Origin of the sequence: Pseudomonas sp. PS02302 (assembly GCF_029959585.1) — a bacterium.
Lineage (GTDB): Bacteria > Pseudomonadota > Gammaproteobacteria > Pseudomonadales > Pseudomonadaceae > Chryseomonas > Chryseomonas aestiva.
The window spans coordinates 1-56,815 of the sequence record NZ_JASCON010000022.1 but is presented as its reverse complement, the minus strand read 5'-3'; the positions used below and the strand labels follow the sequence as shown (position 1 = coordinate 56,815).

General features: G+C 64.9%; 50 protein-coding genes (1 of these 50 cut by a window edge). 30 read left to right on the top strand and 20 right to left on the bottom strand.

Features of this window, described 5'->3' with window-relative positions; all coding sequences use genetic code 11:
* The 3 genes from QMX82_RS09960 to QMX82_RS09950 form a co-directional block, all read left to right on the top strand.
* Positions 1-493: the 3' portion of an ABC transporter permease subunit gene (locus tag QMX82_RS09960; protein ID WP_282282870.1), read on the top strand. Its footprint begins 1,211 nt before the window's first position; only the last 493 of its 1,704 coding nucleotides appear in the window; the start codon falls outside the window, past its left edge; it ends in the stop codon at positions 491-493.
* 3 nt (positions 494-496) lie between these two features.
* Complete coding sequence (locus tag QMX82_RS09955) at positions 497-2,032, top strand: AMP-binding protein (protein ID WP_282282868.1); 1,536 nt, start codon at positions 497-499, stop codon at positions 2,030-2,032.
* Positions 2,033-2,122: 90 nt separating this feature from the next.
* The gene (locus QMX82_RS09950) at positions 2,123-2,917 is read left to right on the top strand and encodes an IclR family transcriptional regulator (protein ID WP_218568708.1); all 795 of its coding nucleotides are present in this window, start codon (positions 2,123-2,125) and stop codon (positions 2,915-2,917) included.
* A gap of 112 nt (positions 2,918-3,029) precedes the next feature.
* Here QMX82_RS09950 and QMX82_RS09945 read toward each other — a convergent pair whose 3' ends face one another.
* The gene (locus tag QMX82_RS09945) at positions 3,030-3,638 is read right to left on the bottom strand and encodes a TetR/AcrR family transcriptional regulator (protein ID WP_208691543.1); all 609 of its coding nucleotides are present in this window, start codon (positions 3,636-3,638) and stop codon (positions 3,030-3,032) included.
* Between the two features lie 87 nt (positions 3,639-3,725).
* Between QMX82_RS09945 and QMX82_RS09940 the strand changes: the two genes are divergently transcribed.
* Positions 3,726-4,880 (top strand): epoxide hydrolase family protein, encoded by a 1,155-nt coding sequence (locus QMX82_RS09940; protein WP_282282863.1) that lies wholly within the window; start codon positions 3,726-3,728, stop codon positions 4,878-4,880.
* 102 nt (positions 4,881-4,982) lie between these two features.
* Here QMX82_RS09940 and QMX82_RS09935 read toward each other — a convergent pair whose 3' ends face one another.
* The 3 genes from QMX82_RS09935 to QMX82_RS09925 form a co-directional block, all read right to left on the bottom strand.
* Positions 4,983-5,906 carry a DMT family transporter gene (locus QMX82_RS09935; RefSeq protein WP_208691545.1) on the bottom strand — a complete coding sequence of 308 codons (924 nt, stop codon included), beginning with the start codon at positions 5,904-5,906 and terminating at the stop codon, positions 4,983-4,985.
* Positions 5,907-6,119: 213 nt separating this feature from the next.
* Positions 6,120-7,781, bottom strand: coding sequence for an ABC transporter ATP-binding protein (locus QMX82_RS09930; protein WP_282282862.1), 1,662 nt, complete (start codon positions 7,779-7,781; stop codon positions 6,120-6,122).
* A gap of 225 nt (positions 7,782-8,006) precedes the next feature.
* The gene (locus QMX82_RS09925; protein WP_282282861.1) at positions 8,007-9,314 is read right to left on the bottom strand and encodes an ATP-binding protein; all 1,308 of its coding nucleotides are present in this window, start codon (positions 9,312-9,314) and stop codon (positions 8,007-8,009) included.
* Between the two features lie 489 nt (positions 9,315-9,803).
* Here QMX82_RS09925 and QMX82_RS09920 point away from each other — a divergent pair, with 489 nt between their 5' ends.
* From QMX82_RS09920 to QMX82_RS09905, 4 genes are all read left to right on the top strand, one after another.
* Entirely contained in the window at positions 9,804-11,261 is a 1,458-nt protein-coding gene (locus QMX82_RS09920) for an efflux transporter outer membrane subunit (protein WP_282282859.1), read from the top strand.
* A 107-nt stretch (positions 11,262-11,368) separates the two neighbouring features.
* A complete protein-coding gene (locus tag QMX82_RS09915; protein WP_208691549.1) occupies positions 11,369-11,584 on the top strand; it encodes a hypothetical protein in 216 nt (71 codons plus the stop codon).
* A gap of 75 nt (positions 11,585-11,659) precedes the next feature.
* Positions 11,660-12,403 (top strand): BPL-N domain-containing protein, encoded by a 744-nt coding sequence (locus tag QMX82_RS09910; protein ID WP_208691550.1) that lies wholly within the window; start codon positions 11,660-11,662, stop codon positions 12,401-12,403.
* Between the two features lie 107 nt (positions 12,404-12,510).
* Positions 12,511-12,918: an NUDIX hydrolase gene (locus QMX82_RS09905; RefSeq protein WP_282282852.1), complete on the top strand. Its 408-nt coding sequence runs from the start codon at positions 12,511-12,513 to the stop codon at positions 12,916-12,918.
* 85 nt (positions 12,919-13,003) lie between these two features.
* Here QMX82_RS09905 and QMX82_RS09900 read toward each other — a convergent pair whose 3' ends face one another.
* On the bottom strand, positions 13,004-15,451 hold the full coding sequence (locus QMX82_RS09900; RefSeq protein ID WP_282282851.1) for a YbcC family protein: 2,448 nt from the start codon (positions 15,449-15,451) through the stop codon (positions 13,004-13,006).
* Positions 15,448-16,974, bottom strand: coding sequence for an NADH-quinone oxidoreductase subunit L (locus tag QMX82_RS09895; RefSeq protein WP_282282849.1), 1,527 nt, complete (start codon positions 16,972-16,974; stop codon positions 15,448-15,450). Before QMX82_RS09895 ends, QMX82_RS09900 begins: the two co-directional genes overlap by 4 nt.
* A gap of 103 nt (positions 16,975-17,077) precedes the next feature.
* Between QMX82_RS09895 and QMX82_RS09890 the strand changes: the two genes are divergently transcribed.
* Complete coding sequence (locus QMX82_RS09890; protein WP_208691554.1) at positions 17,078-18,010, top strand: LysR family transcriptional regulator; 933 nt, start codon at positions 17,078-17,080, stop codon at positions 18,008-18,010.
* A gap of 109 nt (positions 18,011-18,119) precedes the next feature.
* On the opposite strand, the gene QMX82_RS09885 is transcribed toward QMX82_RS09890, so the two are convergent.
* From QMX82_RS09885 to QMX82_RS09870, 4 genes are all read right to left on the bottom strand, one after another.
* Positions 18,120-19,424: an MFS transporter gene (locus QMX82_RS09885; RefSeq protein WP_208691555.1), complete on the bottom strand. Its 1,305-nt coding sequence runs from the start codon at positions 19,422-19,424 to the stop codon at positions 18,120-18,122.
* A 108-nt stretch (positions 19,425-19,532) separates the two neighbouring features.
* Complete coding sequence (locus QMX82_RS09880) at positions 19,533-20,378, bottom strand: NAD(P)-dependent oxidoreductase (RefSeq protein WP_208691556.1); 846 nt, start codon at positions 20,376-20,378, stop codon at positions 19,533-19,535.
* Positions 20,379-20,386: 8 nt separating this feature from the next.
* Positions 20,387-21,388 (bottom strand): transketolase family protein, encoded by a 1,002-nt coding sequence (locus QMX82_RS09875; protein ID WP_282282843.1) that lies wholly within the window; start codon positions 21,386-21,388, stop codon positions 20,387-20,389.
* Position 21,389: 1 nt separating this feature from the next.
* A complete protein-coding gene (locus QMX82_RS09870) occupies positions 21,390-22,262 on the bottom strand; it encodes a transketolase (protein WP_208694993.1) in 873 nt (290 codons plus the stop codon).
* A gap of 165 nt (positions 22,263-22,427) precedes the next feature.
* Between QMX82_RS09870 and QMX82_RS09865 the strand changes: the two genes are divergently transcribed.
* Positions 22,428-23,294, top strand: a complete 867-nt coding sequence (locus QMX82_RS09865; protein WP_282282841.1) for a LysR substrate-binding domain-containing protein — start codon at positions 22,428-22,430, stop codon at positions 23,292-23,294.
* Positions 23,295-23,360: 66 nt separating this feature from the next.
* On the opposite strand, the gene QMX82_RS09860 is transcribed toward QMX82_RS09865, so the two are convergent.
* Positions 23,361-24,230, bottom strand: a complete 870-nt coding sequence (locus tag QMX82_RS09860; RefSeq protein WP_282282839.1) for an NAD(P)-dependent oxidoreductase — start codon at positions 24,228-24,230, stop codon at positions 23,361-23,363.
* Between the two features lie 15 nt (positions 24,231-24,245).
* The gene (locus QMX82_RS09855) at positions 24,246-24,866 is read right to left on the bottom strand and encodes an RraA family protein (RefSeq protein ID WP_273862176.1); all 621 of its coding nucleotides are present in this window, start codon (positions 24,864-24,866) and stop codon (positions 24,246-24,248) included.
* A 97-nt stretch (positions 24,867-24,963) separates the two neighbouring features.
* On the opposite strand from QMX82_RS09855, the gene QMX82_RS09850 reads away from it, so the two are divergent.
* Positions 24,964-25,863 (top strand): LysR family transcriptional regulator, encoded by a 900-nt coding sequence (locus tag QMX82_RS09850; protein WP_058790481.1) that lies wholly within the window; start codon positions 24,964-24,966, stop codon positions 25,861-25,863.
* Positions 25,864-25,941: 78 nt separating this feature from the next.
* On the opposite strand, the gene QMX82_RS09845 is transcribed toward QMX82_RS09850, so the two are convergent.
* On the bottom strand, positions 25,942-27,315 hold the full coding sequence (locus tag QMX82_RS09845; RefSeq protein ID WP_208691560.1) for an MFS transporter: 1,374 nt from the start codon (positions 27,313-27,315) through the stop codon (positions 25,942-25,944).
* A 359-nt stretch (positions 27,316-27,674) separates the two neighbouring features.
* Here QMX82_RS09845 and QMX82_RS09840 point away from each other — a divergent pair, with 359 nt between their 5' ends.
* Positions 27,675-29,690 (top strand): peptidase U32 family protein, encoded by a 2,016-nt coding sequence (locus QMX82_RS09840; protein WP_208691561.1) that lies wholly within the window; start codon positions 27,675-27,677, stop codon positions 29,688-29,690.
* Positions 29,691-30,184: 494 nt separating this feature from the next.
* Complete coding sequence (locus tag QMX82_RS09835) at positions 30,185-31,330, top strand: mechanosensitive ion channel family protein (protein ID WP_208691562.1); 1,146 nt, start codon at positions 30,185-30,187, stop codon at positions 31,328-31,330.
* A 108-nt stretch (positions 31,331-31,438) separates the two neighbouring features.
* On the opposite strand, the gene QMX82_RS09830 is transcribed toward QMX82_RS09835, so the two are convergent.
* Positions 31,439-32,143 (bottom strand): glutathione S-transferase family protein, encoded by a 705-nt coding sequence (locus QMX82_RS09830; protein WP_187979564.1) that lies wholly within the window; start codon positions 32,141-32,143, stop codon positions 31,439-31,441.
* Positions 32,144-32,613: 470 nt separating this feature from the next.
* Here QMX82_RS09830 and QMX82_RS09825 point away from each other — a divergent pair, with 470 nt between their 5' ends.
* From QMX82_RS09825 to QMX82_RS09795, 7 genes are all read left to right on the top strand, one after another.
* The gene (locus QMX82_RS09825) at positions 32,614-33,579 is read left to right on the top strand and encodes an amino acid ABC transporter permease (protein ID WP_133860943.1); all 966 of its coding nucleotides are present in this window, start codon (positions 32,614-32,616) and stop codon (positions 33,577-33,579) included.
* Between the two features lie 14 nt (positions 33,580-33,593).
* Complete coding sequence (locus tag QMX82_RS09820; RefSeq protein ID WP_133860944.1) at positions 33,594-34,358, top strand: amino acid ABC transporter ATP-binding protein; 765 nt, start codon at positions 33,594-33,596, stop codon at positions 34,356-34,358.
* A gap of 55 nt (positions 34,359-34,413) precedes the next feature.
* Positions 34,414-35,253: a transporter substrate-binding domain-containing protein gene (locus QMX82_RS09815; RefSeq protein WP_187979566.1), complete on the top strand. Its 840-nt coding sequence runs from the start codon at positions 34,414-34,416 to the stop codon at positions 35,251-35,253.
* 75 nt (positions 35,254-35,328) lie between these two features.
* On the top strand, positions 35,329-36,624 hold the full coding sequence (locus QMX82_RS09810; protein ID WP_187979567.1) for an NAD(P)/FAD-dependent oxidoreductase: 1,296 nt from the start codon (positions 35,329-35,331) through the stop codon (positions 36,622-36,624).
* Positions 36,625-36,638: 14 nt separating this feature from the next.
* A complete protein-coding gene (locus tag QMX82_RS09805) occupies positions 36,639-37,109 on the top strand; it encodes an Lrp/AsnC family transcriptional regulator (protein ID WP_133860947.1) in 471 nt (156 codons plus the stop codon).
* Between the two features lie 370 nt (positions 37,110-37,479).
* Positions 37,480-38,112: a pyridoxamine 5'-phosphate oxidase family protein gene (locus QMX82_RS09800; RefSeq protein WP_280306568.1), complete on the top strand. Its 633-nt coding sequence runs from the start codon at positions 37,480-37,482 to the stop codon at positions 38,110-38,112.
* A gap of 38 nt (positions 38,113-38,150) precedes the next feature.
* Complete coding sequence (locus QMX82_RS09795) at positions 38,151-38,711, top strand: DUF1993 domain-containing protein (protein ID WP_282282808.1); 561 nt, start codon at positions 38,151-38,153, stop codon at positions 38,709-38,711.
* A gap of 36 nt (positions 38,712-38,747) precedes the next feature.
* Here QMX82_RS09795 and QMX82_RS09790 read toward each other — a convergent pair whose 3' ends face one another.
* Entirely contained in the window at positions 38,748-39,344 is a 597-nt protein-coding gene (locus QMX82_RS09790) for an NUDIX domain-containing protein (protein WP_208691565.1), read from the bottom strand.
* Positions 39,345-39,448: 104 nt separating this feature from the next.
* Here QMX82_RS09790 and QMX82_RS09785 point away from each other — a divergent pair, with 104 nt between their 5' ends.
* On the top strand, positions 39,449-40,201 hold the full coding sequence (locus QMX82_RS09785; protein WP_282282806.1) for a DeoR/GlpR family DNA-binding transcription regulator: 753 nt from the start codon (positions 39,449-39,451) through the stop codon (positions 40,199-40,201).
* Positions 40,202-40,274: 73 nt separating this feature from the next.
* Complete coding sequence (locus QMX82_RS09780) at positions 40,275-41,285, top strand: alpha/beta hydrolase (protein ID WP_133860951.1); 1,011 nt, start codon at positions 40,275-40,277, stop codon at positions 41,283-41,285.
* A 14-nt stretch (positions 41,286-41,299) separates the two neighbouring features.
* Here QMX82_RS09780 and QMX82_RS09775 read toward each other — a convergent pair whose 3' ends face one another.
* Positions 41,300-41,911: an NIPSNAP family protein gene (locus tag QMX82_RS09775; RefSeq protein ID WP_133860952.1), complete on the bottom strand. Its 612-nt coding sequence runs from the start codon at positions 41,909-41,911 to the stop codon at positions 41,300-41,302.
* A 151-nt stretch (positions 41,912-42,062) separates the two neighbouring features.
* A complete protein-coding gene (locus QMX82_RS09770) occupies positions 42,063-43,547 on the bottom strand; it encodes an MmgE/PrpD family protein (protein WP_282282800.1) in 1,485 nt (494 codons plus the stop codon).
* A gap of 109 nt (positions 43,548-43,656) precedes the next feature.
* On the opposite strand from QMX82_RS09770, the gene QMX82_RS09765 reads away from it, so the two are divergent.
* Together QMX82_RS09765 and QMX82_RS09760 are read left to right on the top strand one after the other, a co-directional pair.
* Positions 43,657-44,553, top strand: coding sequence for a LysR family transcriptional regulator (locus tag QMX82_RS09765; protein WP_187981373.1), 897 nt, complete (start codon positions 43,657-43,659; stop codon positions 44,551-44,553).
* Between the two features lie 297 nt (positions 44,554-44,850).
* Positions 44,851-46,509 carry a methyl-accepting chemotaxis protein gene (locus tag QMX82_RS09760; RefSeq protein WP_282282798.1) on the top strand — a complete coding sequence of 553 codons (1,659 nt, stop codon included), beginning with the start codon at positions 44,851-44,853 and terminating at the stop codon, positions 46,507-46,509.
* 120 nt (positions 46,510-46,629) lie between these two features.
* Here QMX82_RS09760 and QMX82_RS09755 read toward each other — a convergent pair whose 3' ends face one another.
* A complete protein-coding gene (locus QMX82_RS09755) occupies positions 46,630-47,001 on the bottom strand; it encodes a hypothetical protein (protein WP_282282796.1) in 372 nt (123 codons plus the stop codon).
* Between the two features lie 343 nt (positions 47,002-47,344).
* The gene (rlmE, locus tag QMX82_RS09750) at positions 47,345-47,965 is read right to left on the bottom strand and encodes a 23S rRNA (uridine(2552)-2'-O)-methyltransferase RlmE (RefSeq protein WP_059315259.1); all 621 of its coding nucleotides are present in this window, start codon (positions 47,963-47,965) and stop codon (positions 47,345-47,347) included.
* A 245-nt stretch (positions 47,966-48,210) separates the two neighbouring features.
* Here rlmE and QMX82_RS09745 point away from each other — a divergent pair, with 245 nt between their 5' ends.
* The 3 genes from QMX82_RS09745 to QMX82_RS09735 all read left to right on the top strand — a co-directional run bounded on the left by QMX82_RS09745 (position 48,211) and on the right by QMX82_RS09735 (position 51,475).
* A complete protein-coding gene (locus QMX82_RS09745; protein WP_282282788.1) occupies positions 48,211-49,860 on the top strand; it encodes an NAD(P)/FAD-dependent oxidoreductase in 1,650 nt (549 codons plus the stop codon).
* On the top strand, positions 49,860-50,585 hold the full coding sequence (locus tag QMX82_RS09740) for a TrmH family RNA methyltransferase (protein WP_282282786.1): 726 nt from the start codon (positions 49,860-49,862) through the stop codon (positions 50,583-50,585). The genes QMX82_RS09745 and QMX82_RS09740 overlap by 1 nt, the downstream gene beginning before the upstream one ends.
* 461 nt (positions 50,586-51,046) lie before the next feature.
* On the top strand, positions 51,047-51,475 hold the full coding sequence (locus tag QMX82_RS09735) for a nuclear transport factor 2 family protein (RefSeq protein WP_282282784.1): 429 nt from the start codon (positions 51,047-51,049) through the stop codon (positions 51,473-51,475).
* Between the two features lie 465 nt (positions 51,476-51,940).
* Here the strand turns inward: QMX82_RS09735 and QMX82_RS09730 are convergent, their stop codons facing one another.
* The gene (locus tag QMX82_RS09730) at positions 51,941-53,356 is read right to left on the bottom strand and encodes an amidase (protein WP_282282782.1); all 1,416 of its coding nucleotides are present in this window, start codon (positions 53,354-53,356) and stop codon (positions 51,941-51,943) included.
* 105 nt (positions 53,357-53,461) lie between these two features.
* Between QMX82_RS09730 and QMX82_RS09725 the strand changes: the two genes are divergently transcribed.
* The 3 genes from QMX82_RS09725 (at position 53,462) to QMX82_RS09715 (ending at position 56,723) form a co-directional block, all read left to right on the top strand.
* Complete coding sequence (locus QMX82_RS09725) at positions 53,462-54,034, top strand: TetR/AcrR family transcriptional regulator (protein ID WP_282282780.1); 573 nt, start codon at positions 53,462-53,464, stop codon at positions 54,032-54,034.
* A gap of 162 nt (positions 54,035-54,196) precedes the next feature.
* Positions 54,197-55,111, top strand: coding sequence for an EthD domain-containing protein (locus tag QMX82_RS09720; protein WP_282282777.1), 915 nt, complete (start codon positions 54,197-54,199; stop codon positions 55,109-55,111).
* Positions 55,112-55,499: 388 nt separating this feature from the next.
* Positions 55,500-56,723, top strand: a complete 1,224-nt coding sequence (locus tag QMX82_RS09715) for an MFS transporter (RefSeq protein WP_282282775.1) — start codon at positions 55,500-55,502, stop codon at positions 56,721-56,723.
* Positions 56,724-56,815: the final 92 nt, after the last annotated feature.

Here is a 56,815-nt window from a genome sequence, read left to right as displayed (position 1 = left end):
GTTCATCTCGCCCCTGATCGTGCCGCGCATCGTGATCGCCCTCGGCCTGCTCTATCTGTTTTCGCGCATCGGCCTGGCCGGTCGCGACCTGGGCCTGGTCATCGGGCACACCGTGCTGGCCCTGCCCTATGTGGTGGTCACCCTCAGCGCCGCCTTCAAGCAGTACGACTGGCGCCTGGACGATGCCGCGCGAATTCTCGGGGCCTCCCCGCTGACGCGCCTGCGGACCGTCACCCTGCCGCTGATGTCGAGCAGCCTGGTATCCGCCTTCCTGCTGGCCTTCATCACCTCCTTCGATGACCTGACCATCGCCATCTTCGTCAGTGGCGGCATCAACACGACCCTGCCCAAGCAGATGTGGGACAGCATCCAGCTGGCGCTCTCCCCCACCCTGGCGGCGGTCTCGACCACCCTGGTCGCCTTCATCGTCGTCTTCGCGCTCCTCGCCCGCTGGGTGTCGTCGCGCGCTACCGCCAAACTCCAAGGACGCTGATCCATGCATCCCCATACCGATTTCTTTCCCGCGCGATCCCCCCAGGATCGCCTAGACGTCATCCCGCTCCTCCATGAACGCCTGACCGCCAGCTCCAGCCGGATGCGCATCGTCTTCGGTGAGCAAGCGCTGGAGCGCGACGCGCTTCGCGCCCAGGTCGCCGGTTTGCAGAGCACCCTGGCGGCGCGTGGACTGGGGGTGGGCAGTCGGATCGCGACGTTCCTCGGTAACAGCGCCGATCAGGTCGCCCTGATCTATGCCATGACGCTGAGCGGCATCACCTGGATCCCGATCAACACCAAGCTGCGCGGTCCGGGACTCGACTATCCCTTCGAACACGCCCAGCCCGACCTGGTGATCAGCGAGCCCGCCCTGCAACCGCTGCTGCAGGCGGGCGCTGCCCACCGCCTGCCGCGGGAGACCCTCGCGGACCTCGTCCGCGAGGCCGGGGCCGGGCCCGCTGCCGAGCTCCGTCCAGAGCAGGTGGCCTTCGACCACCCGCTGTGCATCATCTATACGTCCGGCACGACCGGCCATCCCAAGGGTGTGATCTTTACCCATCGCATGATGCGTATCGCCGGCGAGTCGGTCATCCGCGTCGCCGACGTCCAGCCGGACGATCACCTGCTGATCTGGGAGCCGATGTGCCATATCGGCGGCGCCCAGATGCTGATGGCGCCCCTGCTCACCCCCTGCGAGTTGCACATCGTACCGCGCTTCTCGGCCAGTCGCTTCTGGGCTCAGTGCGCCGCCGCCCAGGCCACCCAGCTGCACTATCTGGGCGGCATCATCGACATCCTGATGCAGCAGCCGCAAGCCGCCTGGCCGGCTCGCCACCCGCTGCGCGTCCTGTGGGGCGCGGGCGTCAGCCTGAATCGCTGGGCCGACACCGCAGCGCGCTTTGGCTGCGCCCTGCGCGAGTGCTATGGCATGACCGAATGCTCGAGCTTCGCCACGCTGAACGAACGGGGAACCCCGGGTTCGGTGGGACGCCCGCTGCCCTGGCTGACCGTCGACCTCCTGGACCAGCAGGGACAGGCCGTGGCCACCGGTGAACTGGGAGAGATCGTGCTGTCGAGCGCGGTGCAAGGCGCCTTTCTGCCAGGCTATCTCGACAATCCCGCGGCGACCGCCGCCACCCTTCGCGAGGGACGACTGTTCACCGGCGATCTGGCCAGGCGCAACGCCGACGGCGAACTGTTCTTCGTAGGCCGGAAAACCGACAGCATGCGTGTGCGTGGCGAGAACGTCTCGGCCTGGGAGGTGGAGCGGATCTTCAATAGCCATCCGGCTGTCCATGCCAGCGCGGCGATCGGTGTTGCCTCCGCGATCGGCGAGCAGGAAATCCTGTTGTACGTGCAGGCCAAGCCTGACGCCACGCTCGACTTCGCCGACCTCGCGGCCTGGTCCGCGGACAAGCTCGCGGCCTATCAGCGACCGACCTTCTATCGAGCGGTCGACGCCTTCGACCTGACACCCAGCGAGCGCATCAGAAAGCATCTCTTGAGCCGCTCGACGGCAGAGGCCTGGCGGTGCTGAGCGAGAACCCGGGACAGGCTTTATCGAACTGCGATAGAAAAATAGCGCCGACGACACGATAATTCGCGCCCCCCAAGCAGGAGTCTCTCCATGAGTGATCCGCGACGTCCGCGCAAGGACCCCACCGCCTCTTCGCTGTACGTGCAATCCGTCGAGAAGGCGATGAAGGTCCTGACCGCGTTCGATGGCAGCAAACGCCATCTTTCGCTCTCGGAAATCGCCGGGCTCGCCGATATGGACATCAGCGCCGCCCAGCGCTTCACCCATACGCTCAGCACCCTTGGCTACCTCACGAAGGGCGCCGACAAGAAATACGAGTTGTCACCCAGGCTGCTCGATTTCACCTTCCACTACCTGTCGTCCAGCGAACTGGTCAATCGCGCCGCGCCCTACCTGCAGCAACTCAGCAGCGAGACGGAAGAAGCCACCAACCTGACCGTCATGGACGGTACCGACATCGTCTACGTCGTGCGGATCGTCAGCCGCCACGTGTTCAATGCCAACGTCATCGTCGGCAGTCGCCTTCCGGCCTGGTGTACCGCACCCGGGCTGGCGATTCTTTCCACCTATGCGGATGACGAGGTGGACGCCATCCTTGATCGCAGCGAACTGATCGCCTACACCCCGGCGACGGTCACCGATCGCGACAAGGTCTGGGAAAACATCCGCCAGGCTCGCCAGCGGCGCTACGCCCACGTCGAGGATCAGTTCTTCTATGGCGACACCTCGACCGCGGCAGCGATCGTCGATGCCGCAGGCCGCGCAATAGGCGCCGTCAACGTCGCGGTGACCCGCGCGCGCTGGAACGCCGAACGTGACGAAAAACGCATGGCGGATCTGCTCATTTCCACGGCGGCGGCGATATCGGCCAAGCGCAAGGGCTAGCGAAAGATCGCTACGGACGAGCAGGCACCAGGGGTGTCAGACCGCAATCCGACTGCCGCCAGCGTCTCGGGCGAAGGCCTGGTCAGCGAGCGCTCCAGGTCGGCGAGTACCCTCACCCCAGCAATAGCCGAATAGCCCGCTCGATCCGCTCCGCCGCCTGCGCCCGCAGTGCCCTGGGGTCATCGCCCAGCAGCGCCCGCAACTGATGCGGCGCGAAGACCAGATCGATGAATCCCTCGAGCAGCCGCTCGACATCGTCCGGCTGATCCGGGCCCGCCTCGATGGCCTGTCGCACCCGCAGGCGACCCGCCTCCCAGCCGATCCGGGTCGCCTCGGCCGCGACTGCCGGAAAGCGATCGGCCGTGGCGATCACCAGGCGCATCATCGCCAGGGTCTCCGGCCGCGAGGCGTGCTCCAGCATGTCCTGACCGGCCAGCCGCAGACGCTCCGCGAGCGGCAGGCCGGAGGGCAAGGGTTCGAGCTGCGGCAGGGTTGCCGAATGACGGCGGATCACCGCCTCGAACAGCTGATCCTTGTTGGCGAAGCGCGCATAGAGGCTGGCCTTGCCCGCACCGGCCAGCCGCGCCACCGCCTCGCAGGAGGTCCCGGCAAAGCCCTGGGCGAGGAAGAGTTCGAAGGCAGCGTCCAGCAGGCGGCGATCGACAGCGCCGGCCTCTTCGCGCCGGGGTCGCCCGCCGCGTGGTTTGGTCATTTCGGTCATGGGCGAACCTTAAGCGGATTGACAGCACCTGTAAACTGAACGATAACGTTCAGTTATTCGACTGCGCCCTTCCTTGCGAGGCTCTCCATGACCGATCTCATCCAGTCCTTTCCCATCCGCGTACCCCAGGTCCAACTCGATGAGCTGGCGGCAAGACTCAGGCTTACACGCTGGCCCGACCGCGAGACCGTCCACGATGGCAGTCAGGGGCCGCAACGGGAGCGCCTGCAGGCCCTGGTGGAGCGCTGGCGCGGTGGGTACGACTGGCGGGCGGCCGAGACCCTGCTGAACGGCTGGGGCAGCAGCCGCACCGAGATCGACGGCCTCGGCATCCACTTTCTGCATGTGCGCTCTCCCGAACCGACGGCTACGCCCCTGCTGCTCACCCACGGTTGGCCAGGCTCTGTGCTGGAGTTTCGCGACGTGATAGGGCCGCTTAGCGATCCGGTCGCCCATGGCGGTGAAGCCGCGGACGCCTTTCACCTGGTCATTCCCGCGCTACCCGGCTTCGGCTTCTCGGACCAGCCCAGCGAGCCCGGCTGGGGAGTGAGCCGCACCGCCCTGGCCTGGACCGAACTCATGCGCCGACTCGGCTACGGCGATCACTGGCTGGCCCAGGGCGGCGACTGGGGCGCCGCGGTGACCACCGCCCTGGCCCATATGCGCCCGGCGGGCCTGGCCGGCGTGCACCTGAACATGGTGATGTTCCAGCCCACTGCCGAGGAGGTCGCGGCGGCCACGCCGGACGAGCAGCGGATGCTCGCCGACGCCGCCCGCTACGAGCGCGAATACTCGGGCTACATGAAGGTGCAGACCACCCGCCCGCAATCGGTGGGCTTCGCCCTGGCCGACTCGCCGGTAGGCCTGGCGGCCTGGATCTACGCCCTGTTCCAGGACGTGTCGGACACCGCGGGCGAACCCGAGCGCGTCCTGCCGCTGGATCATCTGCTCGATGACATCATGCTCTACTGGCTGCCCAATGCCGGCGCCAGTTCGGCGCGTTTCTACTGGGAGGCCAGGCGCGAGATGGCGAACGGCATGCCCAGCGCGCCGCTGCCCCTGCCCGCGGGCGTCAGCGTGTTCCCTGGCGAGCAGCTGCGGCTGTCGCGCCGCTGGGCCGAGCGGCGCTTCGCCGATCTGCGGTTCTTCGCGGAAGCCGATCGGGGTGGGCACTTCGCGGCGATGGAGAATCCGCAAGAATTCGTCGGTCACCTCCGGGAGGCCTTCCGGGCGATGCGCTGAGGGCGCGCTCCATTGACTGCAAGCAGGGAATCTCGCGCATTGTCGCTACCTCACCCCAGGGGCACCGACAGACTCGGTGCCCTTGAAGCCAAGGGCGCTGTCCTAAGGCTTTTCCTCTGCGCATGAAATGAGCACACCCGCGCTCAAGATCATCAACATTCCACCCCAGGTAAAGAGGTCTGGGATCTCCTGGAATAATAGATATCCCCATAGACAGGCGAAGACCAGATAGGCGTAGTCGAAGGTACCGACCAGCGCCGCCGGGGCGATCTGATAGGCTCTGGCGGTGGCCGTATTGATGAAGACCAAAGCCACGGCATAGCAGACGATGAAGGCCATCTCCTCGCGACCAAGTGGCTGCCAGGGAGACAATAGAAAATTGGCCTGAGCTGCCACCGCCTTACTGACCGCGAGCGAGGCCAGACCTCCCAGGCAGGCCGCTACCAAAAAGGCGATATTCAATCCCAGGGCCAATACCAAAGGGTGTTCGTTGCGGCAGTGTCGGCGCGTGACCACCATTGCGAGCGCGTAGAACAGCGCACCTATGACCGGTAGCAGCGTGGCAGGAGAAAAGGCCTCCGCGCCTGGGCGCAGTACCAGGGCCACGCCGGCAAAGCCTATGCCTACCGCAGACCAACCCAGCCTGGACAGGGACTCACCGCCATAGCAGGCCGCTAGAAGCGCGATGAAAATGGGGGTCGTATAGATAGCGACGGCCGCTACTGACAGAGGAATGAAAGGAAGCGCAGCGTAATAGCTGATCCACATCAGCAAGAGCAGAATACTTCTGGCCATCACCCAGCGGATCGAGCCTATCTCTAGGCGACCGGCCTTGAAGCGGCCGATCGCCCAGAAGCCAATTGCGGGTACCGAAAGGCAGGCTACTGCCAGAAAAAGCTGCCAAAGCGGTAGTCGAGCACTGAAGTATTTGACCGCAGCATCCACCAGGGACAGGACAAAAACCGCCGCGACGATCAGGCTGATTCCCTGGCGGACGCGGTCGTTGCCGACATCCTTTTGTGCCATCCGTAAGACCTCTCTCTGAAGCCGCGCCGCTGTGAAGCATCGCGTTCCAGAGATGCCTCATAGTGACTTGGGTCGCCCCTGGACACCATTAGTGGCGCACTATGAACGTCCTTGTCCTTACCCTCGTTGCTGTGACAGCAAGGTATTGCCAGTGTATCCCGAGGGTGCCACGCCATGTTGGCGTGGGTGGCGAAGCGGTAGCTGCCGCGAGTGCTAGGCATTGCGCGCCATGACCGCATAGAGCCCACCCTGTCTCATCAACTCTTCATGGGTGCCCTGCTCCACCAGTTGCCCGGCCTGGATGACCAGAATCCGATCCGCCTGCCTGACGGTGCTGAGGCGATGGGCGATGGAAATCAGGGTCCGCGGCCCCTCCAGCGAGGCCAGGGCCGCGGCCAGCGCCGCCTGGGTGCTGCTGTCCAGGGCGCTGGTCGCTTCATCCAGGAGAATGATCGGTGGATCACGCAGCAGCATACGCGCCAGGGACAGACGCTGGCGCTCGCCACCGGACAGTTGATAACCCCGATCACCGACACCGGCCGCCAGCCCCTCGGGAAGTCTGCGCACCGTGGCATCCAGCTGCGCCCTTTCCAGCGCCCACCAGAGTTCCGCCTCGCTCGCGTCGGGCTTGGCGAAGCGCAGGTTGGCTTCGATGCTGGCGTTGAGCAGGAAGGTATCCTGGGTCACTATGCCGACCAGGCTGGCCAGCGTCGCAAAGCTCAGCTCGCGGCTATCGATGCCGTCGTAGCGGATACACCCCTGATCGGCGTCGTACAGGCGCGCGAGGAGATAGGAAATGGTGGTCTTGCCAGAGCCGGTGGGGCCAACCAGCGCCGTGTGCTTTCCGGCCGGTATCTCGAACGTCAGATCCTTGAGTACGACGCGGTCGCCATAGGCGAAACCGACGTTCTCGAAACGGATGCCCTGCTGGAAATCCTGCCGCGCAAGAGTCGTCGGTGAGCTCGCCTCGACGACCGTCGCCGGCGTATCCAGATAGCTGAACACCCGCGCCAGCAAGGCGCGTCCCTTGGCGAATTCGATCCGCGTCTCAAAGATCTCCAGCAGCGGCCAGAGCAATTGCTCCTGCAAGGCGATAAAGGCCACCAGGGTGCCGATGGACACCTGCAGACCCAGGCCGATGAACAGACCGCCGCCCAGGAAGGTCAGCGCGGGCAGCAGATCCAGCGCCAGGAAGACCAGCGCGAATTCCCATTGTCCCGCGGTGCTGGCCTGGGTTTCCAGGCGCGCCAGCTGCGCGGAGTCACGCTGAAAGCGCTGCACCAGATAGTGCACGCGGCCCAGGGTACGCGACAGGATGATGCCGCCGGCCGACAGGGACTCGGCGATGTTGGCGGAAAGGTCCGCCACCTGCTCCTGTTGCCGGTAGGTCACCCGCTCCCGCAGCTGGGCGACGCGGCCATTAATCCAGACCAGCAAGGGAATGACGGCGAAGGAGACACACGCCAGGCGCCAGTCCAGCAGCAGCATCGCCACCAGGGTCGCCGCCACGACGCTCAGATGCTTTGCCAGATCCGTGGCGGAGTGGGTCAACAGGGTCTGCAGACCGGCGATGTCGCTGGACAGGCGCGCCTGCACTTCGCCCGCGCGGGTACCGGCGAAAAACGCCAGCGAGAGGCTCTGCAGGTGGCCGTACAGGCGGGTCCGCAGGTCGTGCATGACGCTCTGGCCCACCCGAATCGCGACATAGGTCTGGGTCAGATTGGCGATGGCATTGAACAGCGCCACCCCGACCAGACCGGCGGCCAGATAGACCAGCAGCGTCAGGTCCTTCGCCGGCAAGGCATCGTCGACGATGCTGCGGATCAGGAAGGGACTGATCACGCCGCTGATCCCGGCGACCGCGATCAGCAACACCACCAGCACCAGTGCGGCCCGATGCGGAGCCAGTAGCTCGATAATCCGCGCGAACGTGACATGACGCCTGGCCAGGTCGCCATAGTCGTCGAGGGTCTCGGTTTCAGCCGGCGATCGTGGGGAAGAAGAGGAACTGGATATTTGTTGGCTTTCAGGTCGGTCAGAGGAAGGAACGGACTCGGGTCCGCGTCATCGGGTGCCAAGGAGGCCCTGGGCTGCTGCTGGTCAGGACGCGAGGGCGTCGGTCAGCCGGATGTCAAAGCGCGCGCCGCCTCTTTCGCTTTCCGCCAGCGCCAGCTGCCCGCCCTGCTTCTCTATGGCGCGACGGCTGATCGACAGCCCCAGGCCAAAGCCGCCGGTGGCGCGATCCCGACTGCGATCCAGGCGATAGAAGGGCTCGAACACCCGCTCCCGTTCGCCCGGTGGAATACCCTCGCCATCGTCCTCGACGGTGATCAGCAGGGTGTCGGCGTCGCGGCCAACGGTCAGCCAGACCCCTCGCTGGCAATAGCGCAGGGCATTGCCAATCAGGTTCTGCAACGCGCGCGCCGTGAGTCTTGGTGCCAAGAGGGCTTGCTCGGGCGCAGCGGCCATGTCCAGCCTCAGGTTGACGCCACGCCGTTCCTGTTCCTCGCTGAAATCCGCCAGGACGCTGTCCAGGAAGGCACCGAGCTTGAGCGCCTGACGCTCGGGCGCCTGCTGACTGGACTGCAGGCGGGCGTAGGAAAGCAGCTCGTTCACCAGCGCATCCAGTTCGCGCACGTGGCGAATCTGCTGCTCCAGCTGTCGCTGTGTTTCAGCGGGCAGCGGGTCGGCTTGCATTAGGGCCAGGCCGAATTCCAGACGGGACAGTGGTGTGCGCACCTCATGGGAGACCGCATTGAGCAGGTCGCGCTGCTGGACGATCACGGTTTCGAGATCCTGGGCCATGTCATCGAAGGCCCGCGCCAGCTGGCCGATGTCCGAGCGCGGCGAGATCGCGGTACGCTCCTGCAGATGCCCCTTGCCCAGGCGCGCCGCCGTGCGCCTGAGCCGCTCCAGATCACGCCAGTGCGGCCGCAGCCAGACATACAGACAGATGAGCAGCGCCGCACCGATCAGGGCGTTCATGGCCCAATAGGTCAGGGCTATGTCGGTCGGAACCTCGGCGAAGCCGACCCAGAGGACGTGCCCGCCGGGCAAAGGGATCAGGGCCACGCTGGGATCGCCATCGTCGGTCAGGCGGACGCGCCGTTCGCCTTTGGCCAAACGGTGGCGTTCGGCGCTCGTCAACTGGGGATCGGTCTGCAGCCCCAGTTGCAAGGTGACGGGCGCGATGTCGGCGTTCAGCTCAGCCAGCAGCGCCGGCCAGTGGGCGAGTGGCGTTTCCACGAAGGTCCGCTCCACCAGTTTCAGCGGGCCATTCATCTGCTCCAGACTGACGCGGCTATAGCGGTCACTGAACATCTGCTGCAGGGCTTCCGGGACCAGATAGCTGGCTGCGCCATAGGTCACCAACAGCACGCAATAGAGCCTTATCAGGATCTTGAGCATCTAGCAGAACTCGACGCCGCGGCGCGGTCGTCCCTGCGGGTCACATCCGGACCGTTTTGCCAGCCTGAACGACGGCCAGCACGAGCCGTGGGCCGCGCCTGCCTGGCGCGGGCCAGGCAAGGTCACGAACGCGTATCGGCGACGCTGGTCGGTGGCCACCGGCGCGGCGGGGGTGGTGACATTTTCGACGCTGAAAAAGAGTTTCACAGACAGGTCCCGGGGCAAGGAGGCGGCGAGCATAACGGAGCGCCAAGCCCTCAAGGGCAGCCCTTAACACTCTTTCACAAGAGACCTACAGACCTTTACAAGGCTGCCCAGGCGGGCCCTCTACCATGGCGTTCTCCACGAGGACGTCCGATGTTCCACTACCCGCTCTTGCCTTCCTGCCAACCCGGAAAAAAGCGGATCCTGATGCCAACACGCACCTTGGCTCGGCCCCGCTGCCCATCCCTGCCCCTGGGCAAACAGCTCACGGCAGGCAGGCTCGTCATGACAGGAGTGACCGTCCTGGCGCTGAGTGTCTTGCTCGCGGGTTGCTCCCTGGCACCCCGCCATGAACGACCGCAGCCGCCGGTCCCGGAGCGCTATCCCGTGCTGGCAGCGTCCGCGGACCTGTCGCCTGACCGCCAAAGCCTGTTCGCCGATCCCCACCTGCACGCCTTGATCGATCAGGCCCTGGACGGAAATCGGGATCTGCGGCTGGTCGCGCTGGATATCCAGGAAGCGCGCGCCCGCTATCGCATCAGCCGTGCCGACCTCATGTTCGAACTGGGTGCCACCGCGAGCCGGACGCGAGAGCGGACCGGGGGCCTGGATAGCGCCTCGCGTACCGATCAGCAGCGAAGCGGCAGCCAGACGGCCAACAGATACAGCGTCGGGTTGGGTACGAACGCCTACGAACTCGATCTGTTCGGCCGGTTGGGGAATCTGCGCGATGCGGCCCTAGGCGAGTACCTGGCCCAACGCGAGACGCGCAGCGCGGTGGAGCTGTCACTGATCGCCGAGGTGGCGACGGCCTATCTGAATCAGCGCGCCCTGGATGAGAGACTGCTCGTGAGTCGCAGTACTCTGGAAAGTCGCCAGCGAGGCCTTGCCCTGATCGAACAGCGCCATGCTGCCGGGGTGAGTTCGGCACTGGACCTGGCCCAGGCTCAAACGGCGCTAGAGGCCACCGAAGCCGATCTCGCCGTCCTGGACCGAAGTCGAGCGCAGGCGGACAACACCCTGCGCCTGCTGCTCGGCGGAGAGCCGCGCGGCGACCTGCCCGCGCCCTTGCCGCTCACGCGCCAGAGTCTCGACCTGCCCGTCCCGGAGGGCTTGCCCTCTGACCTGCTGCAACGCCGTCCGGACATTCGCGCGGCCGAATACCGCCTGCGGGCGGCCAACGCCAACATCGGCGCCGCTCGGGCTGCCTTCTTCCCGCGCATCACCCTGACGGCCAGCGCCGGCTACCTGAGTTCCGACCTGAACGGCTTGTTCAACCCCGGCAATCAGGTGTGGAGCTTCGTACCCCAATTGCAGGTACCGCTATTCGACGGCGGTCGTAACCGCGCCAACCTGGATCTGGCAGAGGTGCGGCGCGATCAGGATATCGCTCGCTACGAGAAGAGCATCCAGGTCGCCTTTCGCGAGGTGGCCGATCAACTCGTTGCCGAGGCGCCCCTGAGACGGCAGCTCGCGGCCCAGCAACGCCTGCGTGCCATCACCGCGCGCAGTGTCGAGCTGGCGAGCGAGCGCTATCGGCAGGGGCTGGACAACTACCTGAATCTGCTCGACAGCCAGCGCAGCCTCTACCAGGCCGATAACGCCCTGATCGAAACCCGGCTGCAGCTGATGATCGCCCACGTCGACCTGTTCCGGGCACTGGGCGGCGAATGGGAGCGGAGCGGCGAAGCGGATCTTCCCGCTCCACCCGCTGCGACCCCGTTAGCCATGGCCTCGCGTTAACACTTGTTTACCGGCCTTCATGAGGTTTTACACGGGCCGTTCTGCCGATCGATACCCTGATTCACAGGCGCCATCCACCGAGTGCGCGCATACAAAAGGAGACGCTAGTGAGGCACGTCGTAAAAAGCATCGGCTTCATCGCCATGATACTGGGCGTGGCGGCCGTACTCGTGGGGTGGCTCATAGACCCTACCGTCTCCTTGAACAACGGCATCAAGGTGGTTTCGATAAAGCGCGAGTTTCTGCAAACCGACTTCTTTCTCTGGGGCGCCATGTTGTTTGCCGCCGGCTTCAATGGCTATTCATTGCATACCGATCTGTGAGACCGACGCGACCTTTCCTTGCGTCGATCCACGGGAACACGTCTCCGCTCCCAGGACATTTCACGAGCCTTGGCCATGCGCTCCTTCAGCGTCTCGATGATTTTGCTGCTGGCCCTCCTGTCTACGGTGCTCGGCCTGGTCGACCTCGACGAGGCCGACGTGATACGGATCGCCATCTATAGAGGTCCGGCCGCGTGCGAGGGTTGTGCCGAGGCGGTAAAGGATGCCATCGAACGGCTTGGGTCGGCCTACCAGGTTGATTTTCTCGGTCCGGACGAACGCCTGGATGTTTCCAGCGCAAACCTGCAGCGCTACGAAGCCTACGTCCAGCCGGGGGGTGGTCAGGACATACCGGCCGCCCTGGCCAGTCTGGGCAAGGACAGGATCGCTGCCATACGTGCCTATGTCGCCCAGGGCGGTCAGTATCTCGGGATCTGCATGGGCGCCTACCTCGCGGATGCCGACAATCTCGGCCTGCTCGATGCCGAGCTGGATTCGGAGGTTGGCCGCCCGGGCTTTCCGGTCACCTCCATAGACGATAGCGTGGTGCTCTTGAGGTGGGGCGGTCGTGAAGATCAGGTGTTCTTCCAGGATGGCCCCTATCTGCCGCCTGGATCGGGCGACGGTTTTCGCGTGATCGCCAGCTATGGCAATGGTGACATCGCGGCGGCGCGTTACCGGTTTGGCGCAGGCGTCGTGGTCTTGAGCGGCCCCCATCCCGAAGCCGATGAGTCCTGGTTTCAGGAGGCGCACCTGTCCATGAGCCGGTTTCCCAGAGGCGAGCCGTTCAGGACCCTGTTCGATGCCCTCGACTTCTGACAGCCGCCACAGGCCCTCACGGGCAGGCTGAGCCAGGATTGCCGACCGTTGCCTTTCTGTCCGTCTCCCGGCACGGTGACCCGCCCACCTTGACCGGGACGCTCACCTTGACCCCTACCCTGCACATCGCCGCCGCCATCCTCCTGAACGACCGCCAGCAGGTGCTGCTGGTGCGCAAACGGGGCACCACCGCCTTCATGCAACCGGGCGGCAAGGTGGATCCGGGGGAGCAACCCCTGGAGGCGCTGATCCGCGAGCTGGAGGAAGAGCTTGGCCTGGTCATCACGGCAGGGGCTGCGACCTTTCTCGGCAACTACCAGGCGCCGGCCGCCAATGAACCCGGTTTCAGGGTCGATTGCGCGCTGTACCAGGTAGCCATGGGTGCGGGAGACCAGGCGGTGCCTGCCGCCGAAATCGAAGAGGCGGTGTGGGTAGCCGTAGACGAACCCGGCGATCTGCCGCTGGCGCCCCTGACCCGCGACGTGATCCTTCCGCTGCTGGGGCGGCACCCTTAGCAAGCGGCCTTGCGCCTTGGCCACGGATTTCAACTTTGCCAGGCCAGGCCACCTGAAGCGTCGGGTGGCCTGGCGCCGGCCAGCGTCAGACCTTGGGCAAAGGGTGCCATCCCCTGGCCGTACGCACCTCAAGGCAAGCCGGCAGGCCATACAGACGCAGCAGGTGCAACCAGCCGTTGCGCACCAGATCGCGCACTACGGCATGGTTGGCGATCACCTGATCGATCATCGCGCGCGGCGCCTCGATCACCACGTGCAGGCGTAGCGGACGATGCATCCACCGCTGGCCGTCGTGCAGCGACTGGCGCGCCAGCCCGATGCGCAGGTCGCCGCCGTTGCCTTCGAACACGCCGATATGACCGCCCACCACGTTGTGCAGCAACTTGTTGCCGCTGCCAAAGCGCAGGTTGTCGGTGGTCGAGGTGAAGTACTGCAGGTTGATCCAGTGCGCCACCACCATGGGCGCCGTCATGATCAGCTCCAGCACCCTGCCCTCCTGGTCTTGCCGCCAGTCGTAGTCGTGCAGGAAGACGCGGCCCTCCAGGTCCACCGCGCGGGTGCGCGCCCGCGGCGCGGCGATGAAGGCGGCATTGCCGGCGAGGCCCCATTCCGGCCGGGTCTGCGCCCAGTCCCGAGCGCGCCGGCGCAGCTGGCCGAGCAGTCTGTCCGGTTGTTCCGGCAACGTTGCCAGGCCCAGTTTGCCAGCCCGCTGCCGCCGCACCTCGGCGCTGGCGCTGTCCAGCGCCAGCCGCAGGCGCTGCCAGCTGGGCTGGAGCTCTGCGGGAAGCCCCTCGTACCCGAAGACCTGCACCTCATCCGTCGTGGTGTTGTGCAGCCCGGCCAGCACCTGGCAGTGCGGCGGCAGGTCGAGGCCGCGCACCCGCAGCCCGTCACGCACCTCGGGCTCGTTGAGCAGGCCGGCCAGTAGCCGCGCGTTGATCTCGCCGCTCTGGCCACAGCAGGCACCGCAGTCCAGACCCGCTGCCTGAGGATTATTGGCGCTCTGGCTGCCGTGGCCGAGCAGCACCAACAGGGACGGCACCGGCCCGTTGAGCCCCATGGCCCTGAGAATGCGCTCGGCCAGGTCGACCTGCTGCAGCCGGGACATCGCCGGTAGCTGTGGTTGCAGCTGTTGCCGTTCGTGACGGCGCCAGGCGCTGAGTTCGGGCGAAGGCGCGCCACCGGCCAGGCCATAGGTCCGTCCCAGCAGCGCCCCGGCGTAGCCCAGCCCGACGCTTTCCACCAGGGTGAAGGTCGAGGCCGGCAGCCGCTCGAACAGCCGCCAGCGGCCCTGCCGCGCCAGGCGCCCCTGACGCAGCTGTGCCAGCTGGCGATCCCGTGTGGCATCGCCACTGCCCTCGCTGACCTGCAGTTGCGGCGCGAGCAGGCCCGGCAACTGCGGGCGCGTGGCACCGGTACCCAGCGGCGTATAGGCGATGGGCAGCCCGAAGAAGCCGGCGAAACCGCCGGTTTCCAATGTCGGGCAGGTCTGCTCCAGGGCGCGCCTGAGGGGCTCGGAACGTACGTCGATACAGAAGAACAGCTTGGCCAGCGGCACCGGGGGCAAGGCTGCCGGGATGCTCAGGCACAGCGCCTGCTGCAGGTGCTCCTGCCAGGCCAGCTCGTCGGCGCGCTGCCAGAGCTGCAGGGCCTGCCAGTTGGCCGAAGGCATCCGCTGCAAGCCCTCCTCCCAGGCCGCCCGCCAACTGTGCCAGCGGCTCTCGGCATCGCGCCGGCGATCATCCACCAGCCACTCCCAGGCCGCGCGGATGGCCAGCAGCTCCAGCACCGTCTGGTCGTCCTCGCCCTGCAGCCGCGCCTGCCAGCGCCGATAGGCGCACCAGGAGGCCCAGCCCAGGTTGCGCAGCAGCAGGCAGTCGAACCAGGCGGCCCAGTCTGGCGCTGGCAGTCCCAGGTGTTCGACCGCCGCCTCCAGGGCCGCTTCGGGTTGCGCGGGCAACGCTGCGATCCGCTGGTGCAGATCCCGGCAGCCACTGAGGACGCTCAGGCCCCGGTCGGCCAGCAGGCTGGCGCGCCAGGTCTGATAGAGCCCGCCACCCTCTGCCGGACGCCAATCCGCCTGCTCGTGATCGAACCAGGCCGCGCAGCTCTGCCCGATCTGATGGGTGATCAGCGCCGGCCAGCCCGGAAGCGGGATCCCCGGCTCGGCCAGATCTTCCAGCAGCGGCAGACCGTGGCCGACCTCCGCGGGGGCGTCCAGTGCCTCCAGCAGCCTTACCGGCTTGCAGGATTCCCCCTGCTCGGCCAGCGCCTGCTGCAGATGGCGCTCGGCGATGCGACCGTCCTGCCAGGCCTGGCGATAGTCGGCGGCGTCCAGGGTCAGGCGGCTGCCGGCGCGCTGCCAGAGCTGCGCGGCCACGCTCTGCCAGGCCTGATCGCGCCGCTCCCACAGCGGGTTGACGGCGATCATGCGATCCAGCGGCCAGGTCGGCGCGATGCGCGCACAGGCCTGGCGGGCCGCCTCGTGCAGCGCCTGGTGCTTGGGGCTGGAAAGCGTTTCGAAGGCAGTCATGGGCGGTCTCCAAGGGTTGCGCTCAGGGGCTGGGGCACACGTGCCGGCCACAGGCGGAAGGTCAGGCGGGTGAAGTGCTCATCCAGGTAGAAGCCGGCAAAGGCCAGCGGGTAGAGACGTTGCGCCAGGGCGCCGCGCGGCCGGGCCAGCAGCAGGCTCTGCAGCAGGTAGAGCCCGACCAGCATGACCATCGCCACCAGGGCCAGCGGCAGCGGCGCCGCGGCGAGATGCTGGCCGAGGATCCAGCCGGCCGCCTGATGCCACAGCAGGTAAGCGCCGAGCAGCAGGCCGAACATGAGCAAGCCATAGGCTGGCTGGTCGCGGCGCAGGGTCCAGGGCGCCAGGCCGATCGCCGGTAGCGTCAGGGCCACCAGGGGCAGCGCATGACTGGGCAGCAGCCAGGCCCAAAGCCCTTGCAGCAGCGCCAGCATCAGCGCGGCCACCAGCAGTGCGCGCACCAGCCCGTTCAAGTCGAGCGCCGCGGCTTGCGGCTGCAGGGCATGCTGGCGGGCGTGGGCGACCGTCTCACCCGCGGCCAGGAAGGCATGGGCCTTGTAGAGGGAATGGGCCAGCAGGTGCACCAGCGCCAGTTCGTACAGCCCCAGCCCGCATTCCAGCAGCATCAGGCCCATCTGCGCGCAGGTCGACCAGGCCAGGCGGACCTTGATGCTGATGCGGGTCATCATCACCAGCGCGGCCAGGACCGTGGTCAGGCCGCCGACCAGCACCAGCAGGCTCTGCGCCGGTACCGCGGCGGAAAGCAGCGGGGCGAAGCGCAGCAGCACGAAGCCGCCCAGGTTGACCACCCCGGCATGCAGCAGGGCCGAAACCGGCGTGGGAGCCTCCATTACCTGGATCAGCCAGCCATGCACCGGCAATTGGGCCGATTTCAGGATCACCGTCAGCGCCAGCAGCAGCGCCGCGCCCTGCAACTCCCAACCGAGCGCACCACCCGCCTGCACCTGGGCGTTCACCGCGGCGGGGATCAGCGCGAGCTGGCTGCTACCGTCGGCCTGAACCAGCAGCAGGGTCGCCAGCAGCAGGCTGACATCGGCCAGGCGGCTGGCGAGGAATTTCTTGTGGGCCGCGACGACCGCCTGCGGGCGCTCGGGGTAGAAGGTCAGCAGTTGGTGCAGGCACAGGCTGGACAGGATCCAGGCCCCGGCCATCAACAGCAGGTTGCCGCTGGTGACCACCGTCGCCACCGCCGCCAGGGTGGCGAGCAGGGCGAGCACGTAGCGCCGCTGCCCTGCTTCCCCTTCCAGATAGCGCCGGGAATACTCGATGATCACCAGCGCCAGCAGGCTGATGAGCCCGGCCATCGCCAGGCCGAGGCGATCAGGATGCTGGGTGCCGACGAACGCCTGTAGCCAGGCCGCCAGCACCAGCAAGACACCCAGATAACCCGCGACCCGCGCAGGTATCCAGAGTTGGCTCGGTGAAGCGAGGAAGACCGCGGGCAACAGCGCCAGGGCATAGACCCAGGGCAACAGTGGAGCGAGGGAAAACAGCAGGCCAGACATCGTGCACACTCCATGAACACCAGATGGCGACAGTGTCCGAATGTGTACGCATTATTTAAAATAGATTGATCAGAACTTAACGTTCACTTTTGAAGAACGAAGCATGCGCCGACTCAATTTCCATCACCTGCACTACTTCTGGGCCGTCGCCAAGGAAGGCAATCTCACCCGCGCCGCCGAGGCGCTGCATGTCTCCCAGTCCGCCCTCTCCACCCAGATCCGCGTGCTGGAAGACCAGCTCGGCCATCCCCTGTTCATCCGCTCCGGACGCAGTCTGCGGCTGACCGAAGCCGGGCAGTTGGTGCTGGACTACGCCGACACGATCTTCGCCCTGGGCAGCGAGTTGCAGGACACCCTGCAGAACACCCAGGAAGCCAACCAGACACTGCGCATCGGCTCCGTGGCGACCCTCTCGCGCAACTTCCAGGAAAACCTGCTGCGCCCCTTCCTCGGTCGTGAGGACCTGGTGCTGACCCTCGAATCCGGCAGCGTGGACGAATTGCTGGAGCGCCTGGCCCTGCACAAGCTGGACGTGGTGCTGACCAACCAGGCGGTGAGCGCCGACAGCCAGCGCACCTGGCAATGCCGCCTGCTCCATCGCCAGCCGGTGTGCCTGATCGGTCCACCGCGCCAGGACAGCCGCCCCTTCGACCTCCACCGGGACCTGCAACAGGCCCGCCTGATCGTGCCTGGGCGCAGCAGCGACGTGCGCAGCCAGTTCGACGTCTATTGCAGCGGCCAGGGGCTGACGCCGCGCATCTGCGCCGAGGTCGACGACATGGCCCTGCTGCGTCTGCTGGCCCGCGACTCCGGCGACCTGGCCCTGCTGCCCGCCGTGGTGGTGCAGGACGAACTGCGCAGCGGCGCACTGCAGCTCTACGCCGAAGTCCCCGAGATCGCCGAACGCTTCTATGCGGTGACGCTGCAGCGGCAGTTCAGGTTGAGCATTCTGGAGGAGTTGCTGGGGCGGGCGGCGGTGCCGGATGCCGTCTTGGCGCCAGAGCCGCTGGAAGCTGCGCCAGGAGACCCTGCCTGACCCCGCTATTGCGGCGGAGTCAGGCAGCTGTGCAAAGCGGAAGCGCTAGCCGCATTGGGCGTTGAAGCCCCGCCTCCCCCGCGACGCCGTCGCGCTCGCAAGCCCGGCGTCAGCCCAGCGTGACGGGCCGCGGTGCCAGTACCGACTGCCGTTTGGTATGCGCGACCGCAGGCGCCGTTTCCGGCATTCGCAGCGCACAGAAGGTGGAAATGACGCCAAGCGAACTGAACAGGAGCGCAGGGCCCATCCAGCCCACCACTGCGAACAGCCCGGTCGCGAGGAATGGCAGCAGGCCCGCGATCATGGAGGCCCCGTTGTAGCCCAGGGAAATACCCGAGGTACGCACATTGGGCGGGAATTGCTCGGTGAACCAGCTGGCTTCGACGGCGAAGATCGGATCGTGACTAAGCAGCAGGGACAGCGCCACCGCGACGATGACCATGACGAACACGCCACTGTTGATCAGCAGGAACAGGGGTATGCCGAATGCAATGGTGAACAGCGATCCCAGCAGGAACACCGGCTTGCGCCCGACCCGATCGCTCAGGGCACCAAACAGCAGGTGGCTGAGCAGGCCGAGTGCCGACCCGATCATGGTCCCCCAGAGCACGTTTTCCTTGGTCGCGACCCCCGCCAGCAGGACGTAGGAGAGCATGAAGCTGGTCGCCAGGTAGTAGCCCCCGGTCTCGGCGAGCCGCAGGCCGATGATCTGCAGGATCTTTCGCCAGTCGCTGCGGATCACTTCGAGCGCTGGCTGTTTCACCAGCTTGTTCTCCGCCTTCATCTTTTCGAATTCCGGAGATTCACTGACCCCCATGCGGATGTACAGGCCCACGCCGACCATCACCACCGACGCCAGGAACGGCGCACGCCAGACCCAGTCGCCCTCGAACAGCGCGCCGGATGCCAGGAAGGCGCCATTGGCCATCAACAGACCCAGCGGAATACCGATCTGCGGTACGGCGCCAAAGAAGCCTCTCCGGTGCGGCGGAGCATGCTCGCAGGCCATCAGCACCGCCCCGCCCCACTCGGCACCAAAGCCGATGCCCTGGATCATCCGGAGCAGGATCAGCAGCAACGGCGCGACCAGCCCGGCCTGCTCGTAGGTCGGCAAGGCGCCGATCAATACCGTGGCGCCACCCATGGCGAGGAGCGACCAGAGCAGAATGGCCTTGCGCCCGATGCGGTCTCCGTAATGGCCGGCGAGATAGCCGCCGAGGGGACGCATGAAGAAGCCCACCGCCATGGTGGCGAAGGCCGCGAGGATGCCGACGATGGGTTCGGTCGTATGGAAGAACACGCTGCCGAACCAACCAGCAGCGGCCGTCCCGTAGATGAAGAAGTCATAGCTCTCCACCGCCGATCCGATCATGGAGGCGAAAGACACTTTTCCGGCACTGTCCCGAGCCGGCATGGCCTTGCTATCTGAAGGGTGCATGGATAACTCCGCTACCTATTGTTGTTGTAATGAGGCAGGTGTCTGCCTCTGGTGGTGAGGCCGAGAAACGGTGAACCGTCGGCGCTAGCGCCAAGTCTCGATGACGCGACTGTCATCCCGCTGACCAAGTCCCGCGGCGGCCGCTGCCTGGAAACGGACATGGGCGGTGTCGAGCAGCGGTACCGCGGCCTGGCAGGCCTGGGCGGCCTCGGCGACCAGCCCACTGTCTTTCACGAAGATGTCCACCATGCTGGTCACACGGGTGTCCGTGCCTTCCAGCATGCGCGGGCCCCGGTCGCTAAGCATCCAGGAGCCGCCTGCGCCCTTCTCGACCAGTGCCAGCACCTGCTCCGGCTGCAGCCCCAGGGCGCGTGCCAGACTCAGCGCCTCGGCGGCCGCCACCAGGTGCACGGAGCACAGGTGCTGGTTGACCACCTTGATCGCCTGGCCATCGCCCACCTGGACGCCGGCATTCTTGACCTCGCCCATTGCCTGCAAGACCGGCTCGCAACGGGCTACGGCTGCAGACGCCCCCGAGGCGAAGATCAGCAGGCTTCCAGTAAGGGCGCGGGCTACCCCGCCGGTGACCGGTGCATCCACGACCTGAACGCCCAGCGCCTGAAGACGGCTCGCCTGCTCACGGACGGACGCCGGTCCCACGGTGCTCATGATTATCCAGTGCTGGTCGGAACGCAGCCCACTGCACTGGCTGACCAGGGAGGCCAACTGCGCTGGCGTTGCCACCATCACTACCACGACGTCGGCATCGATCAGCGCCTGCCACTCGGCGACCGCGTCCAGCCCTTCCGCTGCCGCCCGCTCACGCGACGCCTCCGACAGCTCGATGCCGATGATCCGGTGCCCGGCGCGCTGAATCTGTACCGCCATGGGCAAGCCGATGGCGCCCAGCCCTACGAAAGCTACGTTCATACTACCTCCTAACCCAACCAGCTCTGAATGCGGGCGACCATGGCGGCCGTAGAAATGCCGTAGCGATCGTGCAGAGTTGGCAAGGCGCCGGCGTCGAGGAATTGATCAGGGAGGGCGATCTGCCGAAACTCCGGGTGCACGCGGGCGCGCAACAACGTCAGCGCGACCGCCTCGCTCAAGCCGCCCACGGTGCTGTGATTCTCGGCCACTATGACCAGCCGTCCACTCCGGCGGCATTGCTCGATGAGGGTGGCCTCATCCAGCGGCTTGATGGTGGGTACATGCAACACCGCTACGTCGGCACTGCCGTCCGCCATGGCTTCAGCGACTTCCAGCGCCCGCATGGTCATGATGCCGCTGGACACGATCAGCACATCGCGGCCATCACGCAGCAACTTGGCCTTGCCCAGCTCGAACTGGTAGTCGTATTGGTCCAGGACCATCGGCACCTTGCCCCGCAGCAGGCGCATGTAGACCGGCCCCTGGTGAGCGGCGATGGCCGCGACCGCCTGGGTGGTATCCAGCGCGTCGCAGGGATCGACCACGGTCAGACCGGGTATCGCGCGCATCAGCGCAAGATCGTCGGTGGCCTGGTGGCTCGGGCCATATCCGGTGGTAAGCCCTGGCAGGGCCGCGCAGATCTTGACGTTCAGATGCTCTTCGGCGATGACCTGATGGATGAAGTCATACGCCCGGCGGGTGGCGAACACGGCGTAGGTCGTGGCGAACGGCACCAGGCCTTCCTTCGCCAGACCACCAGCCGCTGCCATCAAGAGCTGCTCCGCCATGCCCATCTGCAGGTAACGCTCGGGAAACTCCCGGGCGAAGATGTGCAGGTCCGTGTATTTGGAAAGATCCGCGGTCATCCCGACGATACGCGAATCCCGTTTGGCTGCCGCGATGAGCGCCTGTCCGAAGGGCGCCGCCTCGGTACGCTGCCCCTCGCTGGCAATCGAGGCGATCATCGCCGAGGTGGTGAGCCGTGGCTTTTTGAGAGTATCGACGCTCATGTCACTGCGCTCCCTGCTGATAGTGGCGATCGAGCACTTCGAGCGCCTGCTGCCATTCATGGGGCTCGACGCGAATGAAGTGGTTCTTTTCCCGAGCTTCGAGAAAGTCCACGCCCTTGCCCATCAGGGTGTCGAACAGGATGACCCGGGGCTTGGACTCGGTCAGCGCCATGGCGCTATCGAACGCCGCGAGCACGGCGGCCAGATCATTGCCGTCCACGCGCTGGACGTGCCAGCCGAAGGCCTGCCACTTGTCCACCAGCGGTTCGAATCCAAGGATGTCGTTGGAATCGCCGTCAGCCTGCTGTCTGTTCAAGTCCACCAGGGCAATGAGATTGCTCAACCCATGGTGCGCAGCCGACATTGCGGCCTCCCAGGTCGCTCCTTCGTCGAGTTCGCCATCGGACATGGAGTTGAAGACCCTCGCCGGGTTGTTCTTCAGCCGCAGTCCCAGCGCCATGCCAACTCCAATCGCCAGCCCTTGGCCAAGCGATCCACCGGAGATCTCCATGCCTGGCGTGTAGGTGGCCATTCCCGACATCGGCAGCCGACTGTCATCCGCGCCATAGCTCTCCAGCTCACTTTCGGGAATCACCTGCGCCTCCAGCAAGGCGGCATAGAGCGCTATCGCGTAATGGCCATGGGAGAGCAGAAACCGATCTCGACCCTCCCACTCAGGATCGCTGGGGTCGAGATCCATGGCGTGGCAATAGGCAACGGCCAGGACGTCAGCCCAACCGAGGGCCTGGCCCACATAACCCTGGCCCTGGACTTCACCCATACGCAAGGCAAAACGGCGGATGCGCCAGGCGTGATAGGCCAGACGCTCGAGCGGCTCCACTGCCGGAGCAGTGGCTACGGATCTTGTTGTCATTATGGATTCCTCGATGTGCAGATCCACTCACGACAGGTGCTTAGAATTCATGCTAAGCACGGCGAGTGGCCTGAAAACCAAGCTAACATCGAAAAAACCCGACCGACAAAGGAGTTTTTAACAGCAGTGGATGAATTCAGTTCACGTATGAATCGGCTTAGACGCGTGCCCTTGACGACCTTCAGAGTCTTCGAAGCCGCCGGCAGAACCGAATCCTTTGCCATGGCCTCCCAGGAGCTGGGCATCACCTCCAGCGCGGTCAGCCACTCCATTCGCAAACTCGAGGAAAGCATCGAACTCACGCTGTTCGAACGCAGCACGCGCGAAGTCCGCCTCACCACCAAGGGCCGCCTGTTGCTCGAACACGTTCAGCGCGGGCTGGGCGAGATGCATCGAGGACTTTCGCTCATTCAGACGGATGAACCGCCGCCGCTACGGCTGCACACCGCGCCCAGCTTCGCGACCCAGTGGCTATTGCCCAGGCTGCCGGATTTCGTGAACAAACATCCCCACATCGATCTGCGCTTCTCGGCGAGTACCGACTATGCACGCTTCGAGAATGACGACTTCGACCTCGACATCGTCTATGGCGAACCGCGGCAGGATTACTGCGAACACGTGCCCCTGGCCGTCGAGCACCTCACCCCGCTTTGCAGCCCCACGCTGGCCGCAGCCATCAAGGCGCCGCAAGACCTGCACCAGCACACCCTGATCCAGTGCGATGTGCAGATGCTGCAGTGGAAGGGCTGGTTCGAGGCCAACCACCTGCTCCCCGCCCACCACTATGCTCTGCGCTTCGACCGCAGTGCCATGGCGATTGCCGCCGCGGTCAATGGCATGGGCGTGGTCCTGGAATCCACGCTGCTGGCCGAACGGGAACTGCAGGAGGGTCGCCTGGTAGCCCCCTTGCGCAGCCTGACCCACGACATCCAGTACGTAGGCCACTTTCTCGCCTACCCCAAGAGCCGGACCCGCAAAGAAGCGGCGGAAGTCTTCAAGAAATGGCTGCTGGATGAGTTGGGTGTTCGTTGACCCGGCATAAGGCTCGCCTAGGTCGGCAAGAGCGCCGAGCGATGAGCTTCGCTCGGCGCTGCACCGCTACCTCACCACGCCATTGGCCTTGAACAACCAGGCAAAGGCCTGGTCCAGGGTCGGCGATGCCGTGTCGACAGGCTCGCGTGCGAGCTGCGCGGCTGTCCGCGCAAACACTTCCCTGACCCCGGGCAGCACCGCAACCGGCAGCTCGGCAGCCCGCAGTTGGCGTTCGGCCTCTTCCACTTCCTTGAGACGGCGCGGAGCGTGGACGACATGCGTCCTGATCAGGGCGCCGAGAAAGTCCCTGAGCGAAGCCTGGTCGATATCGCTCAGAGCATCGTGGAGCTTTTCCGTGACGCCCTGCTTCTCGGCCGCCATGAAGCACTCGATGGTCAGGGCTTCCAGGCCCTTGGTGAACACGCTGCGCAGGATTTTCAGGGCGGCCGCATCGCCTGCGGCGCCTCCCTCGACCGGCTTGAGCGGTGCACCGGCTTCGGCGAAGAGCGCAACCGCCCGCTCCAGGCCAATGCCGGCGCCCAGCAGATTGGTTTTCGCGTGCGTCAACGCAATGGCCCCCAGGATGGCCACGTCCACATAGGGGAGCGAGCGCTCGGCGGCGATGGCCGCGGCTCGCCTGATCTGCTCCGGATCCGCGGTGGTCATGTCGATGAACAGCGCACCCGCCTGCATAAGGGCAAGCGCCTGCTCGGCGACCGGGAGCGAGACGGTGCCGAAAACGCAGGAGACGACGACGTCACAAGCGGCCACCGCGTCCTCTATCGAGGTGACGAGTGCCAGGTCGTGTTCTTTCGCGAAGGCCTGGGCTCTGGGTGAGGGCTTGAGGTCACACAAGAGGATCTCGTGGCCCGCGGCCACCCAGGGGTGCGCATAGGTAAGACCCACTTCGCCTGCGCCGATAATCGCTAGCTTCATTTGTTTCTTCCGTAATCAATGGGCCGCGTAGGCGCCCCGGTAGGTTCCAGCGGCAATCTGCGCGAGCATCTCCGCTTCCTTGCGCTCGGTCGCCAGACAACGGTCGAGCAGCTCCGCCGCCTGGGCGATGGGAAAGGCGACAATGCCGTCATGGTCACCCACGACGAGGTCTCCTGGTGACACGATCATGTCGCCAATGCTCACCGGCACGTTGATCTCGCCCGGGCCGTTCTTGTAGGGCCCACGGTGATAGCCCCCACGCGCGAAGATGGGAAAGCTGCCCTTGCTGATCGTCGCCAGGTCGCGGATCGCCCCATCGACGACGACCCCCGCGGCACCGCGTTTTTCCGCGATAGCCGCCATGATGTCGCCCATCAGGGCGCGACTCAGATCGCCGCCGCCATCGACCACCAGCACCTGGCCAGGGACGAGGAGTTCCAGCGCCTGGTGGATCGCCCGATTGTCGCCGGCCGGTACTCTGACGGTGAGCGCAAGGCCCGCCATGGTGCCTTCGATCCGGTGGAAGGGTCGCAGCCGAGCGCCTGGAAGCCGGTCGAGACAGTCGCTGATGATCGAGGTGGAGGTGCGGGCGAAGGCTTCGACCAGCGCGGTCGGACGGGAAGCGATGACGTTCATGGGGGCTCCTCTTGTTGGATGACGTCGAGGATAGGCCGGTGGCCAAATAGAAAAAGCGATATTAAGGTATGACCACTCATGCCCCGAAGGAATGCCAATGGTCACGCTACGGCAATTACTGGCGCTGCACTGGATCGAACGGCTGGGTACGTTCGAAAGGGCTGCGGAACACCTCAACACCACCCAGTCGGCCATCTCGAAACGGGTGCAGGAGCTGGAGTCCTCCACCGGCCTGCAATTGTTCGATCGCTCGCAGCGGGGTGCCCGCTTCACCGCCGAGGGCGAGGAGCTGCTGGTCATAGCGCGGGAGATGCTCGATCTGAACGAGCGCATCACCTCGCTCAAGGACGGCAAGCACGTCACCACGCGCCGCCTGCGACTGGGCGTTACCGAACTCACCGCCTGGACCTGGCTGCCGCGCCTGGTCACACGACTGGTCGCGGACTTCCCCGGGCTGACCGTGGAACCCGAGGTCGACATGAGTCGCAACCTGCACGAGCGGCTGATGGACGACCTGGTCGACCTCATCGTGATCCCGGACACCTTCACGGCACCCGAGGTCACCAGCGTGCCCCTGGCGACCGTGGAGAATGCCTGGATGGCCGCGCCGGGACTGGTGCGGAGTTCAGGCGTGGTGAGCCTTGCCGAGCTGGCCAAGTATCCCATGCTGATGCAGGGCAAGAAGTCAGGGTCCGGCCTGTTCGTGAATCGCTGGCTGCACGCACGCGGCATAGAGCTGCCGAGGATCCTCTCCTCCGACAGCCTTACCGCCATGCTCGGCCTGGCCTCGGCGGGCCTGGGCGTCACCTATCTGCCGCGCGAGTGTTTCCGCCCGCTGGTGGACGAAGGCAAGCTCGTCATCGTCGAGACCGATCCCGAGCTGCCCCCGGTTCCCTACATGGCGATGTACCGCAACGACCGGCCCTCGACCTTCGTCGCCGAGATCGCCACGCTGGCGACACAACTCTGCGACTTCACGAAACAGTTGCAGCGTTAGCCCGGTATCGCCAGACCTTCCTGCTGCAGAAGCGGCGTGCAGCAGGTGGTTGCGAGCCGGAATCAGGATCGCGACGCCCTAGGTAGCAGAGGCCTCGACAGGCGCGGTAGCCGGCTCGGAAATGGTCAGCACGAAGGCCAGCGCGGCCAGGGAGCAGATGCCGAGGAAGATGAAAACTGCCGTCCAGCTGTAGCTGTCCAGCAGGAAGCCGGTGATCAGCGGCGCCATGGCACCCCCTGCCTGGCCCGCGCTGTTGACCACGGAAGCAGCCACCGGATAGGTCGTTCTGGTCGTCAGTCCCATCGAATAGACCGAGAACGACGAGTAGCCGATATTGAGCAGAAAGCCGGTACCGAACAGCAACAGACCGACCGCGAGCAACCCATTGGGCGCGTAAACCAGCGCGACCATCATCACGCAGGTCGCTACCGCGCTGATCATCATGGTCGGTTTGCGACGGCGGTCCAGGATTCGATCCGACAGCCAGCCGCCGACGATATTGCCAAGTACCCCGCCAACGAAGGGCAAGGACGCCACGAAGCCGACCTGCATCAGCTCGAAGTGCTTCACCTCACCCAGGTACTTGGGGAGCCAGGCCAGGAGCACGTTCACCACACCGGTCATGAGCAGGTAGCCCAGACCACACCCCCAGATGTTCCAGGATCTGAACACGGAACGGGACGTATCCAGGACGGGGGTGTGCTCATAGCGCAGCGCGCGGTCGAGTCTGCCGAAATCCCGGTGCTTACGGACCGACTCGCTGTGCGCAGTCGTCTGGTCTTCGATGTGCTCGGCTTCGGCGTCACTGACCTGCTTGCAGGCCCGCGGGTCATTGGGGACGAGCCACCACCAGAGCAAGGCCAGCAGCACGCCTGGCAGGGCGAAGGCGATGAACATGGTGCGCCAGCCATCGAGCAGAATCAGCGCCGCCCCCAGTGGCGGTGCGATCACCGCACCCATCTTCGCGGCGGACAGGAACGCCCCGGTAGCCGTGCCCTTTTCCCGCGGTGGAAACCAGCGGTTGATGGTGCTCAGCATCGACAGCGGCAAGGCAGCTTCTGCCACGCCTAGGGCCGAGCGATAGAGCTTGAGCATGCCGATGCTGTGGGAGGTACCGATCAGCAGCGTCACCAGCGACGTCAGCCCAATCGCTGCGGGAGCGACCACGCGCACGCTGACCTTGCTCAGCAGGAAGCCTGCCGGTATCTGACCCAGCGAGTAGAACAGGAAGAAGGCACTGACCAGCAGACCCACCTCGGCATTGGTCGCACCGAATTCCTTCTGGATATAGGGCAGGGCGATGCCGATATTGGCCCGATCGGCTGCAGCGAGCATGTACACGACCACGATGACCGCCAGTACCACCCAGCGGTAGCGGGTCCTGGACCGCGTCTGTAGCGCTGACCGTTCCGCTACTGCCGGCGCCGGCTTTGAAGCCAGGGATTCGGTCATGAGTCCTCCGATTTTTATGTTTATTAAAGGTGACGGAGGTTTTACGACGACCCATTAATGGAAAAAAGCGATAAAGAGGAACAGGCATTCATTCCCCTTTGGAATGCGCTTACGCCATATCCGGTGAGATGGCGATGCTTGAGCCCCTGGCGGCCGCAACTCCATCTGCCCCGTTGCGCTCCCCGCACCGGGATGCCGGCCGGAAACACGGATGCCCCTTAATCAACGGGCGAGTCTGTAGATCCTCTTTCCAGTTGATGGACTGGCGCCAACCACCCAGCACCCCAGGCGTGCCCTCCTCCCCCTCGCCCGCTACAATGCGCGCCTTGCCGTGCCACGCCTGATCGAGAAGAACCGCCATGTCCCTGCCCAAGCACCATCTGGAATTGCTCAGCCCGGCCCGCGATGTCGGTATCGCGCGAGAGGCCATTCTGCATGGGGCCGATGCCATCTACATTGGCGGGCCGAGCTTCGGGGCGCGGCACAATGCCTGCAACGAGGTCAGCGAGATCGCCGAGCTGGTGAAATTCGCCCGGCGCTATCACGCGCGGGTGTTCACCACCATCAACACCATCCTGCATGACGACGAGCTGGAGCCGGCGCGCAAGCTGATCCACCAGCTGTACGACGCCGGCGTGGATGCGCTGATCGTGCAGGATTTGGGCGTGCTGGAACTGGACATCCCGCCGATCGAGCTGCATGCCAGCACCCAGACCGACATCCGCACCCTGGCGCGGGCCAAGTTTCTCGACCAGGCCGGCTTCTCCCAGCTGGTGCTGGCGCGCGAGCTGAATCTGCAGGAAATCTCGGCCATCGCCGCCGAGACCGACGCGGCCGTCGAATTCTTCATCCATGGCGCCCTGTGCGTGGCCTTCTCCGGCCAGTGCAACATCTCCCATGCCCAGACCGGCCGCAGCGCCAACCGGGGCGACTGCTCCCAGGCCTGCCGCCTGCCCTACACCCTGAAGGACGACCAGGGTCGGGTGGTGGCGTTCGAGAAGCACCTGCTGTCGATGAAGGACAACAACCAGAGCGCCAACCTGCGTGCCCTGGTCGAGGCCGGCGTGCGCTCCTTCAAGATAGAGGGGCGTTACAAGGACATGGGCTACGTGAAGAACATCACCGCCTACTACCGCCAGTTGCTCGACGAGATCCTCGAAGACCGCACCGACCTGGCGCGCGCGTCCAGCGGCCGCACGGCGCATTTCTTCGTCCCCGACCCGGACAAGACCTTCCACCGCGGCAGTACCGACTACTTCGTCACCGACCGCAAGGTGGACATCGGCGCCTTCGACTCGCCGACCTTTACCGGGCTGCCGGTGGGTCAGGTGGAAAAGGTCAGCAAGCGCGACTTCATCGCCGTGACCGAAGAGCCGCTGTCCAACGGCGACGGGCTCAACGTGCTGGTCAAGCGCGAGGTGGTGGGCTTTCGCGCCAACGTTGCCGAGCTCAAGGGCGAATTCGAAGAAGACGGGGCGAAGCGCTATCGCTATCGCGTCGAACCCAACGAGATGCCCGAGGGGCTGTTCCGCCTGCGGCCGAATCATCCGCTGTCGCGCAACCTGGACCACAACTGGCAGCAGGCCCTGCTCAAGACCAGCGCCGAGCGCCGCATCGGCGTGCGCTGGCAGGCCGAGCTGCGCGAGCAGCGATTACAGCTGACCGCCATCAGCGAGGAAGGCGTGAGCGTCACCGTTGCCCTGGACGGTCCCTTCGGCATGGCCAACAAGCCGGAGCAGGCGCTGGATGGGCTGCGCGACCTGCTGACCCAGCTGGGCACCACCGAGTACCACGCGCTGGACGTGACCCTGGACGCCCCCCAGGCCTTCTTCGTACCCAATTCGCAACTCAAGGCGCTGCGCCGCGAGGCCATCGAGCAGCTGACCGCGGCGCGCATCGCCGCCCACCCGCGCGGCCGCCGCAAGGCCGAGACCAGTCCGCCGCCGGTGTATCCCGAGTCGCACCTGTCGTTTCTCTACAACGTCTACAACCAGAAGGCCCGCGACTTCTACCATCGCCATGGCGTGCAACTGATCGACGCCGCCTACGAGGCCCACGAAGAGCCTGGCGAGGTGCCGGTGATGATCACCAAGCACTGCCTGCGCTTCTCCTTCAACCTCTGCCCCAAGCAGGCCAAGGGCGTCACCGGCGTGCGCACCAAGGTCGCGCCCATGCAACTGGTCCACGGCGACGAAGTGCTGACCCTGAAGTTCGACTGCAAGCCTTGCGAAATGCATGTGGTGGGCAAGATGAAGGGCCATATCCTCGACCTGCCGCTGCCGGGCAGCCAGGCCGCGGCCAAGGCGCTGGCCAGCATCAGCCCGGAGGACCTGCTCAAGACCATCCGCCACAAGCCGACCGGGTACAGTCACTGAGCCCGGCAAGGCGCTCGGGACTGATCTGCACCGAGGTCTCGCACACCAGGTAATCACCCCCGGGGGCCAGGCGGCTGGGACGCTGTCGGTCACCCGGTCGGGCCGCCACTTCCTGCCTCCCTGAGCGCGACCGGCGCTCGATCCTCCCGCCTGTCCCTCTCCTTTACCACCTGCCGTCGAGGGTGGGCGAGCCCACTTTTTGTCAACTTGGCACCGCCCGCCGCAACCACCGGGCCAGAGGCGCTCGCGCTTGCTAGCCGATTGATCGGCACGCGCCGAACGGTCCCGAACCCTGAAAAAAAGTGCACGGCACCGCCGCAATGGACTCCAACCTGGCTGATGCCTGCCGCGGTTTCCTGGCTGAATGGCCGAGCCGGCGGACGGCGTCCTGTGTTCCAGTTGACCAAGAGCGCGCTGGGATAAAACGAGTCGCGACCGCGCCTGCGCGGCCGAGTCGTGGCGATTTCTGAACCGGCTAGAAGAACCCCTGCTTTATGGATCTCGGATTTTTCAACACCCTGCTATCGACCAGTCTGCTCGGCATCTCGCTGGCCAACTGGCTCGCCATGCTGTGCATCATCCTGCTCAGCTTCACCCTCGCCCGCACCATCATCGGCTTCGTCCTGAGAAATCTGCGGACCCGCGCCGAGAAACCGGGTGCCCATGTCAGCCATATCGCCATCCAGGTGCTCTCCAGCACCAGCAATACCCTGCTGTTGCTGGCCGCCATCCTGATCGGCGTGGGAATACTGGATCTCCCCGAGCGCTGGCTGACGCGGGTCAGCAGCCTCTGGTTCGTGGTGGCGGCCTTGCAGGCCGGGCTGTGGGCCAACCGGGCGGTGGCCCTGGCGCTGCACCATTACTTCGTCAAGCACAGCCAGGCCGACGTCTACCAGGGCAGCGCCCTGGCCACCCTGTCACTCTGGGGCGCCAAGGTGCTGCTCTGGGCCGTGGTCGGCCTGGCGATGCTGTCCAATCTCGGCGTGAACATCACCGCCTTCGTCGCCAGCCTCGGCGTGGGCGGCATCGCCATCGCCCTGGCGGTGCAGAACATCCTCGGCGATGTGTTCGCCTCCCTCTCCATCGCGGTGGACAAGCCCTTCGAAGTGGGCGACTTCATCGTCGTCGGCTCGCTGGCGGGCACCGTCGAGCATGTGGGCCTGAAGACCACCCGGATCAGAAGTCTGGGCGGCGAACAGATCGTCATGGCGAACGCCGAGATGATCGGCAGCACCATCCAGAACTACAAGAAGCTGCAGGAGCGTCGCATCGTCTTCAAATTCGGCCTGACCTATGCCAGCCAGCCGAAGCAGATCAGGCAGGTGACTGCCGCCCTGAAAGACATCATTCAACGGCAGGACAAGACGCGCTTCGACCGGGCTCATCTGCTGGCCTTCGGCGACAGCTCGCTGGACTTCGAGGTTGTCTACATCGTTCTGGATGCCAGCTACAACCTGTACATGGACATCCAGCAGGCGATCAATCTGGAGATGATGGAAGCCTTCGCCAAAATCGGCGTGCGCTTCGCCCTCTCCAGCAGAAGCCTGTACGTCGAATCCCTGCCCGGGGACTTCATGGCCGAGCGGGATCGGCAGGAAGAGAATGAGTCGGTTGGCCAGCACCGGCCAGTGATCCAGTAGGATTGCGCCAGGAACCCAGGGGTGCCGGCGCTGCCGTCGGGGCGTTCGTTATGGTGGACGCCTCGACGGCAGGCCCGGGCGAGCCGCCGGCTCAGACGCAGCGGCGAACTACCGTTCGGCTGCCGCGGGTGTGTGGCGCGCAACGCCAGCGTAGGCGTCGAGCATCCGCTCGCACCAGGCGGTGATGGGATCGTCCTGGGCCAGCAACGCCTGGGCACTGACGATCCGCGCCCACTGAAAGGCGCCGAAGACGATGTGATCGGCATAGGCCGGGGCTTCGCCGGCCAGGTAATCCTGCACCGCCAGGGTGCTGCGCAGGGGTTTCAGGACGTCGCGAAAGGCCTGCAGCGAGGTGTCGCGTTGCCCAGCCAGGGCCTCCAGCGACACGCCAAATGCCGCCTCGCGCGTCCGCTTGAAATAATCCTGGTCGGCTTCATCCAGCACCCCATGGACGTCGGGCAGGATCAACCGCGCCAGCGCCGGATGGACGCTGTCCGCGACCCATTGGTTGATGAAGCGCGTCGTTGCCTTGAGCGAGGCATCGCCCAACAGGGCAGGCCGCTCAGGGTACTGGCGATCCAGATACTCGGCGATGGTCCAGCTGTCACTCACGCACTGGTCGCCGTCGACCAGCACCGGCACCTTGCCCTGGCCGGAAAAGGCGATGGCCTCCTTCTCGTGGAAGCGCCAGGCCACGGTATCCACCGGCAACCCCTTGTGCGCCAGCGCCAGCCGTATGCGCCAGCAATAGGGGCTGAAGCGGCAGCTATCGTCGGCGCCGGTCAGTTCGTACAGACGTAAGGGTTGGGTCATCAGGAGGTTCCTTTTGGTTGTTCAGCAAGCCATCCAGAAACGGCAGCCCGCAGGAGGGTCGGACCAGCTCGGCGGCGGCTCTCACCTTGCTAGGACCACGCCTAGACCGCAAGAGTCCAGCTCGGGTGGGATCGCCAGGCCGCGAGCAACCGCTCCCCGACAGGGGACCCGAGGAATGCATCACCGCAGAAATCGGCCGCCGAGATGACTGTCATGGCCCGAGTGCCGACCGCTCGGAGACGGTCGTCAGGCAGAGGACCTGGCCTTCCAGAGAGGTCGGCTTACAGCGCTCAGCCACTTTCGCCGCTCCATCCATTCGCCAACCCAAGCCGTCAGACCGACAGGTCATGCCTGTCGATTTTCAATTATTTACCAGCGAACTGACCCGTTTCGCCGGGTACTGCCCTGCACAACGCCTGCCTACAATGGCCTCACAACAAGAAAAGCGCCAAGCGCGTGAGGACCGAACCATGTATCGCGACCACATCGTCAAACCCCGCGCGACAGACAGCCTTCCGTTCATGGCCGCGGTAGCCGCCGCCGTCTTTCTGCTGGCCTGTGTCTATGGCGTCGGCGAAGGCGGTCTGGCCCGTCTCATGGGACCGATCGTGCTCGACCTGGAAGCCCCCATGCTGCGCAACATCGCGGTCTCCGGGACGCTGACCCTTACCCTGATGCTGAACCTGTTCATCCTTGGCCGATTTCCGCTGAAGGCTCAGGTGGCCACCGTCTGGTGCGAGTTGCTGCTGCTGTTCCTGCTGTTCTTCGATACCTTCGATCTGTCCTACAGCTTCATCTTCAGCAAAGTCGGTTTCATGATCACCCAAGGGGTGTTCACCACCGTCTACGTCTCGGCGCTATCCATCGCCATCGCTTTCGTGCTGGCCTTGCTGGGCGCCACTGCGCGCCTTTCGGCCAACGGCTTCGCCGTCGCCATTGCGAGTTTCTATACCTCGTTCTTTCGCGGTGTACCGCTGCTGATCCAGATCTACCTGATCTACCTGGGCATTCCCCAACTGGGCTATGTCGTGGGCGCGGTGCCAGCGGGGGTGCTGGCACTGTCGCTGTGCTACGGCGCCTACATGACCGAGATCTTTCGTGCCGGGATCAGCAGCATCCCGCGCGGGCAGTGGGAGGCCTGCCGGGCAATCGGCCTCACGCCCTTCCAGGCCATGACTCGCGTGATCCTGCCGCAGTCGATGCGGCTCATCATTCCGCCGACCGGCAACCAGTTCATCTCGATGCTCAAGGACAGCTCGCTGGTGTCGGTGATCGGGGTCTGGGAGCTGATGTTCCTGGCGCGTACCCAGGGGCGCGCGGAGTTCCGCCACCTGGAAATGCTGATCACGGCCGCAGTGCTCTATTGGATGCTGTCGATCCTGCTCGAAACCGTGCAGGCCCGTCTGGAAAAGCGCTTCGACCGCGCCCATCGCTAACCCGGGAGCACCCCATGCATCAAACTTCGGCTTCATCCAACCTCAATGCGGCCGTCGCGGTACGCGATCTGCAGAAATGGTATGGCGACTTCCAGGTCCTCAAGGGGATCGACCTACACATCGGCAACGGCGAGATCGTCGTGATCTGTGGTCCCTCCGGCTCAGGAAAGTCGACGCTGATCCGCTGCCTGAACCTGCTGGAGGACTTCCAGCAGGGCGAGGTGCGGATCGCCGGCCAGGTGCTGACCCGCGAAGCGGCCAGCGTGGCCAGTATCCGCCGACAGGTCGGCATGGTGTTCCAGCAGTTCAACCTCTTCCCACACCTGACGGTGCTGGAGAACCTGATGCTGGGCCCGCGGCTGGTGGGCAAGCTCGACCAGGCCGAAGCACGAAAACTGGCCCTGCAATACCTGGCGCGGGTACGGATCGCCAACCAGGCGGACAAGTATCCCGGCCAGCTCTCCGGCGGCCAGCAGCAGCGGGTCGCCATTGCCCGGGCACTGTGCATGAAGCCACGCATCATGCTCTTCGACGAACCGACCTCGGCGCTCGACCCGGAGATGGTCAAGGAAGTCCTGGATGTAATGGGCGAGCTGGCTCAGGACGGCATCACCATGCTCTGCGTCACCCACGAGATGGGCTTCGCCCGCAGGGTGGCCGACCGGATCATCTTCATGGACCAGGGCCAAATCATCGAAGAGGCCCGTCCGGACGAATTCTTCGACAACCCGCGCCAGCCGCGCGCGCGTGAATTTCTCTCGCAGATCCTCAGTCACTGACCACCGCCGTTACACCCCTCACGACAACAACAAACGTGTATCCGGAGACATCACCATGATCCCAGCCACTCGTCTTCTCACCGCTGTCGCCGCCGCTGCCGCCCTGAGTGCCGCCCTGCCCTCCGCCTGGGCCGGCGCGACCCTGGACCGCATTCACCAGACCAAGGTCATGAAGGTGGCAACCGCAGCCAATTGGCCGCCGCAGTCCTTTCTTGGCGAGGACAATCAGCTGCGCGGCTTCGACATCGACGTGGCGACCGAGATCGGGCGTCGACTCGGGACCAAGGTGACCTTCGTGACGCCCGAGTACGGCATCATCACCGCCGGTCGCTGGGCCAATCGCTGGGATCTCTCCGTCGGTTCCATGACGCCGACGACCGCCAGGGCGCGAGTACTCGATTTCCCTGCCGTCTACTACTACACGCCCTATGTGTTCGCGGTGCACAAGGACGCGGCCAAGACGACGCTCTCCGCGCTGAATGGCAAGAAGATCGGCGTCGAAGCCGGTACCACTTCAGAGGATTACATCAACAGGCGTCTGAAGATCGATGCCGCCGATGTACCCGCGTTCACCTACGAGGTGGAGCCTGGCGAAGTCCTCACCTATGGCGACAGCATGGGGCCGCTCGACGATCTGCGCATGGGTAACGGCACCCGGCTGGACGCTACCCTGTCGGCACTGCCGACCGTGCTGGGCGCCATCAAGGCGGGTTACCCCATCGCCGCCGTAGCGGGCAAACCGGCCTACTACGAACCCCTCGCCATCGCGGTCGACAAGGGCGACGAGGCCTTCAACGCGGAGCTGGCCAAGGCCATCACCGACATGAAGGCCGACGGCACGCTCAAGCAACTCTCGCAGAAATGGTACGGCACTGACCTCACCCTGATTCAGTAACCATCGCTTCAGACACCCGTACCCGTCATGCGGCGGGTGCGTGGACCGCTGCTGCCCGAAAAAGGACACCCGCTGATGGCTGCCTACAGCAACAACTATTACACCGGAACCATGCGTGCAACCACGCCACGCGCGCCTTTGCTAGGCGATGTGGCGGCGGACGTCTGCGTCATCGGCGGCGGCCTGGCCGGTCTGAGCACGGCCTGGGAGCTGCTGGCGCGTGGCCGTTCGGTGGTCTTGCTGGAAGCGAATCGCGTGGCGTGGGGAGCCTCCGGCCGAAACGGCGGATTCGTCCTGCAGGGCTGGTCGGAAGGCCTGTCCGCGATCGAACGGCGCTGCGGCCGTCAGACCGCGGCCGCCTTGTTCAGGCTGTCGCTGGAGGGTGTCGACATCGTCCGGGACACCATCGCCCGCCACCAGTTGCCCGGCTGTGCACCCACGGCCGGCAAGCTCAGCGTGGTGCGCTACGAGGATGGCATCAATCTGCAACGGACCCGCGATCGCATGGCGCGGGACTTCGACTTCGAACTGGAGTATCTGGACACCCAGCAGATCCGGGAGCGTCTGAAGACCGACCGCTATTTTCAGGCGCTACGCGACACCCATGGCTTTCACTTCCACCCCCTGAACTACTGCCTGGGCCTGGCGGAGCTATTCGAGGCCGGCGGTGGCGTGATCCACGAGTGCACGGCCATGCGCGAGGTGGTGAGCCAGGCGGACCGTCACCGGGTCACGACCGACCAAGGCTCGGTGACCTGTCGCGACGTGGTCTACTGCTGCGGAGGCTATGGCGGTCCGGAATTCGGACGACTCCGCCGCGCCTTCCTGCCGATCGCCACCTACGTGGTGCTGACCGAGCCTCTGGGCGAGCGGCTCGCGAGTGCCGTGACCACCACGGATGCGGTCGGCGACAACCGACGCGCCTCGGACTACTACCGCATCGTCGAAGGCGATCGTCTGCTCTGGGGCGGGCATATCACCACTCACAACCTGCAGGACGAGCAGCGGCTGGGGCAATTGCTCACCCGCGACATCCTCGCTGTCTATCCCCAGCTGCAGGGTCTGAAGATCGCCAAAGCCTGGTCCGGACTGATGGGCTATGCGCGCCACAAGATGCCGCACATCGGTCGCCTGGCGACAGGGGTATGGACCTGTACTTCATTTGGGGGCCATGGTATGAACACCGCACCGATCGGGGGCCGCGTCATAGCGGAAGCCATCTGTGGCGAGACGGATCGTTATCGGCTGTTCTCCGCCTACGGCCTCGAATGGAATGGTGGTCCGGTCGGACCAGCGGCCGCGCAGACCGTCTATGCCTATCTCAAGCTGATGGACAGATTTCAGGAAGCCCGGGCGCACGGACACCGTTGAGCCGAGGAAAGGTCATGGATGCACGCAACACCGGAGCGCTGTTTCAGCTGACCGAGAAGGATCGGCAACTGCTGGCGCTGCTGCAGGCCAATGCCCGCGAGCCCACCGCGGCCCTGGCGCGCAAGCTTGGCGTCTCACGCTCCGCCGTACAGGAGCGGATCACCCGCCTGGAACGGGCTGGCGTGATCACCGGCTACAGCGTCCGCATCGATCAGGATCGCCTGCAGCAGGTGATCAACTGCTTCACCATGACCTCCTGCACCAACAAGAGCTACACCGATGTCATGACGCACCTGCGCAACATGGAAGCGGTACAGGCCGTGTATGCCGTGTCGGGTGAATCCGACTTCATCATCCACCTCGCCACCCATACGCTCGGCGAGCTGAATGCGGAGCTCACCCGCATCAACATGATCAAGGGTGTCGCCCACACCGCTTCGCACATCGTGATGGAAACGAAGTTCAGCCGGAAACTGACGATCTGAACGGGCGCAATCGTGCCCAAACCCAGTCTCGATAGCCATTTCCCTCGCCAGTGGCTCATGTATCGCCTGACTGCATTGCAGCAACCGACGGCATACCCCAGCTCGGCTCCCCCGACAGCCGTCCACCCAGGCTCTCGACGACCTCCCACCTCCTGGCCATGACGAACGCTGTACTCGCCGGACGGACTCTCCATCTGGCTGGCGAAGGTCGCTAGGCAAGCGACGCTCGCGGGAACATGCCCACAGACCGGGCTCTCCTCCACCGTATCGGCTACAGTTCAGCCAACCCTTCGCCTGTCGCGAACGCCTGGCACCGGAAGAGCCACGCGTGAGCCAAGGCGCGCAGAGCACAACAAACCAGGAGTCTCACATGGAGCAGGACAACCAGGAACAGGACTACATCACCTCGCTGGAATCGCTGGAAAGTCTCTACGGCGAGGTTGCGGCACCCTCGATCCTCAAGGAAACAGACCACATTCACCCTGCCTACCAGCCCTTCATCGAGGCGGCGTCCTTCGTGGTATTAGCCTCCTCAGGGCCCCAGGGACTGGATGCCTCGCCGCGCGGCGATGCGCCCGGCTTCGTGCAGGTCGAGGACGCCAGGACGCTCTATCTGCCGGATCGCCGGGGCAACAATCGCCTGGATACGCTGCGCAACATCCTCCAGGATCCCCAGGTAGCGCTGCTGTTCCTGATTCCCGGCATTGGCGAGACGCTACGGATCAACGGCACCGCCCGTATAGCCGTCGATCCCGCGCTGCTGGCGCGCTTCGAGGTCAAGGGTCAGCGCCCGCGGACGGTACTGGAGATCAAAGTCAGCAGTGTCTACTTCCAGTGCAGCCGCGCGGTGATCAGGGCCGGCTTGTGGGATGCCACCAGGCACCTGCCGCGCAGTGCCCTGCCCTCTCCCGGGTCGATCCTCAAGCAGCTATGTCCGACCCAGATAGACGGCGATGCCTACGACCGGGCCCTGCCGCAGCGCATCGCCAACACCCTCTACTAGACTAACCCACCCTGCTTCAGACCCAGCAAGGACCCGCCATGACCTTCACGGATATTCTCGTCCCCACCTACACGAATCTGCTTGGCGCCCTTTCGGCCTGGCTCGGCAAGGCCGAGGCCCAACGGCCGGATGGCACGGCCAAGACGCTGCTGGCCGCCCGCCTGGCGCCCGACATGTTTCCCCTCGCCACCCAGATCCGCTTCGCCTGCGTCCAGGCCCAGGAAGGAATGTTGAGACTGCACGACCAGGCCTTTCCGCCCGAACTGACAGACTTGCTCAACGAAGGCCGCAACGCCGGCGAACAACCGGGCACCCTCGCCCAGGCACAGACCCGCATCCGCGAAACCCTGGACAGGATAGAGGCGATCTCAGGCACAGGCCTTTCCATCCAGGAAGGCGCACCGGTCGCCCACGAACTGCCCCAGGGCCTGGTATTCGACTTCACGGCCGAACAGTACGTCCGCGACTGGGCCCTGCCGCAGTTCTACTTCCATGTGATGACTGCCTACGCCATCCTGCGCGCCCAGGGCGTCGAGCTGGGCAAGGCCGACTATATCGCCCATGTGTTGCCCTACCTGCGCCCTGGGGCGTCGTCCTAGCCGCCAGGCGGCGAACGCCCAAGGCAGCCCTGGCGATCAGCTGACCGCCAGGCGCGGCATGAGCCTCAGGGCCGCGTACTGCAGCAGCATGATGGTCTTGCCGTCGCGCAGGATCCCGGCATCGATCATCGCCAGCGCCTCCTCCAGGTCGACTTCGAGCACGGCGATGTCCTCGCCCTCCGCGACATTGCCACCGCCGGCCGACGTGCGATCGCCCGGAGCGTACTCGCCGACGAAGAAATACAGCCGCTCGGTCACCGAACCGGGGCTCATGAAGGCCTCGAACACCTGCCGCACTTCCCGCACCTGAAAGCCCGTCTCCTCCTCGACCTCGGCGCGGATGCGCACCTCGGGCTCGGCGGCGTCGAGCAGGCCGGCGGGCGCCTCGATCAGCAGGTCGTCGTGCCCGTTGACGAAGGCCGGATAGCGCAGCTGGCGCGTCAGCACCACGGTACGCCGCTGGGGATCGTAGAGCAGGATGGTCGCGCCATTGCCGCGATCGTAGGTCTCTCGCGATTGCCGCTGCCAGGTGCCGTCACTGCGCAGGAAGGCGAAGGTGGTTTTCTTCAGCACGAACCAGTCGTCAGATAAAACCTCGACCTCTTCGACACGAATACGCGGGGCGATGCTCATGGGCAGTCCTCTGGGTTGGCGAGCGGTGTTTACCGCCCTGGGGCTTCGCGCTAGAATTCGTGCAGTTTCGTGCAACGTCAAGAATTTTCGTGCAGGAGTCCCGGATGCTTACCCGTGAACGCAAGGCGCTTATCCAGCAGGTACTGCGCCAGGAAGGACGGCTGGTCGCCAAGACCTTCAGCCAGCAGCTGGGGGTCTCGGAAGACACCATTCGCCGCGATCTGCGGGAACTGGCGGCTGACGGTGTGCTGCAACGCGTGCATGGCGGTGCCTTGCCGGCTTCGGCGGCGGTCGCGGACTACGCCAAGCGCGAAGAGGCTTCCACGGCCAGCAAGGTGGCCCTCGGCCGGGCGGGTGCGCGCTTGATCCAGCCAGGGCAGATCGTCTTTCTCGATGGCGGCACGACCAATGTCCAACTCGTCCGCCAGTTGCCCAAGGATCTTGCGATCACCGTGGTAACCCATAGCCCGAACATCGCGGTGGAGCTGGTCGAGCATCCGCTGATCGAGGTCGAGCTCGTGGGCGGCCGCCTGTTCAAGCATTCCATCGTCACCCTGGGGGCGGCCTGCGCGGAGGCCATCGCCCGGGTGCGGGTCGACAGCTACTTCATGGGCGTGACCGGTCTGCATCCGGAAACCGGTGCCACCACCGGCAATGCCGAAGAAGCGGCGATCAAGCGGATCATCAGCCGCCAGGCGGCGGAGACCCTGGTCCTGGCGACGCGGGAAAAACTCGGCGCGGCCTCGCCCTACGGCATCATCCCGCTGGCCGACATCAGTACGCTGATAACGGATGCGGCGCCTGACGATGAGGTGCTCGGCGCGCTGAGCGCTGCAGTGTCCGTGATCCATGCCTGATGCCCGACTACCGGGAGTGGCGACTCGCCCCTCCATCGCCGCCCCCCACTGCACCCAAATACCGGAGTCGCTTATGGCCAAGGCCGTGACCACCCTTCCGTCTGAAGGCGTGTCGGTGCCGCAACGCATCGTACCCTTTCCCACCTCGATCAGCGCGCCGGCGAGGGCTGCGCTGCAACGCCTGGTCACTGCCCAGGGGCTTCCGGTCAATGCGCTTCAGCCGCTACCGCCGTTAGCGGACAAGGCAGCCTGGCAAGCGCTCAAGGACCAGGTGAACGACCACTATGAGGTGGCGGTGAAAGGCATGGCGAGCCATCCCCGCGCCAGTGTCGACACCCTGATCCTCGGTGAAACCGAAATCCATGTCGCCACGCCTGAAGGATCGGCACACCCCCAGCGAGCCTGTATCGACCTGCACGGTGGTGCCCTGTTGTTCGGCGGTGGCGAGGCCTGCCGCGTCGGCGCGCAGCAACAGGCCGACCGCTACGGCGTTCGGTGCTTCGGCGTGGATTACCGCCTGCCGCCTGACTTTCCCTATCCTGCCGCGCTGGATGACTGCCTTGCGGCCTATCGGCATGTGCTGAGCCAGTACTCGCCTGCCGATATCGTTCTCATCGGACGCTCGGCGGGTGGCAACCTGGCGCTGGCGACGCTCTTGCGCAGTCGCGACGAAGGTCTGCCGATGCCCGCCGGGCTGGTGCTGCTGTCGCCGGAAGTCGATCTGACCGAATCCGGCGACAGTTTCCACACCAACCGCCATGTGGATGTGATGCTGCCCCTCCCCCTGATGCCCATCAATCAACTCTATGCGGGCGACGCGGATCTCGCCCACCCCTATCTTTCGCCCTTGTTCGGCCAGCTTGAGGGATTACCGCCCACCTTCCTGCAAACGGGCACCCGCGACCTGTTCCTGTCCAACGCGGCGCGCTTGCATCGTGGGCTGCGCCGCGCCCGGGTGCCTGTCGAGTTCTACCTCGGCGAAGGCATGCCCCACGGCGGTTTCATGGGCGGAACAGCAGAGGATGACGACCTGGCCCAAGAGATTCGCGGCTTCGTCGAGGCCCTTTGGTGCCGCCAGGCGTGATCGCCGAGCGTTGCCTAGCGTAAGCGCGAATGCTCGCCTGCCAGGGCGATCAGGGACGTGGCACGCTCAATCTGTTCGGGTGCGCCGCGTGGCGGCCACAGCCCTGCCGCATAGTGCGTTGCTCGCAGGTCGAAACGCTGCTGTATGGATTCGAAGCCCCAGATGTGCGTGATACGTAGGGGTCCGTCCAGGGCGACCATGTTGGTCACCAGGTGATCGGTATAGGCTTTTGCCGGCTCCAGCGCTGCCTGCCAGGCGGCGAGCGTAATTGGCAGGCCACCCGGTTTTAACCAATAGGTGCGAAATTCGTAGAGGCCGCCATGGGCGCGCGGTTCGATGGCCGGAAGAAAGTCGAAGGCCTGGTAGCTCTCCTGCCGCACGGACCGGATCAGCCCCCCGTCCTTGAATGGCTGGGCACTCTGGTTGTAGCGCTGGCGTTCCGTCGCCAACTCGTCATAGCTGGCAAAGCTGCGCAAGATCAGGACCACGCCGAGCTCGCCGATTTCGGAATGCCAATAACCCAGGACAGGTCCGGCGTCCGCGCCTGCCATCCAATTCACGGCCACGGCCGAGATCCTCGGCAGCTCGAGTAGTGGGCCCGACAGCTTGGTCAGCTCATGGATCATGTTGACGTCTCCCTGCACGAATCAAGGTCGACAATCAGGCGTGCCTTCATGAGGCCAACCAGGAGCCGCCCAAAGACTGCACGAGCACCGAGAGAATCGCTGCAGCGATTCATAATGCCAGCACATCTTCAGACCCCGTGGCAGACCCGCACTACACTGTTCCCTGCCGGGCGGCTCGAGCGATCTGGCCGGCATCCGCCAGCTGCTCCACCTTCCAGCAGGTATCAATCAGTGCCGAGGTCTGCTTGGCTGGCAGGATGCCTTCGGCGAGGTCACTGAATTTGGCTTCGAGCTGCTCGTCGGTCATGGGCACCTCCACGCTGCCGATGGCGTGCTCGATATATTTATGCAGCTCGCGGCCATCCTTGAGCACGACGATCATGTCCACCTGCTGCGGCTTGATCTCAGGATCGACCGTGGCCATCACCTTGCCTCGCAAGGCAACCACTGCGGGATCCTGCACCGCTTGATCGCTGTATTGCCGCTCCCCCGCGGCGCCCTGGATCAGCGCGATGGCCACCGAGTGGTAGATGCTGAACTTGCCTTCCAGGCCCGTCGTGGGGGTCTGCTTGCCGGTCAGTTCCAGCACCAGGGGATGGACGCGCAGGCGCACCTCGGCGATCTGTTCGGGCTTGAGCTGATACTGGTTGCGCAGCTGGATGGCCGCATCCAGCGCCGGATGGATGACGATGCCACAGGCGAAGGGTTTATAGGTGTTGAGGGCTGCTTCGTAGCGAGTACCGAGGCCTTCGGTAATCTGCGCGAAGTCCTGCTTGGTGCTGATGGTGTGAGCCCAGCCGCGCTTGGCTTCGAGCATACCCTGGGAACTGGTGAAATCCTGCCCCGCCAGCAATGCGGCGAAGAGCCCGTTGCTGGCCGCCCGACCGGGATTGAAGCTCTTGTTCATGGAGCCGAAGGATTCCCGCAAGCCCACCGGCTGGGACGCGGCCAGGCCCAGCGCCCAGACCATCTGCTGCTCACTGAGCCCCAGCAGCTTGCCGGCCGCCGCCGCCGCGCCGAATACCCCCGCCGTGCCGGTGATATGCCAGCCCACATCATAATGATTGGGGTAGACGGCATTGCCGATGCGGCACTCGGTTTCCACACCCAGCACGAGGGCATTCAGAAAATCCGCTCCCGTCACCGGCCGGTACTCGGCCAGCGCGAGGATGGCGGATACCACCGGTCCTGCGGGATGGATGATGGTTTTCAGATGGGTGTCATCGTAGTCGAAGATATGACTCGCCACGCCGTTGAGAAAGGCGGCATTCATGATGTCGAGTCGCTCGGTCCGGCCGAGCAGACTGGCCTGCTCAGGCCCGGAGAACGGCTGAAGCGCACGCAGCGCGCGAACGACCGTTTCATGATGCGAGCCGCCTACGGCGACACCCACCCAGTTGAGCAGAGTCCGTATCCCTTCCTTGCGCACCTTCGCCGGCAGGTCTTCGAAGCGAGCCTTGACCAGATAGGCCGCCAGGATACGTGTAGTGCCCTCGCCCTCCCTGGCTGCCGACGGGGATGCGACGGCTGGGGCGGCTGGGGCGGTATTGGCTGCCAGGGAAAAGCGGGGCACGGCAGCGGCGGCCGAGGCGACGGCGCTGAGCTTGAGCAAGGTGCGACGATTGAAGGGAATCATGCAAGGCTCCGATGTTGTGGTTTTGGTGGGCGTTGCGCGCCTGCACAGCATGAGTCAGCAGCCCGCTAAACTTAACTGCATTTATCAAATGGACCCATGCATGAAAAACATGAATGTTGATATGGGTGATCTGCGTGCCTTTGTCGCCGTCGCGGATCTTGGCAGCTTCGCCGCTGCCGCACGGGAGCTACATCTGTCCCAACCTGCGCTGTCCCGCCGCATCATCAAGCTGGAGACCAGCGTTGGCGTCCGCCTGCTCAATCGCACCACGCGCCGTATCGAACTCAGCGCGCCTGGCCGAGCCTTTCTCGGGCGCGCTCGGCAGGTTCTCAACGACTTCGACGAGTCGCTGCTGGACGTAACGGATGCGGCGAACCGTCTGACCGGCGAGGTCACCCTGGCTTGCGTCCCCACGGCGGTCAATCAGCTCTTGCCCCAGGTGCTCGAGCAGTATCAACAGCAGTATCCGCGCATTCTGGTGCGGCTGATGGACGAAGGCGCCAGTGATGTACTGACCCGAGTGACGCGTGGCGAGGCGGACTTCGGCATCAACTACCTGGGTGCCCAGGAAGGCAATCTGGTCTTCGAACCTCTGCATGAGGACGACTTCGTGCTGGTCTGCCGCAGCACTCATCCCTTGGCTGCGCGCGCTGCAGTGCGCTGGGCAGAGCTCGATGGTCACAGGTACATCTCAGTCAACAAGGCCAGTGGCAATCGCATGCTGCTGGATCTGGCCCTGGCCAAGATCCCCAACCTGCCCAAACCGGTTCTGGAAGCGCGACACGTTAGAACCGTGATCGATCTGGTGGCCGCCGGACTGGGCGTGGCCACGGTACCGCGTCTGGCCATTCCCAGCAGTGCGCTCGACACCTGTCTGGTTGCCGTGCCCCTGGTTGAACCCTCCATCACCCGTTCACTGGGTATCGTTACCCGGCACGGCCAGCTACTTAGCCCAGCTGCCCAGCGTTTGCGCGAGCTGCTCAAACAGCAGGTAGCTGCAATCTAGCGCCCCATCCCGTCGCGCAATGCAGAACGGTCGATCACGACGAATCGAGCCAGGAGGCTAATCCAGGGTCCAGTGCGGTCCACCCGATTTGGTTGGTCTTCTCGAAAAAGCTATTGCAACAACGTTTATTGGCCAAACTTCAGGAAATTTCGGCGAATTGGCGGCCATTTGTAAATGCGGCAAAGAGCCACCATAAACTTCCAGATATTGGATCCGAAAGCCTGACTATTGACGTCACTATCCTGTCGTCGCTTGCAGCTAGCCGTGACCGCTAGTCCTTTTCCGAGGAGCTTTCAGATGTTCAAGAATTTCCGGATTGGCACCCGCCTCATCGTGTCCTTCATCGCCGTGGCGTCCATCAGCCTGGTGGTGGGATTGGCGGGCCTAAGCAACAGCAGCCAGATCAATGATTTGGCCACTCAGCTTTATCAGAACGAGCTGCTCGGCCTTTCCTACATCAAGGAGGCCAACATGAATCTGGTCTTCATCGGCCGCGCGCGCAGCAACTACCTGCTGGCAACCTCCGAAGAGGATCGCACTCGTGCCCAGGCGGAGGTCAAGCTGGGCCTCGCCAACGTGCGGGACAATCTCGCCAGGGCCCGCCCCCTGTTCAGCAGCGAGGCATCGGCCGCCAATTTCCGGCAGATCGACGAGCTGCTCGGCAGCTATACCTCTCAGCTGGACCAGGCCATGGCGATCGCCGGCAAGCGGACGCTGCGTGATGCCGATCCTGAGCTGGACAATCAGCTGGTCAGTGTCCGCCGTTTTGGCGACCAGGTGGGCGTGCTGATGACCGACCTGTCCAAGCGCAAGGAGCAGAACGCCAGCGATGCCAATGACCTCACCGACCAGATCTATGCCCGCAGCCGGGTCATGCTGATCGGCATCATCGCGGTGGGCGTGGCCTTCGGCATCCTGCTCGGCTTCCTGATGAGTCGCAGTATCACCCGGCCCCTGCGCGCGGCCGTCGCGATCGCCGATCGCCTGGCGGCAGGCGACCTCACCCAGCGCATCGACGCCGAGGGCCGGGACGAGACCGCCGCGCTGCTGCGCGCCATGGACGGCATGAACCAGCGCCTGTCGCAGATCATCAGCGACGTCCGCAGCGCCTCCGATGGGCTGGCCAGCGCCTCGGAGGAGATCTCCGCCACCGCCCAGAGCATCAGCCAGGCCAGCACCGAACAGGCCGCCTCGGTCGAAGAAACCAGCGCCAGCGTCGAGCAGATGTCGGCGTCCATCGCCCAGAACACCGAGAACGCCAAGGTCACCGACGGCATGGCCGGCAAGGCCAACCGCGAGGCGAACGAAGGCGGCCAGGCCGTCAGGGACACCCTGGTGGCCATGAAGACCATCGCGGCCAAGATCAGCATCATCGACGACATCGCCTACCAGACCAACCTGCTGGCCCTCAACGCCGCCATCGAAGCGGCGCGGGCCGGCGAGCATGGCAAGGGCTTCGCCGTGGTGGCCTCCGAGGTGCGCAAGCTGGCGGAGCGCAGCCAGGTCGCCGCCCAGGAGATCAGCAACGTCGCCCAGGGCAGCGTGGCCCTGGCCGAGCGTGCCGGCGCGCTGCTGGACGAGATGGTGCCCTCCATCAGCAAGACCTCCGACCTGGTGCAGGAGATCACCGCCGCCTCGGAAGAACAGACCTCCGGCGTCGAGCAGATCAACGGCGCCATGCTGCAGCTCAGTCAGGTCACCCAGCAGAACGCCTCGGCGTCCGAGGAACTGGCCGCCACCGCCGAAGAGATGAGCAGCCAGGCCGAATTGCTCCAGCAACTGATGGAGTTCTTCACCCTGAACAGCGCCCTGGGCGGGCCGGACCTGACGCACCCCGCTCCCAAACGCTCGGGACCGGGACTGGCCAAGCGCGCCGCTGCGCGGATCGACAGCTCGCGGCATGCCACCCAAGGCGGCATACCCGTGGGCTATGCCCGCTTCGAAGAACCGGCCTGAGATCGGTCCGGCAGCCCGTCGCCCTTCGACGAGGGTGTTCACCCCGAGTGGGCACCTTCGCTGCCAAGGCGGCCGGCGGACGCATTCAGGGTCCCTGGCCGCGCTATCTGCCTGAAAGTCTCAGCTGCGTACGCCAAGAAAGGCTTTCAGCTGAAGCACGATAGGCGTGACTTCTTCTTTAGTGGTGAAGCCGATCCGCGGCCAGTCATAGCGACTGTCGCATTCGGTGGCGTGGCCACTGTCGACCTTCAACTGCCTGAAGAACTGGCGGGTTTCGACGATCCCTCGGCCCGCGCGCCTGGCGTGGGATTCGACCTCGAAGGCAATCTCGCCCCGATTGCCCTCGGCCAGTCCGGCGACCGGCCGATACAGGAAGATCTGGCCGCGTTCGGCCTTTACGCACCTGAAGCCCTGCCCGCTTTCCAGCTCGTACAGCGATCCGTAGACCTCCGTCAGCAATCTTCTGGCGGTCTCGAATACATAGCTATCCATCTCTTCCGCCCCCTAGTTTTCGGCACAGGCTCACCGCAACCCCTGCTTGAGCGCAGATGAAGAGGAAACCCTAGCAGTCGCCCAGGAATTAACTCCCGCCGGAAACATCGCTTCACAGTTGCGCGACCTGGACCAAGAGGAACGGCCGTTCGTGCTGGCCCTGACTACGGGGTTTTCAGCATCTCCCGAGCGGGGAATCGGTTTTCGCCGGACGCGCCGATGCGCTACGCGCTGATCCAGCGTCCGGCGCGGACCCTCAGCGAGTAGCGACAGGTATTAATGCGGAGCGGACGATCAGCCCGGCGGGCCAGCGAACAGGCCCGCGCCGGCGGTCCGGACTGAGCTAGCCCTTGAAGCCCTTGCCCACCAGATAGACTTCGCGCGAGCGGGGACGCGAGGCTTCGGGCTTGCGGATCGACACCTTCTCGAAGGAGGTGCGCACGTCCTTGAGGAATTCGTCGGAGCCTTCGCCCTGGAAGACCTTGACCACATAGTTGCCGCCGGGCTTGAGTACCTGGCGCACCATGTCGAGGGTCAGCTCCACCAGGTACATGGCCGCCGCCTGGTCAGCCGCCGCGACCCCGCTGATGTTGGGGGCGATGTCGGAGACGATCAGGTCGGGCTGGCGCCCTTCGAGCATGCCGAGGATCTTCTGGAAGACGGCATCCTCGGTGAAGTCGCCCTGCACGAAGTCGACGTTGTCGAGGGCCCCCATCGGCAGGATGTCGGTCGCCACCACCCGGCCCTTCTCGCCGACGATGCCGCCCGCCACCTGCGACCAGCCGCCCGGGGCCGAGCCCAGGTCCATGACCAGCATGCCGGGACGGATCAGCTTGTCCTTCTCGTTGAGCTCGATCAGCTTGTAGCTGGAGCGCGAGCGCAGGCCGTCTTTCTGAGCGCGTTTGACGAAGGGATCGTTGACGTGTTCATCCAGCCAGCGACGGCTGCTTTTGGATCTTTTCATGTTGGAACTACCACGGGAAAGCGGGTGAGAAGCGGCCGTTCGCCAGGTCTGGCCGGCCGCGAAGTGGCGGCGATTATAAGCCGATAACGCGGCTGGACGAATCAGCGATCGCCCGAGCGACCGTCAGACCGCCCAAAGGAGCGCCCATCGTCCCGGCCTGACAGCGCCGGGGCCGCCGGGTACAATCGCCGCCCTACCCCTCCTCGTCCCTTCCTTTGCCGGAGTCACCGGCCAGGATTATTGCCATGATTCGCCTCAACGAACTGCAGCTGCCGCTTGACCACACCCCTGCCGAATTGCGCCAGGCCATCCTCCAGCGCCTGAAGCTGAGCGACGCCGACCTGCTCGATTTCACCGTGTTCAAGCGCAGCTACGATGCGCGCAAGAAGAACAGCGTCATCCTGTTCATCTACATCATCGACCTGGAGGTACGCGACGAGGCGGCGGTGCTGGCGCGCCTGGCCAATGACCTGCACGTGCGCCCGGCACCGGACACCGGCTACTACCCGGTCGGCCAGGCCCCGGCGAATCTGGCCGAGCGCCCGCTCGTGGTGGGCTTCGGTCCCTGCGGCCTGTTCGCTGCCCTGCTGCTCGCCCAGATGGGCTTCAAGCCCATCGTGCTGGAGCGCGGCAAGGAGGTGCGCAGCCGCACCAAGGACACCTGGGCGCTGTGGCGCAAGAAGGTGCTGAGCCCCGAATCCAACGTGCAATTCGGCGAAGGTGGAGCGGGGCTGTTTTCCGACGGCAAGCTCTACAGCCAGATCAAGGATCCGAAGTTCTACGCCCGCAAGGTGATGCACGAATTCGTCCGCGCCGGCGCGCCGGAAGAGATCCTCTACGTCAGCAAGCCGCACATCGGCACCTTTCGCCTGACCGGCGTGGTGGCGGCCATGCGCGAGGAAATCATCGCCCTCGGTGGCGAAGTCCGCTTCGAAACCAAGGTGACCGATCTGCTGATCGACGACGGTCAGCTCGAAGGCGTGGTGCTGGCCAATGGCGAGACCCTGCACAGCCGCCACGTGGTGCTTGCCCTGGGCCACAGCTCGCGCGACACCTTCCGCATGCTGCATCGCCAGGGCGTGTACATCGAAGCCAAGCCCTTCGCCGTCGGCTTCCGCATCGAACACCCCCAGGGCATGATCGACCAGGCCCGCCTGGGCAAGTACGCCGGTCACCCGGAACTGGGCGCCGCCGACTACAAGCTGGTGCATCACGCCAAGAACGGCCGCGCCGTCTACAGCTTCTGCATGTGCCCGGGCGGCACCGTGGTGGCGGCCACCTCCGAGCCGGGCCGCGTGGTCACCAACGGCATGAGCCAGTACTCGCGCAACGAACGCAATGCCAATTCCGGCATCGTGGTGGGCATCAATCCCGAGCAGGACTTCCCCGGTGATCCGCTGGCCGGCGTCGAACTGCAGGAGCGCCTGGAATCGCGCGCCTACGAACTGGGCGGCAGCGACTATTCGGCGCCCGGCCAACTGGTCGGCGACTTCATTCGCGGCGTGCCCTCCACCGCCTTTGGTGAAGTCGAGCCCTCCTACACGCCCGGCGTGCGCCTGGGCGATCTGGCGCCGTCGCTGCCCGCCTACGCCATCGAGGCCATTCGCGAAGCCCTGCCCGCCTTCGGCAAGCAGATCCGCGGCTTCGACCGCCATGACGCCATCCTGACCGGGATCGAGACCCGCACCTCCTCGCCGGTGCGTATCACCCGCGACAACGACAGCCTGCAGAGTCTGAATCTGCGCGGCCTGTATCCGGCCGGGGAAGGCGCTGGCTACGCCGGCGGCATCCTGTCCGCCGGCGTGGACGGCATCAAGGTGGCCGAAGCCCTGGCCAAGGCGATGCTCGCGGAAGGCGACGCGCAGGCCGCCCCGCTGGTTCGGGCCGCTGGCTGATGAAGCTCGACGACATCAGGAAGCTCCACCAGAAGAAGTACCGCGCCGAATTCGGTCACTTCCTGGTGGAGGGCGAGCACCTGGCGCTGGAACTGCAAAAGGCCGCGCGGGGGAATCCCCAGCTGCAGCGCGCCGAACTCTATGTGACGGGCGCCTACGAACACTGGCAGAGTCCGTTCCGGACGCACCCGATCAGCGATCGGCAGATGGCGCAGCTTGCCGATACCAAGGCCCCGCAAGGCATCCTGGCCGTGGTGCCAATGCCCCGGGAGCCCGTGGCAGCAGCGGTCGAGGGCGAGCGCGCCGTCTATCTGCACGAGATCCAGGACCCGGGCAATCTGGGCACCATCCTGCGCACCCTGGCCTGGTTCGGAGGTTTTCGCTGCCTGCTCAGTCCGGGCAGCGTCGACCCCTATAACCCCAAGGTGGTCCGCGCCAGCATGGGCGCCATCTTCCACACCCCGCTGGAGCTGGACGTCGAACTCGACGGCCTGCAGGAGCGCTTCCCCCGCCTCGCCTGCCTGGATATGCAGGGCATGCCGGTGCAGTCCGCTGCTTTCGCAGCCTTCGACTGCTACCTGTTCGGCAACGAAGCCCGCGGCGTTCCCCGTGAGCACCTTGCGGCCCTGAACGCCCAGCCCTTCACCATCGCCGGCGCGGGCGCCATCGAGTCCCTGAATCTGGCGGCCACGGTGAACATGTGCGCCTATGAGTTGAGTCGGTAGCGATCAGCCACGAGTACCGGGCGCATTAGCGCCTGGACGGCAGAGGACGAGCCACCCGCCCCCTCGCTGAGGTGAACGCGGCCAGATGGCCATCCCGTCGGCATTACCGACCTCTCGACTCGGCGCCACCTGGTGCACGCGGCAACAGGCCTTCGCTCGGGATGTTCGTCGAGAAGCGCCATGACCGATGTCCCGACTATCAAGAAACCGGCCTGCCATCTCAGCTAGCCGGCGGTCCGCGGATTCCAGCTCGATTCGATCTCAAGCCGAAGGTGACCGACGAACAGTGGCAAGCCCGCTGGGCGGCCTCCAGACCGGCGCTTTCTGGGTAGGCACCCAGGGCTGGTCTTGCGCCCTCCCGCCAGGCACAATCGAATAGTCATACGATGACAGATAAGGCGGCGTGATCTGTGGCTCTCGCCACCTGGCATTTCCGACAACTACAACAAAAGGATCCGAGCATGAAACAGTTGAAACTAGCGGTAGGTTTCCTCTGCCTGTTCAGTGGCTATGTCGCAGCAGCAACGAGTGATGAAAGGGACGTCGCCTCCGCCGTCGACCAACTGACCCAGGCCATGTGGCACAAGGATATTGCGCAGCTCAAGGCGCTGACCGCAGACAACCTGACCTATGGACATTCGAGCGGCAACATCCAGGACAAGCAGGCGTTCATCACCGACATCGAGACCGGCAAAAGCGCATTCAACGAGCTGAAGATGCTCAACCAGAAGATCACCCTATCCGGGGACGTCGCGCTGGTACGCAACCACTTTTCAGCTCAGGCCGTAAACAGTGGCAAGGTAGTGCCGACCGAGATCGAGAACTTTCAGATCTGGCAGAAACAGAAAGGCCATTGGCTGTTGATCGGGCGCCAGGCATTTCGCTTCTGATCGACCCAGGCGTCAGTCGTTGTAGCGCCAACGCTGACTGAACGTCGCCAGGCCTCGGCGTCGTTCCCGCCACATCACGAGCGGCACGAATGCCAGCTGGATCGGCTCGACCTCGCACCTTGCGCCCCGGCAAGCCCGTTAGGTGCGGCGGTGGGTCGCCGGCGGCATGGCGCAGGTCTGAAAGGCTCCTCTGATAATGCGACAGGCTCCTGGGTGTCGGCGCCATCAAGGGTGCATCCAGGGCGGCTTGGCGCTGAACGCAGGCCTGGACGACGTTTGAAAGCTGCCTTCCTCCTGCCATGCCGGCCCAGCAGCCGAAACGCCTGTCCTCCGACGAGAAGCATCCCGCAGTGCGGGCACCTGCAAGGAATCCATACCTGACAGGTGCTCGCTGCCGTCTGGAGGTTTGCTGACGAAACCGTGCGGCCCCTTCGTCCCTCGGCTGACGGACAACCCGCCGCCCCTCTACCGACTTAACGAGGGATGCAGGTCCTTGACCGTGCTGACGCTCTCCAGCAGCGCTGCCAACTGCAGGATGGTGGCTTCGTCGTGCCAGGCCCCGACCACCTGGACATTGATTGGCAGACCTTCACTGCTGGTGCCGAAGCGCATCGATAGACCGGGGAGGCCCGCGACGTTCAGCGGTACGGTAGCGCCCTGGAGATAGGTCGCGTCGACCGTCTGACCGTCGATGACGAAGGTTTCGACACCGTGCGGGTGCGCGGGGATTGGCAGCACCTGGGTGATCAGGGCATCGTACTGGGCGAAGTATTCGGCGTAGCCATCGCGAATACGCTCGGCAGCCTGTTCGGCCTCGATGAAGTCGCTCATCGAGGTATCGGGTAGCGATAGCATCGTCTTGGCCATCTTGTAGAGTTCATCCTGGCCCCGCCCCGCCGTGGCCTGGGCGAAGGCCGGCTTCATTTCCATGACGTGCAGGCGGTTGAAGACATCCAGGGCAAAATCCTTTTCCAGCGCCGGAATGCCTACCGGCTCGACCGAGATACCCAGGCCGGCCAGCGCCTGGGCGGCAGCCTTGACCGTCGCCGCCACCTGGGGATCGACCGGCCCGAAGCCGGGGCCGACCATCCAGCCCACCCGCAGGGGACGCGTCAGTCTTTCGGAGAGCTTGCCGACATCGCGAGCCGCGAGGGTGGAAAAGGCATCCTGCCTATCCGGACCAGCCAGCTGCGAGAACGCCAGGGCGATGTCCCGGACCGAGCGGGCCATGGGCCCGACGTGCCAGAAGCGCCGTGGCGCGCGGGGCCAGATACCGGTCATGGGCACCCGCCCGTGGGTCGCCTTCATGGACGTGATTCCGGTCTGGGCGGCGGGCCCTCTGACCGAGATGGCAAGATCGGTGCCCAGTCCCAGGGGGGACATCCCCGCGGCTATGGCGGCCGACTCGCCCCCACTGGAGCCACCCGGCGTCCGCTGCAGATCCCAGGGATTGTTGGAGCGACCGCTGAGCAGGTTGTCGCTCTCGATCCAGTAGGAGAATTCCGGGAGGTTGGTCTTTGCCAGCAGGATCGCGCCTGCTTGCTTCAGACGCGTCACGCTGGTGGCGTCCTGTCCGGGAATACGGCCGCGAAAGATCGGCGAGCCTCGCTGCGTCATGACGCCTGCCGTGTCGATGGAGTCCTTGGCGGTGAACGGCACTCCATGCAACAGCCCGAGCCTTTCACCCGCCAGCACCGCTGCCTCGGCAGTCCTGGCGGCGTCGAGGGCGCCCTCGGCTACCGTCACGATGGCATTTACCCGACCGTCCACAGCGTCGATGCGGTCAAGGTGGGCTCGAACCACCTCTACCGGGGAAACCTCCTTGCTACGGATCAGGGCTGCTAGGGCTGTCGCGTCCTGGAAAATCAGTTCGTCACTCATGGCTCACCTCTTCGATATCGTCATTGATTTGCCTAACTAACGTTAGGTAGTCGTTAAGCTAGGTGGTATAGTTCCCCCTGTCAACACGGTTTTCTGGAGATATCGATGAGGGCTCAGGCGGGTAGTAACTCGAGCGAAAGGATCCTGGAGATCGCGACCAGGATCGCCCAGGCCCATGGCTACGGCGGCCTGAACATGCGCACGCTGGCGGAGCAGGTCGGGGTGAAGGCGGCCAGTCTCTATCATCATTTCGCCGGCAAGACCGAACTTGCTGCGGCGGTGGCCAGGCGCTACTGGGAGAATTCGGAAGCCTGCCTCGAAGAATTGACGGTGGCTTTCCCTGACCCGCAGGAGCGTCTGCGCCAGTACCCCCTGACCTTTCGCAGCTCCCTGGAAAGCGACAATCGCATCTGTCTGAGCAGCTTCATGGGCGCTGAGTACGACGACCTGCCCGCCCCGGTGATGCAAGAGGTGCAGCAATTCGCCGAGATCAATATCGACTGGCTGGCGCGGACCGTAGCCGAGACCGGGATCTGTCCCGCCGCAGACGCCCGGGTTCGAGCCCAGGCTATCTACGCCGCCATCGCCGGCGCCCAGCTGCTGGCGCGAAGCCGCGCGGATCTGGCCCTGTTCGACCAGGCGATCAACAGCTACCAGGCCGCAGGACTGTTGCCATGAAGAATGGGCAGCCCGTGCCGAGCTGACCGGCCCGGACCTTGACGACCTGCCTGTGCACGGGCGGCCACGCACCCTGACCAGGGAGCTCGCTCGCCAAGATCCGGAGCTTATCGCTGGAATCAGGGGTCCACTTTCCTAGTCTCGCCTCCAGGAATCCGCCCCATGATCATCCTCAACAGCTACACCACGGTCAGGCGCCGCGAACGCGTGCCCCAGGACCTGTTCGCCCATTATTGGCGTGACGTACACGGTCCCTTGTGCGCCCGCCTGCCGGGCCTCGACCACTATGTGCAGTACCATTTCGACCGAGAGCAGGACGCCCATCTGTGGCCGCTGGCCGAGGGTATCCGGGAGATTCCCGACTACGAACTGGATGGGATGGTAGAGATCGGCTTCGCTGACGAAGAGCGTCAACGCACCTTCCAGGCAGCCAGCCCCGTGCTGTTCAGTGACGAACAGAACATGTTCGCCGAGACGCTCGCCTATGATCTGCCCAACGGCTCGCACGCGCTCAAGAACACCCTGGCAGACGAGCAGCATAACGGCCCCGACCCGCTGGATCGCCTCCAGCTGCACCTGCATCCCCGCGACAACCTCGCGGACCTGAACAATTATCTGCTGAGTCAGCTAGGCCCCTGGCTGGCCGCACAATCGGCCGTCCTGAAAGTGCGCGTGCACCCTTGCGTGCCCTTCGTCAACGACGGTCAACATCCGCCATCGCCAGAGGTGGTGCACAGGGCCGATACCATCCGCGCAGCGCTGTCGATGGTGGAGATCGTCTTCGCCTCGCCGCTGGAACGCCGGCGCTTCTTCGCCAGCGAAGCCTTCCGCAGCTGCCTGGCCGAACAGGCGCGGCATATCGCCTGTATCAAGGCCTTCGCCGTGTCCGGGGTATACACCTACGTCCATGCCGGCCAGCTCACCACCGCCGGCCTGCGCGGCAGTCGCGCGGCCGAATTGATCGAGCGCCTCGGGGCGGTCAACCAGACGCAAGACGAGGTCGTGCATCTGCTTCGCCACGGATCGTTACCGGAAAAGGATGCGCCCTCCCCGGCATCGACGCCCCGCCAGGACTGAAGGCACTCGGTCTCACTTCCGGCCGGCACGGCTTGCCACCTCATGCTCGACAGCGGCGTCGTGCCGGCCGCTAGGGCCGGACGAGGAGACCTTCGTCTCGCCAACGTCAGGCCAACATCTGCCAGCCCAGCTGCTCGGACTGCCAGGCTAGCCATTGCAAACAACAAAACGAAATGACATTCTAAAAACCTAGCGCATAGCTGGTTGTTACCCCGCACACTAGAACGGCCGCCCTGCTGACGAGTTCTGCGCGCTGCCCGCCGTGGATGGGATGAGCGCCAGGGGGTCGAAGCTAGTGTCCTAAGCATCGCCGTGCTGGTTATCGCGGTGCCGCACCTGACCTGCCGGACCGGCCGCTGCCTGCCGAGTCAATCTGGAGACAGCCTTCTTGGCGAAATCTGCACAGCCCTCCCGTTGGCCCACCGCGGTACGGGCGCTCGCCCATCGTGACTTCCAGATCTATTTTGCCTGCCAGGGCGTATCGACTCTGGGCAAATGGGTGCAGCAGGTCGCGCTGTCGTGGATGGCCTATCACGTCACCGCTTCCGCCACCCTGCTGGGCGTGATCACCTTTCTCACGCTCGCCCCACAATTGCTCGTAGGTCCGATCGCCGGCGCCTGGATCGACCGCCACGACAAACGCCGTCTCCTGATCGCTGCGCAGTCGCTGCTGGCCACCCAATCGCTGTTGCTCGCGCTCTTGAGCTGGCAGGGCTGGATCGACGCGCCGATTCTGATTGCCATGGCGCTGCTTCTCGGCTTGCTGAATGCCCTGGAAACGCCGCTCCGACAGGCACTCATCGGTAGCTTCGTGGCCGATGCCAGCGATTTGCCCAACGCCCTCGCGCTCAATGCCATGCTGATCAACGCCGCGCGTTTCATCGGCCCTCCGTTGGCCGGCGCCCTGATCGCCGCCAGTAGCGAAGCACTCTGCTTCCTGATCACGGCGATTGCCTTCGCCACCTTGCTGCTGGGCCTGACCAAGGTTCAGGGCAGCGCGACTACCAGAGCCAGCGGTTCGACCAGTCAGATGTTTCGTGAAGGCTTGGGCTACGTCTGGAGTACCTTCTCGGTCCGGCGCCTGATGCTGGGGGTGATCGCCGTCAACCTGCTCGCCTCCAACTACAGCGTCTTGCTGCCAGTACTGGCCAAGACGCTCTACCTCGGCGACGCCCGGATGCTGGGTTGGCTATGGGGGGCCGCCGGCGCCGGCGCCTTCGTGGCCACGATCATGCTCGCTCTCGTCGGCGCCTTGCACCGCCTGCGGCGCGTGATCTTCATCGCCGAGTTGTGCTGCGCTCTGGCGCTTTGCCTGCTGGCGTTCAAGCTGCCGCTTCCCTTGGCGCTGTTGTTACTGGCCCTGCTGGGCTTTGGCATCACTGCCAACAACGTTAGTACCAACATGCTGTTGCAGGGCGATGCCCCGGTCGCGCTGCGCGGCCGCGTGATCGCCCTATACATCGCCATGCGCTTCGGCTTCGAGGCGGTGGGTGGCCTGCTCGCAGGCTTGCTGGCCAGCGCCATAGGCGCAACCCTCACGCTCGGAATAGCCGGTCTGCTGTTGCTGACGTTCCGCGCGGTGGAAAGCCACCTCAATGCTGCAAAGGAATGAACTGTCGAGTCGAAGGTATGGCTTGCCCCGATCACTGCCCCCCCCCCAGAATGCTGAAGCGAAGCGCCATGAAAGCAGTCGCGTGCCAGAAG

What these genes read in the sequence shown, in the direction of transcription:
- QMX82_RS09955 (WP_282282868.1), top strand. Translation starts at nt 497, where the DNA reads ATGCATCCCCATACCGATTTCTTTCCCGCGCGATCCCCCCAGGATCGC.
- QMX82_RS09950 (WP_218568708.1), top strand. Translation starts at nt 2,123, where the DNA reads ATGAGTGATCCGCGACGTCCGCGCAAGGACCCCACCGCCTCTTCGCTG.
- QMX82_RS09945 (WP_208691543.1), bottom strand. Translation starts at nt 3,638, where the DNA reads ATGACCGAAATGACCAAACCACGCGGCGGGCGACCCCGGCGCGAAGAG.
- QMX82_RS09940 (WP_282282863.1), top strand. Translation starts at nt 3,726, where the DNA reads ATGACCGATCTCATCCAGTCCTTTCCCATCCGCGTACCCCAGGTCCAA.
- QMX82_RS09935 (WP_208691545.1), bottom strand. Translation starts at nt 5,906, where the DNA reads ATGGCACAAAAGGATGTCGGCAACGACCGCGTCCGCCAGGGAATCAGC.
- QMX82_RS09925 (WP_282282861.1), bottom strand. Translation starts at nt 9,314, where the DNA reads ATGCTCAAGATCCTGATAAGGCTCTATTGCGTGCTGTTGGTGACCTAT.
- QMX82_RS09920 (WP_282282859.1), top strand. Translation starts at nt 9,804, where the DNA reads ATGACAGGAGTGACCGTCCTGGCGCTGAGTGTCTTGCTCGCGGGTTGC.
- QMX82_RS09910 (WP_208691550.1), top strand. Translation starts at nt 11,660, where the DNA reads ATGCGCTCCTTCAGCGTCTCGATGATTTTGCTGCTGGCCCTCCTGTCT.
- QMX82_RS09900 (WP_282282851.1), bottom strand. Translation starts at nt 15,451, where the DNA reads ATGACTGCCTTCGAAACGCTTTCCAGCCCCAAGCACCAGGCGCTGCAC.
- QMX82_RS09895 (WP_282282849.1), bottom strand. Translation starts at nt 16,974, where the DNA reads ATGTCTGGCCTGCTGTTTTCCCTCGCTCCACTGTTGCCCTGGGTCTAT.
- QMX82_RS09890 (WP_208691554.1), top strand. Translation starts at nt 17,078, where the DNA reads ATGCGCCGACTCAATTTCCATCACCTGCACTACTTCTGGGCCGTCGCC.
- QMX82_RS09885 (WP_208691555.1), bottom strand. Translation starts at nt 19,424, where the DNA reads ATGCCGGCTCGGGACAGTGCCGGAAAAGTGTCTTTCGCCTCCATGATC.
- QMX82_RS09880 (WP_208691556.1), bottom strand. Translation starts at nt 20,378, where the DNA reads ATGAACGTAGCTTTCGTAGGGCTGGGCGCCATCGGCTTGCCCATGGCG.
- QMX82_RS09875 (WP_282282843.1), bottom strand. Translation starts at nt 21,388, where the DNA reads ATGAGCGTCGATACTCTCAAAAAGCCACGGCTCACCACCTCGGCGATG.
- QMX82_RS09870 (WP_208694993.1), bottom strand. Translation starts at nt 22,262, where the DNA reads ATGACAACAAGATCCGTAGCCACTGCTCCGGCAGTGGAGCCGCTCGAG.
- QMX82_RS09860 (WP_282282839.1), bottom strand. Translation starts at nt 24,230, where the DNA reads ATGAAGCTAGCGATTATCGGCGCAGGCGAAGTGGGTCTTACCTATGCG.
- QMX82_RS09855 (WP_273862176.1), bottom strand. Translation starts at nt 24,866, where the DNA reads ATGAACGTCATCGCTTCCCGTCCGACCGCGCTGGTCGAAGCCTTCGCC.
- QMX82_RS09850 (WP_058790481.1), top strand. Translation starts at nt 24,964, where the DNA reads ATGGTCACGCTACGGCAATTACTGGCGCTGCACTGGATCGAACGGCTG.
- QMX82_RS09845 (WP_208691560.1), bottom strand. Translation starts at nt 27,315, where the DNA reads ATGACCGAATCCCTGGCTTCAAAGCCGGCGCCGGCAGTAGCGGAACGG.
- QMX82_RS09840 (WP_208691561.1), top strand. Translation starts at nt 27,675, where the DNA reads ATGTCCCTGCCCAAGCACCATCTGGAATTGCTCAGCCCGGCCCGCGAT.
- QMX82_RS09835 (WP_208691562.1), top strand. Translation starts at nt 30,185, where the DNA reads ATGGATCTCGGATTTTTCAACACCCTGCTATCGACCAGTCTGCTCGGC.
- QMX82_RS09830 (WP_187979564.1), bottom strand. Translation starts at nt 32,143, where the DNA reads ATGACCCAACCCTTACGTCTGTACGAACTGACCGGCGCCGACGATAGC.
- QMX82_RS09825 (WP_133860943.1), top strand. Translation starts at nt 32,614, where the DNA reads ATGTATCGCGACCACATCGTCAAACCCCGCGCGACAGACAGCCTTCCG.
- QMX82_RS09820 (WP_133860944.1), top strand. Translation starts at nt 33,594, where the DNA reads ATGCATCAAACTTCGGCTTCATCCAACCTCAATGCGGCCGTCGCGGTA.
- QMX82_RS09815 (WP_187979566.1), top strand. Translation starts at nt 34,414, where the DNA reads ATGATCCCAGCCACTCGTCTTCTCACCGCTGTCGCCGCCGCTGCCGCC.
- QMX82_RS09810 (WP_187979567.1), top strand. Translation starts at nt 35,329, where the DNA reads ATGGCTGCCTACAGCAACAACTATTACACCGGAACCATGCGTGCAACC.
- QMX82_RS09805 (WP_133860947.1), top strand. Translation starts at nt 36,639, where the DNA reads ATGGATGCACGCAACACCGGAGCGCTGTTTCAGCTGACCGAGAAGGAT.
- QMX82_RS09800 (WP_280306568.1), top strand. Translation starts at nt 37,480, where the DNA reads ATGGAGCAGGACAACCAGGAACAGGACTACATCACCTCGCTGGAATCG.
- QMX82_RS09795 (WP_282282808.1), top strand. Translation starts at nt 38,151, where the DNA reads ATGACCTTCACGGATATTCTCGTCCCCACCTACACGAATCTGCTTGGC.
- QMX82_RS09790 (WP_208691565.1), bottom strand. Translation starts at nt 39,344, where the DNA reads ATGAGCATCGCCCCGCGTATTCGTGTCGAAGAGGTCGAGGTTTTATCT.
- QMX82_RS09785 (WP_282282806.1), top strand. Translation starts at nt 39,449, where the DNA reads ATGCTTACCCGTGAACGCAAGGCGCTTATCCAGCAGGTACTGCGCCAG.
- QMX82_RS09780 (WP_133860951.1), top strand. Translation starts at nt 40,275, where the DNA reads ATGGCCAAGGCCGTGACCACCCTTCCGTCTGAAGGCGTGTCGGTGCCG.
- QMX82_RS09775 (WP_133860952.1), bottom strand. Translation starts at nt 41,911, where the DNA reads ATGATCCATGAGCTGACCAAGCTGTCGGGCCCACTACTCGAGCTGCCG.
- QMX82_RS09770 (WP_282282800.1), bottom strand. Translation starts at nt 43,547, where the DNA reads ATGATTCCCTTCAATCGTCGCACCTTGCTCAAGCTCAGCGCCGTCGCC.
- QMX82_RS09765 (WP_187981373.1), top strand. Translation starts at nt 43,657, where the DNA reads ATGAATGTTGATATGGGTGATCTGCGTGCCTTTGTCGCCGTCGCGGAT.
- QMX82_RS09760 (WP_282282798.1), top strand. Translation starts at nt 44,851, where the DNA reads ATGTTCAAGAATTTCCGGATTGGCACCCGCCTCATCGTGTCCTTCATC.
- QMX82_RS09755 (WP_282282796.1), bottom strand. Translation starts at nt 47,001, where the DNA reads ATGGATAGCTATGTATTCGAGACCGCCAGAAGATTGCTGACGGAGGTC.
- rlmE (WP_059315259.1), bottom strand. Translation starts at nt 47,965, where the DNA reads ATGAAAAGATCCAAAAGCAGCCGTCGCTGGCTGGATGAACACGTCAAC.
- QMX82_RS09745 (WP_282282788.1), top strand. Translation starts at nt 48,211, where the DNA reads ATGATTCGCCTCAACGAACTGCAGCTGCCGCTTGACCACACCCCTGCC.
- QMX82_RS09740 (WP_282282786.1), top strand. Translation starts at nt 49,860, where the DNA reads ATGAAGCTCGACGACATCAGGAAGCTCCACCAGAAGAAGTACCGCGCC.
- QMX82_RS09735 (WP_282282784.1), top strand. Translation starts at nt 51,047, where the DNA reads ATGAAACAGTTGAAACTAGCGGTAGGTTTCCTCTGCCTGTTCAGTGGC.
- QMX82_RS09730 (WP_282282782.1), bottom strand. Translation starts at nt 53,356, where the DNA reads ATGAGTGACGAACTGATTTTCCAGGACGCGACAGCCCTAGCAGCCCTG.
- QMX82_RS09725 (WP_282282780.1), top strand. Translation starts at nt 53,462, where the DNA reads ATGAGGGCTCAGGCGGGTAGTAACTCGAGCGAAAGGATCCTGGAGATC.
- QMX82_RS09720 (WP_282282777.1), top strand. Translation starts at nt 54,197, where the DNA reads ATGATCATCCTCAACAGCTACACCACGGTCAGGCGCCGCGAACGCGTG.